Origin of the sequence: Pseudomonas sp. PDM09 (assembly GCF_014852305.1) — a bacterium.
In the GTDB taxonomy this organism is placed as follows: Bacteria; Pseudomonadota; Gammaproteobacteria; order Pseudomonadales; family Pseudomonadaceae; genus Aquipseudomonas.
Window position 1 is genome coordinate 400,787 of the sequence record NZ_JACVBI010000002.1, and the last position, 55,617, is coordinate 456,403.

A 55,617-nucleotide genomic window follows, 5' to 3' on the forward strand; every position below is an offset into this window, starting at 1 on the left:
TGTTCGAACGCGGCGTTGATCTGCAGTCCCAATTCGCCGCGATAACGCTCCACCTCGTTGCGCAACAGCGTGCGCGGGCAGGCGCCCCACGGGCGGCCATCGGTTTCGCGAATGTCGCCGTGAATGAAGTCCAGCGCCGGGGCATTGGCGTCCGGGCCGTTGTTGACGGTCACGCGGCTGCTCATGTCGGGGATCAGCCGCAAGTCGCCATAAGCGCCCCATGGATTGCTGGAGGCAATGATGTCTTGCGGGGTCAGGGCGCTGTTGGCCGGCACCCAGCCGCAGCCCGCCACTTGATAGGCCTCGAGTTCGTCGGTGGGAAAGGAACGGCCGCGGGTCACGCCGATCAGGTCGGTGGTGACAATGGTGGTCATGGGTAACGGCGACAGGCGAGCGCTCATGGCTGCATTTCCTGCAACCGGCCGAGCACGGTCCGGGTGTCGGTGATCCAGCAGTAGCCCTTGATGGCGTTCAGGCAGGCGTAATGCCGTTGTTCGGTGTAGGTGGCGCAGGCATCTTCGACCAGCGTCACCAGGTAACCGCGGTCGGCGGCGTCACGCACGGCCATGTCGACGCACTGGTCGGTGACGATGCCGGCGATGATCAGGTGTCGGGTTTCCAGGTTGCGCAGCACGTAATCGATGTTGGTGGAATTGAAGACCCCGGAAGAGGTCTTGGGCAGCACGATTTCGTTTTCGATCGGCGTCAGGTCATCGATGATTCGCGCTTGCGGGCTGCCCTTGGGCAGGTGCATGTCCGAGAGTTTGTGATCCAGCGAACGATCGCGACCATCGGCGGTGAGGCTTTCGATGAGCGTGTGCAGCACGTTTTGTCGTGCATGACGAAAGGCACTGAGCAATCGGCGTTGATTGGACACCACTTGCATGTGGGCGCGGGTCAGAAAGTATTCGGCATCCGGCCCGTTGAGGTGCGCGTCGAACTGCGGCTCAAGCCAGGCACGCTGCATGTCCACCAGCAACAGTGCGGTGTGGTCGGTGGCAAACGGCAAATCCCGGGGCGAGTGGTGGGGGAGCGTGAACATCCTTATTTTTCCTCCAGCAGGTGAGTGTCGAAGTCGTTGCGCAGGGCATCGATGCCTTCCAGGCGATCGGCCAGATCGGGGCTGCGCAGTGACAGGCAGGCAACCAGTGCTTCAACCTGAGCCAGCGCCGGAACCATCGAGTCGAAGGCCGACGCCGATTCCACCGGGGCACTGATGATCAGGTCGGCCATTTCTCGTAGCGGTGACGCGTAGATGTCGGTGAACAGCACGACCCGCGCATGTCGGCTCTTCGCCGCATTGGCGACCCGCAGGGCTTGGGACTGGTAGCGGCGATAGTCGAACACCAGCACCACGTCCTGACGCTGCACGTCGAACAGCCGGTCCGGCAATTGCGCGTTGTCTTCCAGGGCAAAACAGCCGGGCCGCAACAGGCGCAGATGGTTGAGTAAATAGTTGGCGAGGAAACTGCTGAAGCGGCCGCCGAAGCAATGGACCTGATGGCGGGTGTCGAGCAGCCATTCCACCAGAATCCGTACATCTTCGGGTTGGGTCAGCGCCTGGGTCTCGATCAATGCCTGATGGCTGTTCGCCAGATAGTGGCTCCAGGGGTCATCTTTTTTGAGATGGGAGCGGGGTTGCAACAGGGTACTGGGAGAGCGCAAGCGGTCATCCATGTCGCTGAGCAAGGCTTCCTGAAAGTCGGCATAACCGCTGAAACCAAGCTTCTTTACCAGCCGCACGATGGTCGGATCGCTGACACCGGCATGTTCGGCCAGACGTGACATCGGGCCCAGCCCGTTACGCGGGTATTGATCCAGCAAGGCACGTATGACTTTGCGTTCCGACGGCGTAAGTTCCAGGCCGGGATCGGTGATCAGGTCTCTGAGAGAGGGCATCCGGGCTCCTGCTGGATGGGTGTGTCTGTTTTGTTTCATAAATTGATAAAACAGTATTTGTGTAACGTGTGCTACATGTCTAGTGAATTTTTGCGCGGATTTTAAAGGCCCAAGAATAGAGCGAACCCCCCGTGCGCCACGTGCTACACGGATATCGACTGGCTTTGTAGGACATCGCTCATGGATGTGTGAGATATCGACCCTGCTCAGGGATAAAATGGGCAAGTTAAGCCGTCACTCGGTCTGTAGCAGCTGCTACGTGGAATGCGTTCTGAGCGTATTTCTTGCGGCACAATGAGCCGGTTGTTAGTGGCACTTTCCATCCTATCCAGAGAGATTCTTCCGTGCAGGCGACCCGTTTGACCCTGATGTGCCACGCTCGAACCGTCGCACAAAAATTGGCGCGTTTTCCTACGAATGAGCCGTTGGAAATGGATTGGCAATCGGCGAAGGGTTCGCGTTGCCGCCAGTTCAAGGGCATCCCCCGTTTGCTCTGTGGCCCGGAACTGCGGACCCGGCAAACCGCTGAGCTGTTTGGCCATGACGTGGAGATCGTCACGGCACTGGCAGATTGCGATTTCGGACGCTGGAAAGGCACGTCGATCGACGACCTGCAAACCTCCGAACCGGAGGCACTCCAGGTCTGGCTCAATGAACCGACCTCGGCACCCCACGGTGGAGAATCGGTGGCGCAACTCGGTGAACGGGTGGCTGCGTGGTTGAATAGCCTTGAGGCGACGCCGGGGCATATCGTTGCCATCACCCATCCTTTTGTCATCCGCGCCGCCCTGATGCAGGTGTTGCAGGGCGCGGCGTTCAACCAGATCGACGTCGAACCGCTGTCGGCCATCGAGTTGCGATTCAACGGTCGCTGGCGGCTACGTTTGATGGGCACGGAACCTGAGGGCACATGCTGATGAAAAAACTTCTGGTCATCGGTGTCGGCGCCGGCAACCCCGACTACATCACGATGCAGGCGGTGAAGGCGTTGAACCGCGTCGATGTGTTTTTCCTCATGGACAAGGGCCAGAGCAAAGACAAACTGATCGACCTGCGCCGCGAGCTCTGTGAGCGCTACATCACTGATCGCGACTACCGCTTCGTTGAAGCACATAGCCCTGAGCGGGAGCGCGGGGATGTGGACTACAAGACCAGCGTCGAAGATCTGAACCGCGCCAAGCAGCAGACCTTCGAGCGGTTGATCAACGAGGAAATGACTGACAATCAGTGCGGCGGTTTTCTGGTGTGGGGCGATCCCGCGTTGTACGACAGCACCATTCGGATTCTGCAGGCGATTCTGGCGTCAGGTCGGTGTGTGTTCGAGTTCGAAGTCATCCCCGGGATCACCAGCGTGCAGGCGCTGGCGGCGCAACATAAGGTGCCGCTGAATCGCATCGGCCGCTCGATTGAAATCACCACCGGCCGGCGGTTGGCGGCCGGGCAGGTGAGTGACGCCGACAGCCTGGTGGTGATGCTGGATGCACAAGATGCCTACCATCAGGTGGCCGATCAGGAGACGGAGATTTACTGGGGGGCTTACCTGGGGACGCCGGATGAAATTTTGATCAGCGGCAAACTCAAGGATGTCGCGGATGAGATTGAACGGGTGCGTAAGGCGGCGCGGCTGGCGCATGGGTGGATTATGGATACCTATCTGCTGCGTAAGCCTTGAGGGTTTCGGTGGTTGGGCTGGCGCCTTCGCGAGCAAGCCCGCTCCCACACTGAATCTCTATTGAGCACAACATTTGTGCACGACGCAGACCCAATGTGGGAGCGGGCTTGCTCGCGAAGAGGCCCTCAAAAACACCTCAAAAAATCGCCTTTACCTCTCGCCCAAACCGCTCCCGATACACCGACGGCGGCACGCCGACCACGCTGCGAAACGCCACGCGGAAACTCTCCACCGAACGATAACCACAGTGCTGGGCAATCTGCTCGGTGTTCTGGCAGGTGCTCTCCAGCAATTCGCGTGCCCGGGCCAGGCGCTCATGTTGCAACCAGGCCTTGGGCGGCATTCCGCTGGCTTCGGTGAACCGCCGCAGGAACGTGCGTTCACTCATGGCCGCTTCGCTGGCCAGGTCGCGAACTTCCAGCGGTTCGTGCAGACGTTCCCGCGCCCACTGCATGACCCGCGACAGATCGCTGCGTGGCGTGGGGCTGACCGGTGACGGAATGAACTGCGCCTGACCGCCGGTGCGTTGCGGCGACATCACCAAGCGCCGCGCCACCGAGTTGGCTACCTGAGTGCCGAAATCCCGCGCGACCAGGTGCAGGCAGGCATCAATGCCGGCGGCGCTGCCGGCCGAGGTGATCAATTGCCCGGAATCGACATACAGCACGTCCGGGTCCACCTGTATGTCCGGAAAACGCTCGGCCAGTTCAGCGGTGTAGCGCCAATGCGTCGTGGCGCCGTGACCGTCGAGCAAACCGGTGGCCGCCAGTACAAATACCCCGGAACAGATCGACAGCAATCGCGCGCCCCGGGCATGGGCCTGGCGCAGGGCGGCGAGCAAGGGTGCAGGCACCGCCGCGCTGCGGTCGCGCCAGCCGGGGATGATGATAGTCCGCGCCTCTTCCAGCAGTTCCATCCCGCCGTCGGCCAGCACCTGAATGCCGCCCATGGCGCGCATCGGCCCTTGGTCGACGGCAACGATTCGATGTTCATACCAAGGGAAATCGAACTCCGGTCGCGCCAGGCCGAAGATCTCCACGGCAATGCCGAATTCAAAAGTGCATAGGCCGTCATAGGCCAGAATCGCGACCAATCCAGGGGTGGGCTGCATTTGGCGGAAAATTCCCGGTGAGTGTCTTGTGCGCCACTGTAGCGGCAAGCGCGGGGCAGATAAAGTCTTCCCACACCCACCGAGACTTTGGAGTACAGCCCATGCCCAGCCTGGTTCGCGAAATTCCCGCCGCCCCATCTGCCATCGCCCTGATGCATTTCAGCAACCGTCTGACCTTCGAGACCGATTGTTCCGACGTCTACGGCAGCCAACAGGCCGGCGAGGTCGATTTTGTCCTGGTCGACGTGCGCGGACCGTTGGCGTTCGAACGTGGACATGTGCCGGGCGCGATCAACATTCCGGGGCGACTGATCACGGCTGATGGCTTGGCGGGTTATTCGACATCCACGCTGTTCGTGGTCTATTGCGCAGGGCCCCACTGCAACGGCGCCAACAAGGCCGCGGTGAAACTGGCGGCGTTGGGTTACCCGGTCAAGGAAATGATCGGCGGGGTGACCGGGTGGTTGGATGAAGGGTTTGAATTGAGTGTTGCGGTGCAACGGCCAGTCAGTACCGTGATCGGCTGCGAATGTTGATGTAGCCGAAAAGATCGCAGGCTTCGCCAGCTCCTACATTGATCGAGGGCACCGGTGAAATCACGGCAGTACGTCTTCTGTAGGAGCTGGCGAAGGCTGCGATCTTTTGATCTTGATTCAAACCGCTGTCCGCGCCGCCCACCATTGGTCGAGCGTCCCCTGCAACCAGTCATTGACGGCTGCATAGGCGGCGCTGTCCTGTGACTCCCGAGGCAACGGCGATTCCTCGGCAAAGTGCTCATTGAGGGTCGCCACCGATTCAGCATTCCACTCCGGGTGGAACTGCAACCCCACCCGAGTCGCCCCGACGCGGTACATCTGCTGCTCACACACGTCACTGCTGGCCAGCAATTGCGCATCCGCTGGCAGATCGATCGCGTCTTCGTGCCATTCCAGCACCTTCAGCGTCTGGCCATCCGCAAAGGTCACGGTCGTCCAGCCAGTTTCGGTGCGAGCCATGCGCCGCACATTCCCACCCAGGCTCAACGCCAGCAATTGCGCGCCCAGACAAATCGCAAACACCGCCGCGCCCTGAGCCAGACTCCCCGCCAGCCACTGACGCTCCGCTTCCAGCCACGTCGGCCCGGCGTTGGATTCATAAGGCCCGCCCAACAGGATCGCGGGTGCCGCGCTCACCGGCGGCAACTGGCTGAGGTCGGCGCGAAACACGTTCAGCGTAATGCCACGGGCCCGAGCCCATTCGGCAATGGCGCCAGGACCTTCGGCAGGATGGTGCTGGATCAGGTTCAATGCGGGCATCACGCTTCTCTTCCGGGGATGGGGTGGCGGGATCAATGTGCGGCAAAAAAAGCTTCATCGCCAGTGCGACTGTTCGGTCGGAGCACACCCTAAACCGCGTAGGTTTTGTCTGAAGTAAAGGATTGTCCTACAGCCTTTGCACCACCGTGGCGCACGCTTCAAGTACCTTGAATCCCTCGGCTGTTTTTCTATAAGTATTTGTCGCTTAAACACAATTTGCCCTCCTGAAGCCGCTCTAGACTGCCGGCCACTTCGGTCTTCACTCACCGAAATCTGCCAATAAAAACCTCCGCACACAGGAGTAATAAATGAACAAACTAGTGATGTTCGGTGCCCTGGCACTGTCGATGTTGTCCCTGACCGCCGTGGCCGAAGACGCCAAGCCGATTCGCCTCGGTATTGAAGCCGGTTACCCGCCATTTTCGATGAAAACCCCTGACGGCAAACTCACCGGTTTCGATGTGGACATCGGCGATGCGTTGTGTGAGCAGATGAAGGTGAAGTGCACCTGGGTCGAGCAAGAGTTCGATGGCCTGATCCCGGCCCTGAAGGTCAAGAAAATCGACGCGATCCTGTCGTCCATGACCATCACCGACGATCGCAAGAAGAACGTCGATTTCACCATCAAGTACTACCACACCCCGGCGCGCTTCGTGATGAAGGAAGGCACCGACGTCAAGGATCCGCTGACCGAGCTCAAAGGCAAGAAAGTCGGTGTGCTGCGCGCCAGTACCCACGACCGCTTCGCCACTGAAGTACTGGTGCCGGCCGGCATCAACCTGGTGCGGTACGGTTCCCAGCAGGAAGCCAACCTGGACATGGTCGCCGGTCGCCTCGACGCGATGCTGGCCGACTCGGTCAACCTGGACGAAGGTTTCCTGAAAACCGACGCCGGTAAAGGCTTCGCCTTCGTAGGCCCGACCTATGAAGACGCCAAGTACTTCGGCGGCGGTGCCGGCATCGCCGTGCGCAAGGGTGATAAAGAGCTGGCGGACAAATTCAACACCGCCATCACCGAAATCCGCGCCAACGGCAAGTACAAGCAAGTGCAGGACAAGTACTTCACTTTTGACGTGTACGGCCATTAATACGCCGTAGAAAAAAGTGGCCACTGTAGACGCGGTGGCCACTTTTTTTATGCTCTCACTATTGAGATGAGAAACCTGTGGGAGCGAGCCTGCTCGCGATGGCGGCTTCAGCAACACCTGAAATGCCCCAGCATGCTTCACAGTGTTAGGCTTTGCCCCGAATCCTGCGCTCTGTGAAGGAAGGTTTATGTTGAAGTTGCTCGCTCTGCTCACGCTCCTGGCGTCCACCGCCGTCCACGCTCAAACCCCGCTGCACACCGATCTGCCGCTCAAGTACCTGGAGCAGGCCCATGCTGAATCCCGCAACCAGCCTCTGGTGATTTTCCTGCACGGTTACGGCAGTAACGAGCAGGACCTGTTCGACATCAAGGATCAATTGCCGCCCCAGTACAACTACCTGTCGGTGCGGGCGCCGATGACGTTGGAGGAGGGCAGTTACCAGTGGTTTCGCCAGAAGGGCGAGGGCGCCTACGACGGTGAGACGGCCGACCTGAAGGCCAGCGGCCAGGTGTTGAGGGATTTTGTCGCACAAGCGGCGAAGAAATATCACACCGAAGCGGACAAGGTATTGCTGGTGGGTTTCAGCCAGGGCGCGATGATTTCCTACGAGGTCGCGTTGCGTCATCCCGACGCAGTGGGTGGAATTGCGGCACTGAGCGGGCGCGTTCTGCCGGTGCTCAGATCCGAACTCAAACCGTATGAAAAGCGCCAGCAGCTGGCGATTTTCATCGGTCATGGCACCGCCGACACACTCCTGCCCTACAACGACGGTACAGAGGCCGACAGCCTGTTGCAGCGCCTGTCACTCAAGCCCGAGTTTCATGCCTATCCGGGTGTCGGTCACAGCATCAGCGCCACCGAGGTGAAGGATTTGAGCGCCTGGTTGCAGCGGCTCAATCCCTGAATCGGTCGGGTTTATTTGCCGCTGACGATTTGTTTCACCAGCGTTTCGTGGCCGGTTTTGTCGTTGGGGCGGGAAATGATCTGAACGATGGCCATGCGCGTGCCGGAAGCAGCCATCAACGTGCTGTCCAGCGTCATGCCGCCGCCCTGGGTGGCGGTGCTGTCGATCTGCCGAAGGCCCAGGCCCGTGCCTTTCTGAGTCAGGCTTTTTTCGCTGGTTTTGTTGAAATCCGGCAAGGCGTTGCGTTGCTCGGTGGCGAACGCGGACACGGTGTTGTCGAGGAATTCACCGTCGTTGTCCTTGACGTTGACGCCGCCGGGGATGGTGTTTTCAGCGGCGATCACCACGGTTTTGGTGGTCTGGTTGGTGTACATCGTACCCGTCGCCCCAGCAGTGCCGGTGGCCGCATCGCCGGCTGGCAGCGGGTTGGCGATGAAACCCTTGGGCAGGGTGAAGGTGAACTTGCCGCCGAGCATCGAGACCTTCTGGGCCGGCGCTTTGTCGCCGGCAGTGGCCTTGGCCGCCTGCGCATTCAAGGCACCCAGGCTGGTAGCCGCCATCAGCAGCAGAACAACGGCTTTTTTACTCAACAATGACATTCAAACTCTCCAGGGGATGATCCGCGCTTTGACGGCGATCATCCCATGGAGGTCAGGAAGCACTCCAGCGCGAATGTGCTGACTGGTTACGCAGTACTGGCGAATGAGTTGGTTGTGGCGAGGGGGCAAGCGCTCTCTCAAGCATCCACCGGCCACGTCCCACGCCGCACCATCTCCCTGACCCGATCGGCACCGTTGGCGCGCACCAGCAGTTCCATGCGGGCTTTTTCGATGTCTTCGGCGCTCCACTTCTCCGTGGCCATGGTGGCTTTTTCATGAGACCAGCCGTTGTCGTAGTGGCGGACTACGTATTGCTGCTGGTATTCCCACATTTCAGTGCCCGGAATCGGCGTGACGATAAAGGGATTGGCATAAGCCATACCTGCGCCCATCAGGTTGACGGCGTAGTCGATGGTATTACTGATCTGCCCCAGGCTTTCAATGAACGGTTGCTCACCGGCCGAAGCAGGCGGGTTGACGAAACCGAGCATGAACCCACCGGTGACCTGAATCCCGCTCTTCCAGATCCTGCCGGGCCGGGACAATGCTCAAGTAGCTGGATTTGCGTGTCGGGCGAACCAACTGGCCGCTGTAGTTGCGGTAGGCAATACCCGGTACCGCGTCAACATTGCCGGCGTCATGGGTGAGGGCGTCGAGCAACAGGGTGAAGGCACGATCGGCTTCGTTGATCAGCGTGAAATCGAAGGGCGAGTCGAGCAAGACGTTCTGCCAGTCGCCGCTCGAATGCGCGCCACCGGTGACCAGCAGCAAGTCGGGGTCGATGGATTTCACCAGATCGGCCAGCGCCCGTGCGTTGCCCCACTGCACGGTGTAGTTGCACTGGATGCCGACGATGTCCGGCTGGGCGTCTTCGATGATCTTGCGCATCTGCGCGTCGGTGAGGCCATAGCGGATCAAGTGGCCCTGATCGACTGCCACCAGTGGGCAGTTGGCACGACGGCGAATGCCGCTGCGGCTCGATTTCAGTGAAGGCAGCCCCAGGTGCTGGAGTGCAGGTCGATTGGGGGCCACGCTAAAAACGTGGCAGGTCGCGTTCAATCCTTACTGTTCCTTCAGAGGCAATCAGGTCCATCTCCACAGCTCCTTTACAACATTGATGTCAGGCTTTGGGCTGGCCTGTTCGCGAGGTTGCGATAACGGCGCCGACGATAATCAGCAGGGCGGGAATAATCAGGAACGGGCTGGCATGGCTTTGCCCGATGGCCACCAACAGCAGGGTCGAGATCAGTGGCGCGAGGTACGACAGTGCGCCGAGCATCGACAGGCTGCCGTGCTTGGTCGCGTGATCCCAGGCAAAAAACGCCAGCCCCACTGGCCCCAGGCCGAGGCCGACGATGGCCGCCCATTGGCCGGAGTCGGGGGTGACCGAGGTCTCAAACGCCAGATGACAGACCAGACCTGCCACCGCGACCAGGCCGCAGATGCCGCCGATGATGCTGCTTGGCACTTCGTTGAAGCGCCGGTTGATGACCGAGTAGGACGACCAGACCAACGCGCAGGCGAACGCGGCCAGGTAGCCGGCCACCGGCATGTCGGCGACTTCCGCCGAAGCACGCTGCTGCATGATGAATGCGGTCCCGGCCAGCCCCAGCAGCGCACCGAGCAGTTGGCGTTTGCGTAGCTGTTCACCGGCGGTGAAGGCCGAGAGCAGCACAATCAGCAGCGGCCACAAGTAGGCGATCAGGCTGGCCTCGGCGGCTGGAGCGGCTTTGAGGGCGAAAAAATACAGCGCGTGGTAGGCGAAGATCCCGAGAAAACCGACCGCCCAGACCGACAAGGGCTGGTTCCAGCTGCGAAACCCTGCCACACCGCGTCGCCCGAGAATGCACAGACTCGCCACAAACGCGACGCCGAAGCTCAGGGTCAGCAACTGAAAGGGGGGAATGCCTTCAGTAAGGGTGGTCAATAATGCCAGGCAGGACCATAGAAACACTGCGATCACACCGACGGCAGTGGCGGATGTCGCGGTCTTGGCGGACCCAAGTGTTTTGGTTGTCTGCGTCGCTTCGCTCATCTGTGCCTCGTCTGATTCTTCATGTCAGTGAGGCGATGATAGAAAGGTCTGGTGGGGAGGGTATTGACGCAAACTGCTGAAGATTTGTTCAGGCCTGCCGGATTCACGCCAAGCGTGAACTTCTGCGGACGGCGGCCGGGGTGAGGTCACGGTGCTTTTTCAGCGCATGGGTGAGGGCACTCTGATCGGCATAGCCGACCCGATGAGCGATTTCGGTGATCGACAGCGCGGTCTCGCAAAGCAGCTCGATGGCTCTGTTCAGGCGCAAGCTCGCAATGTGCGCGAAAGGTGTGGTCTTCAAGTGCTGATCGAACAACATGTAGAGGCGCCGTTCGCTGGTTCCGGCCACTCGCGCGATGTCCGTGGCGGTGAGCGCGCTGTCCAGGTTGCTTTCGATACAGGCCAGGGCCCGGGCGAGCGTGAACTGGCTGTGATCGGGGATGTTTCTGGAGGGCAGCGTCAGAGAGGACAACAGCAACGTGCTCCAGGATTCGGCCACCTGAGGCGAGCTGATCAGCATCGGCGCGCTGCGGGCGGCGTAATCGAGCAAATGGCGGATTTCCGGGCGCACCGGGAAGAAGAGTTTGTCGACCAGCAGTCTGCTCGACAAATCGATATTCTGCTGCCCGCCGAAAGGCGCCGCTGGCACGTCGAGCACCAAAAAGGTATTAGCCTTCTGCGCCAGAAACGCATGACGCGCACCGGCGGGAATCACCACTCCCTGGCTCCAGTCGACTTTGCCGCCCTGGCCGTCAACCTCGATGTCCATGGCGCCGGACTGCGGTAGCACGACTTGATGGAAGTCGTGATCATGCAGCTCGACCTGACCCGAATACGAACGCAGGGCCAGTGAAACCGATGGGCTATCGTTGCTGCTCATTACGCCTCTCCGTTGGCTGAAGTTCGCATCATGCCTGAGTCACCGAACTCTGTGCCACCCTCGCAATCGTTCAAGAAAAACGGCCTCTTCATAGGGAAAGGACGGGACGCATCATGCCGTAATGCCTGCGGTTTTTGCCGGCGTGATGTCTAACCGCTGAAAAGCCAAGGCTATCCATTCATCTTGCGCAGCTTTCGTGTTCCTGGTGCATTGTTTCCAGATCGCAAAAGCAAGCGTTTCGTGATCAACAACATTCCCATCGATACTCCCACGCCCAAAACAAACCCCTGCCACCCAAACTGCGGCAGCGCAAGCGCCAACACCAGACAAAACGCCGCAAACGAATACATCCCCGTCGCCGTCGCCCTGAGCAACACCGCAGTAAAAGCAGGCCCGCGAGTCTGCTGGGAAAACACCGCCATCACACTGCCCAGCACCGGGAATACCGCGAGCAGCCCGCTCCAGCGTTCGCCGACGGTGTTGGCCAGCAACGTCACAGCCAATGTGAGCAGGGCGCCGGCCATCATGCGCAGCAACAGTTTGTCGGACTTCGGCGTCGGGCCTGAAACGATAGGTTGCACCGAGGGAAACAGGTACGGCGCGGCCAGTAATGCGGTGGCGGCCGCGATTACCGAGAACACCAGAGACGGCGGAATCAGCGACAGCACAATAGCCGCCAAGGCCCAGACCAACAGCGAAATCGTCAGCGCCCACGGCCAGCTCAAGCGTTGTGCAACCTGAGCGTAGGTCACGCAGAAGGCAATCATGGCGAACATTGCCGACAGCGCCGCCGTCGCCGCCTGAGCAGCGAACAGCTGGCCCTGCTCAATGGCGAGGAAGAACAGAATCGGCCCGACCACCACCGGCAACCCCGACAGCCAACCGGCCACGCTTGGGCCCCAGCGTTTTCCAGCCAGGGAAATCATCAACAGAAATCCCGGAATCACCAGCAGTTTGAGCATCAGCACCCACGCGTCTCCATTCGGTGTGAGCCGGCCACGTTAGCATTGCGGGCGATGGATTGCTCAGGACGGTTTCTGAGTCGGGAGGTGTCTTGTCTGCCCGGGCCTCTTCGCGAGCAAGCCCGCTCCCACATTAGAACTGTGCCGATCACAAAATTTGTGATCAACCTCGATCAACTGTGGGAGCGGGCTTGCTCGCGAAGAACGATTACGCGGTCTCCCGCCCAAACACCTCGACCAGATAATCGATAAACACCCGGGTCTTGGCCGGCATCAACGTGCGGCTCGGGTAATACAGCGAAATCGGCCCCGCGTCGGCATGCCAATCCGGTAGCAAGCGCACCAGTTCGCCACGCTCAATATTAGCGGCGACATCCGGCAACACCAGTAGCGTCACACCGAGGCCGAGCAGGGCCGCTTCACGCATGGCGGCCGGGTCATTGAGCACGATGTTTTCACTCAGCTCGGCACTTGCTTCATTGCCCGTGCCATCGCGCATGACCCAATTACGCACTCGCCCGGTGCGAATGCCACGCATCACAATCCCATTGTATCGAGCCAGGTCCGCCGGGCTGTCGGGCGGCGTGCGTCCGGCCATGTATGCCGGTGAAGCCACTGCGACCACATGCGCCGCCGCCAACGTCCGCGAGATGACCCCGGGCGTCAGTTCGAAACCACCACCGATAGCTGCGTCATACCCTTCGGCAATCAGGTCCACCTGGCGGTTTTCGAAGTGCCATTCGGGGCGAATCAGCGGATAGCGCGCCAGAAAATCCGGCAACAATGGCAATACATGGCCGATGCCAAAAGTCGGCGCCAGGCTGACTTTGAGCACGCCCGCCGGCTCCCCGCGATCACTGGACACCGCACTGATCGCCGCCTGCAACCCTTGCAGATTGCCGCTGATACTCGCCAGAAAACGCTCCCCGGCTTCGGTCAGTGACAACTTGCGGGTCGAGCGCTGGAATAGCCGCACACCGATGTTGCGTTCGAGCATCGCCACGTTGCGGCTGACAGCGGCGGGTGTCAGTGCGAGCAGCCGTGCGGCGGCGGAGAAGCTGCCGGTTTCGGCGCTACGCACGAAAGATTCGAGGTTGGCGAGGGTTTCCATTCCAGACACCTGATAGTAATACTTGAAGATAATTCAAGTTATTACCGTCTAATCAAGTCGTAATGGCAAGTGCAGTATTCACTCCATCAACCCACCACGGAGTGAACACCATGAGCACAATCGGAATCATCGGCGCTGGCGCCATCGGCACAGCCTTCGCCAAAGCGTTATCCCGTCAGGGCATTGAAATCGTTATCGCCAACAGCCGAGGTCCGCAAACCCTGGCCTCACTGGTAGCAGAACTCGGGCCGACAGCGCGGGCCGGCACCCGTGAAGAAGCGGCTGCACAGCCGATTGTTTTGGTGGCGGTGAATTGGTCGAAGTTACCGACGGCACTGGCCGGGCTGCCAGATTTCGGCGGGCGGATTGTGATCGATGCGAACAATTCGATTGAAGCGCCATCGTTCAAAGCGGTGGATTTGCAAGGCCGTCCGTCCAGCGAAGTGTTTGCCGAATGGGTGCCCGGTGCGCGGGTGGTCAAGGCGTTCAATCACCTACAGGCGCATCTGCTTGAGAGCGATCCGAAAGCGGAGGGCGGTCGGCGGGTGCTTTTTCTCTCTGGTGACGATGCCGAGGCCAAGGCACAGGTGGCTACGTTGATCGAGCGGTTGGGGTTCTTTGGAATCGATCTGGGCGAACTGAGTGTCGGGGCGCGGCTGGTGCAGTTTCCGGGCGGACCGTTGCCTGCGTTGAATCTGGTGAAGTTCGCCTGACCCAACGACTATCCCCTGTTTCACAAGTTTCAGTGATGCGCAGGACCCGGTGCGATGTGAATCGCACCGGGTGTTTTGCCAGGCTGCGGCGGTTCTTCGTGGGTCCCCGTGCAGTCTGTTGAACGCTTTATGCCCGTTCGATCGCTAATGCCACGCCCTGACCACCACCGATGCACAGGGTGGCCAGGCCTTTCTTGGCATCGCGCTTGATCATTTCATGCAGCAAGGTCACCAGCACCCGGCAACCTGACGCACCGATCGGGTGGCCCAAGGCAATGGCGCCGCCATTAACGTTGACCTTGTTCAAGTCCCATTCCAGGTCCTTGGCCACGGCCAGAGATTGCGCGGCGAAGGCTTCGTTGGCTTCGATCAGGTCCAGTTGGCCGATGGACCAACCCGCCTTGTCCAGGCAACGGCGAGTGGCCGACACCGGGCCGATGCCCATGATCGCCGGGTCGACGCCCGCGTTGGCGTAAGCGGCGATTTTTGCCAGCACTGGCAAGCCGAGGGCCTTGGCTTTCTCGGCGCTCATCAGAATCACCGCAGCAGCGCCGTCGTTCAGCGAAGAAGCATTACCGGCAGTCACCGAGCCGTCCTTCTTGAAGGCCGCTTTCAGTTTGCCCAGGGAATCGGCGGTGGTGCCGGCCCGAGGCTGTTCATCGGTGGCGAAGGACAGCGGATCGCCCTTGCGCTGCGGGATCAGGATCGGCGTGATTTCATCAACGAAACGTCCGGCCTCGATGGCGGCCACGGCTTTCTGCTGCGAGGCGGCAGCGAAGGCGTCCTGCTGCTCACGGGTCAGGCTGTATTTCTCGGCCAGATTCTCGGCGGTGATGCCCATGTGGTAATCGTTGAACGCATCCCACAAACCGTCGCTGATCATCGTGTCGACGATCTGTGCGTGACCCATGCGCAAACCGGTGCGGGCGCCCGGCATGACGTAATTGGCCAGGCTCATGTTTTCCTGGCCGCCGGCGATGATCACTTCGGCATCGCCGCAGCGAATCGCCTGAGCCGCCAGATGCAGCGCTTTCAGGCCCGAGCCGCAGACCTTGTTCAGGGTCATGGCCGGCACGGCGAAGGGCAGGCCGGCCTTGATCGCGGCCTGACGCGCAGGGTTCTGCCCGGCACCGGCAGTCAATACCTGGCCCATGATCACTTCATCGACCTGCGCCGGGTCCAGCCCGGTTTGCGCCAGCAGTTGACGGATCACCGCAGCACCGAGGTCAACCGCGGACACATTGGCCAACGAGCCCTGGAAGCTGCCGATGGCAGTGCGAGTGGCGGCAACAATCACGACTTCTTGCATGGAAGGATTCCTCACTGGGCAGCGAACTGCATTTCCGGGACATGATCAGGCACGATCAGTTTACCAGCGGTCTTGGCGACGATTTCTTCGACGCTGACGCCCGGCGCGCGCTCTTTGAGAATGAACGCACCGTTCTTGATTTCCAGGTAGGCCAGGTCGGTCAGCACGCGTTTGATGCAACCGGCGCCGGTCAGCGGCAGGCTGCAACGCGACAGCAGTTTCGACTCGCCGTCTTTGGAGGCGTGGGTCATGGTGACAATGATGTTGTCCGCACCGGCCACCAGGTCCATCGCGCCGCCCATGCCCTTGACCAGTTTGCCGGGGATCATCCAGGAGGCGATGTTGCCTTCGACGTCCACTTCAAACGCGCCCAGCACGGTCAGGTCGATGTGGCCGCCGCGGATCATCGCGAAGGATTCGGCGGACGAGAAAATCGATGCGCCGATTCGTGCAGTCACGGTTTGCTTGCCGGCGTTGATCATGTCGGCGTCGACTTCGGCGTCGGTCGGAAAGGCGCCCATGCCGAGCAGGCCGTTTTCCGATTGCAGCATGACTTCCATGCCTTCAGGGATGTAGTTGGCGACCAGGGTCGGGATACCGATGCCGAGGTTCACGTAGTAGCCGTCCTGCATTTCGCGGGCGACGCGCTGAGCCATTTGTTCGCGGGAAAGTGCCATTGTTGTTATTCCTTCATTCGGTCCGGGGGCAGGGGATCACTTACGCACGGTGCGCTGTTCGATGCGCTTTTCGAACGTGCCGCAAATGACCCGGTCGACGTAGATGCCAGGGGTGTGGATCTGCGACGGGTCCAGCTCGCCGGGTTCAACGATTTCTTCGACTTCGACCACGGTGATCTTGCCGGCGGTGGCGGCCAGCGGGTTGAAGTTCTGGGCGGTGTGGCGATAGACCACGTTACCGAAATGGTCGGCTTTCCAGCCTTTGACGATGGCGAAGTCACCGGTGATGGACTCTTCCATCAGGTACTGGCGACCCTTGAATTCGCGGACTTCCTTGCCGTCGGCCACCGGAGTACCGACGCCAGTGGCGGTGAAGAACGCCGGGATGCCGGCACCGCCTGCGCGCATTTTCTCGGCGAGGGTGCCTTGAGGGGTCAGGACCACTTCGATTTCGCCGCTCAGCAGTTGCTTTTCGAACAGCGCGTTTTCGCCGACGTAGGAGGCCACCACCTTACGGATCTGCCGGTCCACCAGCAGCACACCGAGGCCGAAACCGTCGACGCCGCAGTTGTTGGAGACCACGGTGAGATCACGTGTGCCGCGGTGCTGGATCTCAGCGATGAGGTTTTCCGGAATCCCGCACAGGCCGAAGCCGCCGGAGATCACGGTCATGCCGTCTTCAAGACCTGCCATTGCTTCCTCGTAGGAATACACGCGCTTGTCGAACCCTGCCATATGCACCTCTTTTATTCTTTGTGGGCGGCTGGCTAGCCGGATGGGGAGGGAGTGTCTCGCCGGAGGATTTATTTGTTAAGTTGATTTTTAAGGTTGATTGATAGATAAAACTCACTAATAGGTAGGGGCTCCCGCAGACTGCGCCTACATTGAATGTGCTTACCGTGGAGACCGTGGTCATGACCGTCAAACAGATCCGCGCATTCCTGGCCGTGGCTCAGAGTTTGAGTTTTGCCGTGGCGTGCGAGCGGCTGCACCTGTCCCAGTCGGCGTTGAGCCTGACCATCAAGGCGCTGGAGGAGGGTTTGGGCGGGCGCCTGTTCACGCGCAATACCCGCAACGTCGCACTGACCGCCGAAGGCGAATCGCTGCTGCCACTGGCCCGTCGATTGATCGCGGACTGGGACAATGCCGAGGATGAACTGCGCCAACGCTTCACCCTCCAGCGCGGCCGCGTGACGCTGGCGGCGATGCCGTCGTTTGCTGGCAATCTGTTGCCACCGATTCTCAAGACCTTTCGCGCGCGCTACCCCAAGGTCAACGTCACGGTGAACGACGTGATCAACGAGCAGGTGCTGGAAATGGTTCGCGACCGTCAGGTGGAATTGGGCGTGGCGTTTGAACCGACCCAGAGCTCGTCGCTGGAATTTACCCCGTTGTACATCGACCGGTTTGTGGCGGTGGTGCCCCTCGATTCACCGCTGGCGGAGCTGGCAGACATCGATTGGCAGACCTTGCTCAAGGAACCGTTCATTACCTTGCAGCGACCATCGACGGTGCGGGTGATGCTCGAAGAGCACTTGCAGGCGCGGGGCATGAAGTTGCCGGTGGAATTTGAAAGTCATCAGTTGGCAACAGTCGGGCGGATGGTGGCCAGCGGATTGGGCGTCAGTGCGGTGCCGGCCTTGTGCGCCGGGCAGATGCGCGAGCTGGGCGCGCGTTGCATTACCTTGCGGGATCCGGTGGTGGAACGGGCGATCGGGGTGCTGACGACAGGGCATGAACTGTCGGCGGCGGCGCAGGCGTTGTTCGATATTCTCAAGGCCGAAAACCTTGGCGAGCGCCTCTCTATGTATTGATCACAGTCCCCTGTGGGAGCGGGCTTGCTCGCGAAGGGGACGGCACATTCAACATGGATACTGCCTGACACACCGCCATCGCGAGCAGGCTCGCTCCCACAGGAATTGGGTTTCGCCAGTTGCTGACGGATCACCCGGGCAGGTGGCCTGCCCGGATGATAAGCCTGCCCTTATTTACGCGCCTCCAGTATCAGGTTGAACGGCGTTTCCGTGGCCCGCCGGAACTGGGTGAACCCCGCCTCGGTGAAGACCTTGCGCAACCGTGCCTCGCCCGCTTGGGCGCCGAGCCCGAGGCCGACTTCCTGGGACAATGAGTTGGGTGTGCAAATAAAAGTCGAGGCGGCATAGAACAGTCGTCCCACCGGAGTGGTGTTGGCGTCGAGCGTGTCGTTGGCGAAGGGCTCTACCAGCAGCACCGAGCCGTCGGGTTTGAGCGATTCATAGGCGTGCTTTGCGGCGCCGACCGGGTCACCCATATCGTGCAGGCAGTCGAAATAGCAGACCAGGTCATAGTCGTCGCCCGGATAGCTTTTGGCAGTGCCCTGAAAGAACCGCGCCCGGCCGGACACACCACCTTCTTCGGCGCGCTGGGTGGCGACGGTGACCGAAGGCGCGTGGTAATCGAAACCGACGAACCGTGAATTCGGAAACGCCTGGGCCATGATCACGGTCGAGGCGCCGTGGCCGCAGCCGATGTCCGCTACCTTGGCGCCGGTTTCCAGTTTGGCGACCACCCCGTCGAGGGCCGGCAGCCATTCGCTGACCAGGTGCGCTTTGTACCCTGGGCGGAAGAACCGTTCGGTGCCGCTGAACATGCACGGATGGTGATCGCCCCAAGGCAGGGCGCCGTTGCCGCGCATGGCATTGACCAGTTTGTCCTTGTCATGGAAAAACGATGCAACCACGCCGATACCGCCGGCCACATAGACCGGTGAATCTTCGATCGCCAGCGCCAGGGCTTGCTCTTCAGGCAGGCGGAACTGGCCGTCGTGGTGTTCCATGTAACCGGACGCGGCGTGAGCGCTGAGCCATTCGCGCAGCAGGCGGGTATTGCAGCCGGTCTTTTCGGCGAGTGCTTCGGGGGTGACTGGCTGACTGTCGGCCATGGCCCGGTACAGGCCGAGCTCTTCGCCGAGGATGACGTTGGCGAGCATCGCCGCGCCACCCATGTCGTTCACCAGTTTGCCCATGAAATCATTGAGTCTGGCCTCGTCCATCATGTGTGCTCCTTCAGCAGGATCAGGGTCCAGAGGCATTGTTTGTCGAGGCATGCACCTTTGGGCGGTGATCGTGGGAATGAACAGGACGATAACGGCGTCCTGGCCCCCTGCGGGGGTAATCAATAAGTCTAGTTCGTGTATCCCACTGTATCTGACTGCCTGTCCGATACAGTGGCCTGAGAAGAGCGGCGTTTGTGAACACACCCCCGACACACAGCGGCGCTTGACTGAGCCTGCCGGCCGGCACTGACTTTTCAGACGCTGGAGACCGGATCCCAGGATGAGATCGACACCATGCACACTCCCCTCACATCCGCGAAGACGAGCGTTGGGCTAGGCTTGCGCCGCGGTTTGATGACAGACCTTCAAGTGGCCCCGCCGGGCGCTTTCGACTTTCTGGAAGTCGCGCCGGAAAACTGGATCGGCATCGGCGGCGCTCATGGCGCGGCGTTTCGCGCCTTGGCCGAGCGCTATCCGCTGTCCTGCCACGGCTTATCCTTGTCGCTTGGCGGGCCGGCACCGCTGGACGTCGGGTTTGTGCAGCAGGTGCGGGTTTTCCTCGATCACCATAAGGTGCCGTTGTACAGCGAACACCTGAGCTACTGCAGCGATGACGGGCATCTTTACGATCTGCTGCCGTTGCCGTTTACCGAAGAAGCGGTGCATCACGTTGCCGCCCGAATTCGCCAGGCACAGAACATTCTCGGTCGGCGCCTGGCGGTGGAAAACGTCTCCTACTACGCCGCGCCACAACAGGACATGGACGAACTGACCTTCACCAACGCGGTGCTGCACGAAGCCGATTGCGACCTGCTGCTGGACGTCAACAATGTCTACGTCAACTCGATCAATCACGGCTTCGATCCGCAGGCGTTTCTGGCGGGCATCGACGCGCAGAGGGTGGTCGCCATGCATGTGGCGGGGCACTTTGATGAGTCCGACACGCTGAAGATCGACACCCATGGCGCCTCGGTCAAACCGGTGGTCTGGTCGCTGCTGGCCGAGGCGTATGCGCGGTTCGGTGTGCAACCGACGCTGCTGGAACGGGATTTCAATTTTCCGGCGTTCTCTGAGTTGGTGACTGAATTGCAGATCATTCGCCGCCTGCAAGGTGAGGGGGTGAACCGTGGATAAGCCGACGCTGTATCAGCAGCAAGACATATTGACTCGCTACCTGCGCGACCCGGACCACTGTGCGCCGCCCGCTGGGATGGACGTGGCACGGGTGCAGGTTTATCGCGACCTGGTGTTTTCGAATCTGTCGTCGTTGCTCAGCGGGACTTTTCCGGTGCTGGTGAAGATATTGGGTGACGGTGAGTGGCGTTCTCTGGTGCGGATCTTCTTGCGGGACTACCGCGCGCGCACGCCAAAATTCGGCGAGATTGCCCAGGAGTTTGTCGAGTTTCTGGCCTCTGAGCCGCTGGCGCTGAGCGATGGACCGTGGCCGCCATTCATGGTTGAGCTGGCGCGTTACGAATGGGTCGAGATGGCACTGCAACAATCCGAAGCCGAGCCATTGCCGGCCAGCGATGCCGGGTTGCTGCTGGATCGACCGTTGCAGGTTTCGCCGCTGGCCTGGCCATTGGCGTATGCCTGGCCGGTGCAGTTGGTGGGGCCAGATTACCGGCCGGACTCGCCGCCGGCTCAGCCGACGTTGCTGTTGGTTTGTCGGGCCGAGGACTGGAGTGTGCGGTTTTCCGAACTGAGCCCTTTGGCGTGGCGGTTGTTGCAGCGGATCGGGGAATTTACTCAGCTCGATGGCCGGGCGCAGCTGGAAGGGTTGGCGGTGGAGGCGGGGATGGTTGGATCGCCGGAGTTTATCGACAGCGGATTGGTGTTATTGCAGCAGATGCACAGGGAAGGGGTGATCGGCATAGTCGCCTGACCGCACGCAATCCCCCAAACACCACACATCCAATGTGGGAGCGGGCTTGCTCGCGAAGGCGGTGTGTCAGTCGACATAGATGCTGAATGGGATGGCCTCTTCGCGAGCAAGCCCGCTCCCACATTGGATGTGTGGTGTTTATTGGGGCTTTGGCAACTTGAGTTCCGCACACAACCCACCGCCCTTGCGATTGCTCAAGGTCAGCGACCCACCAATCGCAATGGCCAACTGCTGCGCAATCGCCAACCCCAACCCGGTCCCTCCCGTACTGCGATTACGCGAATTCTCCACGCGGTAGAACGGTTCCATCACCTGTGCCAATTGCTCTTCGGCGATCCCCGGCCCACGGTCCATCACTTTCACCGACAAGCTGCCATCAGCCTGCGTTTCCACCGACAGCTCTGCGGTGCCGGCGAATTTCAGTGCGTTGTCTATCAGGTTCACCAGCACCCGCCGCAAGGCATGCGGCCGGGTGTTGATTACGGCTGCGCTTTTGCCGTTGAGCTGCACGTCTTTGCCCATGTCCTGATAGTCGAATACCAGGCTGTCGAGGAATGAATCCAGATCAGTGCGGCGACTTTCCTCGGTGGCCCCATGAATGCTGCGGGCATAGGCCACGCCTTCGCGCACCAGGTGTTCCATCTCGCCGAGGTCGTTCCACAGTTTGTCTTTCTCGCTGGAGTCATCCATGAACTCGGCGCGCAGTTTCATGCGGGTGATCGGGGTTTGCAGGTCGTGGGAAATCGCCGCCAACAACTGCATGCGTTCCTTGAGATAGGCCGCAATGCGCGCCTGCATCGCATTGAAGGCCCGCGCAGCGTAGGCGACTTCGGTCGGGCCTTTTTCATCCAGGTGCACGGCGTGGGTGTTGGGGTCGAGGGTTTCCACCGCTTGGGCGAGGCGGGTGAGCGGGCGAATGGCGATTCTCACGGCCAGCCAGGTGCAGATAATCATCAGCGCCAGTTGCCCCAGCAACACCGCCGGCAACCACGGCGACAACGGCACCATCGAAGGTCGCACGTCGATAGTGACAGGGCTGCCGTCCTTCAGTTTCAGGTGGGCCTGGAAGTGTTTTTTCGGGCCGGGGATGTCGGTAAAGGTCAGCGGGTAATCATGGCCGATGGCGTCCTGAATCGAGGTCACTGCAATCGACACATTGCGAGCCGCCATCGGTGTGCCCGGCGAGCCTTCATTCAACAGATAGTTGTAGTTGGCGCGTTCCAGACGCGGTAGCCAGTTCGGGCGTTCGTCGGCGGGCAAACGGTCGAGGATGGCCAGGGAGGTCGAGACATCGGTTTCCAGATTGCCCAACATGGTGTTTTTCGCACTTTCGTAACGCTCGTAGTACTGAGCGCCAAAGGACAGCGCTTGGGCGAGGATCAGGCCGACCAGGAAAATCAGCGACAGCCGCGAAGCCAGCGTGCGGGGCCAGTGCAGCGCAAGGTTCATGACGGCGCACCGAGCACTTCCACCGGCAGGGAAAACACATAACCTTCACTGCGTACGGTCTTGATGTAGGCCGGTTCCCGGGCATCGTCCAGCAGACGCTGACGCAAGCGGCTCACCAGCAAATCGATCGAGCGGTCGAACAGGTCGGCATCGCGGCCTTGGGTCAGGTTAAGTAACTGGTCGCGATTGAGCACCCGCTGAGGGTGATCGAGGAACACCCGCAGTAAACGATATTCCGCACCGCTGAGGGCGACCATGGTGCCGTCCTCATCCAGCAGATGCCGGGCCGAGGTGTCCAGGCGCCAGCGACCGAAGGCCAGCAGGCGACCGCTTTCGGTGATCACCAGGTTCGGCGGCAGCATCCGCGTGCGTCGTAGCACGGCGTTGATGCGGGCGAGCAATTCACGGGCGGCGAACGGTTTGACCAGGTAATCGTCGGCGCCCATTTCCAGGCCGATGATGCGGTCGGTTTCATCGTTGCGAGCGGTGAGCATCAGCACCGGCGTGGCCTTGTGTTTGCCGGCGCGAAGTTCGCGGCAGAGGACCAGGCCATCGTCCCCCGGCATCATGATGTCGAGCACGATCAAATCCACCGGTGTGGACTCCAGAAACGAGCGCATCTGCCGTCCATCCGCCACCACGGTGGTGCGCAGGCCGTTCTTTTTCAGGTAGTTGCCTACCAGTTCCCGGATCTCGCGGTCATCGTCCACGATGAGAATGTGATCGACGTGTTCCATGGTGACCAAGCCTCTTGAATAGGAGTTGTCGCGCAGTCTATCGAGCCTTGGCCCGCTCGCCTGCCGTCGATTGTATTGCAGTGTATCTGGCATATCAGCAGATACACGGGGACGCAAAAACAGCCGATTTCAGGGGTTTTGTATCGCTGTGTATCGCAAGCAGGCGCGGATACACAGCGATTTACCCGCGCCTGTTCTGGACACAGACGGGATACCTCACGGGTTTCAAATAGGTTCCATCGAGGCAAACCCAACCGCCTCGGCTCAATCAACGATTGACCTATTGAAGCCCTGAGGAAACCACCATGAACACCAAAGCCGTGTACGCCGCCTGCCTGTTTGCCGCCCTGAACATCTGCACCTTGTCGGCCCGGGCCGAAGCCGATGTCACCCCTCAAACCTACACCTACGGCATGCACCTGGACATCCAGAAAGTGCTGTCGATGAAACAGGACGCCACCTCTGCCTGCGGGATTGTGAATGCCCGGATGACCTACCTGGATTCCCAAGGCAAAACCCGGGTACTGGATTACAGCAAATTCGCGGATGGCTGCAACGAAGGCAACTGAGGTCTGTAGAACCTCCACTGTTCTCATGTGGGAGCGAGCCTGCTCGCGATGACGGCAGCACATTCAACATCCATGTGACTGCCAGAGCGCTATCGCGAGCAGGCTCGCTCCCACATGGAACTCGCATTTCAAGGTGATTCAATGTTCTTCATCGCATTCCTGGGCGGTATTTTGACCGTCCTCAGCCCCTGCATCCTCCCGGTCGTGCCGTTTTTGTTTGCCGGTGTTAAACGCACGCGTTCTTCGATCCTGCTCACCCTCGGCGGCATGGCCCTGACCTTCGCCCTGATCTCCAGCCTGGCTGTGGTCAGCAGCGATTGGGTGATACAAGCCAACAACACCGGCCGCCATGTGGCGCTGATCGTGATGGTGCTGTTTGCCCTGTCGCTGATCTCCGCTCGCATCGGTGGCTGGCTGGCGCGCCCATTTGTGCTGCTGGGCAATCGCCTTGATCCCAACACTCGCAAAATGTCTGGCCCGTTAGGCTCGGTGATGATCGGCGTCGCCACGGGGCTGCTCTGGGCACCGTGTGCCGGGCCGATCCTCGGGGTAATCCTCACCGGCGCCATGCTGCAAGGCGCCAACGTTCAGACCAGTCTGTTGCTGGTGGCGTACGGCCTGGGCAGCGCGTTGTCCCTGGGCACTTTGATCTTCGCCGGTCGCGGCCTGGTCAATCGCTTGAAACCGTCGATTCCGCTCACCGGTTGGCTGCGTCGCGGCACGGGGGCTGCGGTGTTGGTTGCCGCCGCGGTCATCTCCACGGGTGCCGACAACAAATTGCTCGCCAGCACCTCGTCCGAAGGCGTTACCACGGTTGAACAGCGCGTGCTGGAAACCGTACCGAAAGTGGTCGATTACTTCGTCAGCAAGGTCAAGGCCGACTCGACCCAGGACGCGGCCAAAGGCGCGATGCCGTCACTCTCTGGCGCGGTCGAATGGCTCAACTCGCCAGCGCTGAGCAACGATTCACTGCGCGGCAAAGTGGTGCTGGTGGACTTCTGGACGTACGACTGCATCAACTGCCAGCACACCTTGCCCTACGTGAAGGACTGGGCGAAGAAATACGAGAAGGACGGCCTGGTGGTGATCGGCGTGCACACCCCTGAATACGGTTACGAACGCATCATCGACAACGTCCGCGAGCAGGTGAAAAAACTCGGTATCACCTACCCGGTGGCGATCGACAACAACTACGCGATCTGGCGCGCCTTCGACAACCAGTACTGGCCCGCTCACTACCTGATCGACGCCCAGGGGCAGGTGCGTTACACCCACTTTGGCGAGGGACGGTACGAGACTCAGGAACAGATGATTCGGCAACTGCTGGAAGAGGCCAAAACGCCTGCTGCATAACCCGTTTTCGGCGAAGCAAGCCGATCTGTTAATGCGGCGTTACAGATAGGCGACCATGTATCGGAGAATGCCATATTTCGTGGGTTCTCCGGACGATCGGCAGGACGCCAGCGTATCCGGGAGCGATAGTTTGTGGACGACGGGATCATTGCCGACCCTGTCATCACCCTCAAGAAAAGGACGTTGCCATGCCTAAATACATTATTGAACGCGAGCTTCCGGGCGCCGGTGCACTGCCGCAACAGGAACTCAAAGCGATCTCGCAAAAATCCTGCGATGTGTTGCGCGAGATGGGACCAGAGGTGCAGTGGCTGGAGAGTTACATCACTGGCGACAAGATTTACTGCGTGTACATCGCGCCGAATGAGGGACTGATCAGGGAGCACGCCCAAAAAGGTGAATTTCCCATCAACAGCGTTTCCCGGGTCATGAACGTCATCGATCCCACCACGGCGGAGTGAGCCGGACGAGTTCCAACCCGCAACGGAGCAGATTTCATGAGTACCCCCATTGACCTCACTGCCCTGAAAAACCGTCAAATGGCCTCGTGGGCCAGCGGCGACTACGCCGTGATCGGCACCACCTTACAGATCGTCGGCGAACAACTGGCCGAAGCCTGCGACTTGCTCTGTGATGAGCAGGTGCTGGACGTCGCCGCCGGCAACGGTAATGCAACGCTCGCCGCCGCGCGCCGGGGCTGCAAGGTCACGTCCACCGATTACGTGGCCAAGTTGCTTGAACGCGGCGAAGACCGCGCACGGGCGGAACACCTGGACGTGACCTTTCAGGTGGCCGATGCCGAGGACTTGCCGTTCGAGGACGCCAGTTTCGATGCCGTGCTTTCGACCTTTGGTGTGATGTTTACGCCGGATCAGCCCAAGGCCGCAGCGGAACTGGCGCGGGTGTGCCGTCATGGAGGGCGGATCGGCCTTGCCAACTGGACGCCTGAAGGCTTCATCGGCCAGATGTTCAAGACCCTGGGCCGCCACATGCCGCCACCGCCAGGAGCGCAACCCCCTTCGAACTGGGGCACCGAAGCCTGGTTGCACTCGCAGTTCGATCAGCGCGACTTTCAGCTCCAGGTGACACGGCGGTTGTTCAACTTCCGCTATCGCTCGGCCGCGCACTTTATCGACACCTTCCGTACCTGGTATGGGCCGGTACACAAGGCCTTTGCGACCCTGCCACCCGAAGGGGGCACGGCCCTGGAAAACGACTTGACCGAACTGTTGAATCGCCTGAACCGGGCAGGGGAGCGGTCGCTGGTGGTGCCCGGTGAATACCTGGAGGTGGTGATTACACGGCGTTGAAACGACAACACAAATCCCCTGTGGGAGCGGGCTTGCTCGCGAAGGCGGACATTCAGTCAACATCACTGTTGAATGTAAGGTCCTCTTCGCGATGTAAGCCCGCTCCCACAGGGGTATGTGCAGAATTGACTACCTGACCAGGCCGATCACTCATCCAGCCTCTCGGTGTACACCACCCACACACTGCACGGCATTTTGTACAGCAGATGTTCCACGGTGCTGCCAATCAACCGGCCCATGCCGCGATGGCCGACCCGGCCCATGACAATCACGTCGACGTCATAGGTATCGGCGTAGCGAGTCAGCACCTTGGTCGGGCTGCCCATGAGCATGTGCCGTTGCTCCGGCGCGATGCCGTTGCGCGCGGCCAATTCGTTGAAGGCATCCTCCTGGAAGTCGAACAGGGTCTTGGCCTTTTCCGAGGCGAAAAAAGCCGAACCGTTTTCGAAGCTGAACTCGTCCGAGCTGATCGACGAAAGGTCATAGGCGTAGACCACGTCGAGCTCGGCATTGCAGGCACTCGCGAGTTTTGACGCTTCGTGCAGAATCCGGTCATTGAAGCTTTTGTAGTGATCATCACGATGGAAGGGGTCCACCGCTGCAACGATCTTGCGCGGCAACGCATGCTTGGCATGGCTGACGAAGTGCAGCGGCACCGGGCATTCGCGCAGTAAATGCACGTCGAGGGGGGTAAACACCAGCCGCGACAGCCGCGATTGGTGCTCCAGCGCCTTGATCAGCACGTCCATCGGCTGCTCTTTGAGGTGCGTCAGGATTTCCTCCAGCGGATTTTCGACCCAAGTCACCTCCGTGGTGACGTGCACACCGATCTTGCGCAAGGGGCGAGCCTGTTCCTCAAGCCACTGGCGGTGACGCTCGACATAGCCCAGACGCATCTGCTCCAGAGCCTTTTCGTTGACCAAGCCGGCGGTCGCCAGGCCCTCCAGATAGTCGAAGGCAACGATATGCAGGGCCGCATCTTCGGCCTTGGCCAGCGCTGCGGCCCGGTCGAAGGCAGGGCTGTGTTCCATCAGGGGCGAGGCGACCAGCATGAAACGAGCTTGACCAGACATGACAAACCTCCCGTGGGTAAACGAGCAGACGACGGGCCCCCTGGATTGCGATGGGGAAGCGCCTGTGCGCCCGACGTGTGGTCATTCGATAGCCATTCAATCCTCTAAGTATTGACCATGATCAAAATCTCGTCCGCAAGCGCATCAGCGGGACAGGATGATGAAAGGGATCCGCGGTGTGCAGGCGATGGGTGTCACGCCGAAGTTCTAATGTGGGAGCGGGCTTGCTCGCGAAGATGGCCGTTCAGTCGATAGAGATGTCGCCTGACATTCCGCCTTCGCGAGCAAGCCCGCTCCCACAGGGATTTGTGGGGTTTTCTTTATCTAGACAACCTTCGCGCCCCGTGCCTCCAGCAACTCCCGTAACACGGAACGGTGGCAGTGGGCCTCGTCTTCGCAATAACACCCTACCGCCAGCGACGTTTGATGGGAGAGGGCGGCCAGCAGGTCGAGCAGTTGACTGGGCGCGGGATGGTTCATCTCGGCCTTGAACTTGCGCTTGAAGGCGCCCCAGGCCTTGGCATCTTCCGCCGATTTGGCTTCAGCCACCAATTCGGGGCTGGGGGACAGCAGCGGTTGCCACACGTCGTAAAAATCCCGGCTGGCAAATTCGGCCTTCGGTACACCACGGGGCGGGCGGCGTACCGTGCCCAGGCGCAGGCCTTCATTCGCGGTGCGGGGGGAGCCGAGTTGGACGATGTGGATGGGCATGATCGCAGTGCCTATTTGAGCCGCGAGCTGTCGAACCACTCCAGCGCCGTGCGCCAGAAGCAGATACCCAGGAAGTACGCCGACATCAGCAGCCACAAACCCATCACCAGCGGATTGACGACCGGGTGGTTGACCACCAGCGACAAGCTGCACAGCAGCCAGATGGCCGTCACGGCAATGTTGATCGGCATGAACCGGCGCACGCGGAATGGGTGCAGGAATTTCATGCGGGTCACGGTCAACAGCGCCAGGCCGATGACGGCGAGCAAGGTGATCCACGGCGACGGGTCGATGATGTACAGGCACAGCGCAACCACGTTCCACGCGGCGGGGAAGCCCTGGAAGTAGTTGTCTTTGCTCTTCATGTTGACGTTGCAGAAGCAAAACAGTGACGACACCAGAATCAGCGACACGGTCAGCAGCAGGGTGTAGTCCGGCAACGGGATGTAACGGTAGATGAACAGGGCCGGGATAAATACATACGTCAGATAGTCGATCACCAGGTCGAGGATCGATCCGTCGAAACTCGGTAGCACCGACTGCACATTCACCTTGCGTGCCAGCGCGCCGTCCAGACCGTCGACGATCAGCGCCACGCCCAGCCACAGCAGGCAATTGGTCGGCTGGTTCTCCAACAAGGCGAGGGTCGCGAGGAAGGCTGTGACCACGCCAGTGGCGGTAAAACCATGGGCGCCCCATGCTTTGAGCCTGGCAATGTGTACAGTGGATATCACGGGAGCGTTCTCCAGAAAGTGAAGCAAGCCAATGATCACCCTCTTGTTGAGGGCGTCGGCAAACCGGGTCGGGTTGCAGGTATCGACCGGATTTTCGGGGATAAGGTTCACCACCTATGAATCTTAGCCGCCGCGCAAAAAAATACCCCGGAAATATCCGGGGCAAGAATTAATGCATTGTCCGCCTGTGCGCTCCATTCAAGGTGGGCGCAGCATAGAACGTGGCAGTGTCATTTCTGTCAGGAGTGGGAAGGGCAAGGGCGGCGCGGCATCCACCTGTAGGAGCTGGCGAAGCCTGCGATCTTTTGATCTTCAGCGGTTTTGAAAATGGCCAGGATCAAAAGATCGCAGCCTGCGCCAGCTCCTACACAAATTGTGTACATCCCGGGATGCGGCCGGTGATTTCGGCAGCAGAAACGTAAGGCCTAAATTCTCGGCTGTCACCAGAGGCGTGAATCCCCCTGCGCTGAACTGCGCCGCGAGCCAGTGCCACGGCGCTGGCCCGTCTGTCCGGCCAATTTCAACGCCAATGGAATTTTTTTCAGGCACCGCCGCTCTGCTGATAGAGACGTGCTGATCCAGCGTCCTGCCACTGGCCGCAGAGCGAGAAAACCATTCCATGACTGCCCTGACACGACTTCAATCCCGGCCTGCCCACGAGCACGTGATAACTGTCGCTGGCGGCTTAAAGGCGCTCTATGAACAGTTGTTGCTGAACGACGATGATGCGCAAAAACATGCGCTCGCCCGGGGCTTCCTGCAAGAGCAATTGCAGCAAGCGGCGCAGCTGCCCGATGAACTACCACGGGACCTCTCGGCCCTGCAAAACTGGGTCGAACAGCACAGCGTCGACGTGGCCCGGCAATACGCCGATTACCTTCAGCAACGCAAGGCGGGTGGGGCGCGACAGTTCTTCAGCAATAAAGCCCATGGGTTGTTTTTCCTGCAAGCGGTAGCCCCGACCAAACTGGTGGATGGCGCCTGGCTTTATGGCCTGTTGCCGCACTGGCAGGACCCGCGCTTCGACGGGCTGTTGTGCACCTATCTGGAAGAATTGGGTGAGGGCAATCCGGCGCAGAATCATGTAGTGATCTACCGCAAACTGCTCGCCGAACATGGCTTGCCAGACATTGCCGCGATTACCGATGAACGCTACCTGCAAGGCGCGATTCAACTGGCGCTCGGCTATTGCGCCGACGAGTATTTACCGGAAGTGATCGGCTACAACCTCGGCTATGAACAGCTGCCGCTGCACTTGTTGATCAGCGCTTATGAACTCAGCGAACTGGGCATCGATCCGCTTTATTTCACGCTCCACGTGACCATCGACAACGCCAGCATCGGCCATGCTCACAAGGCGGTGCAGTCGGTACTGCAATTGCTCCCGGTGGAAGGCGACCGTGATAACTTTTTGCGTCGGGTGGCGCTGGGTTATCGGCTCAACGACCTGGGGCAGGGCAGCCGGGCGATCATTGAGTCGTTCGACCTGGACAGTGAAGTCCTGAGCATGCTGGAACGCAAACGCCCGTTCGGCCAGCACATGCATTCCGATTACAGCCGCTTTGAAGGCAAGACCGTCAATCAGTGGCTGTCTTCACCGGAGCAATTGCCAGGATTGCTGGCGGCCATGGAAAACAGAGGCTGGATCAAGCGCCACCAGGACCCGCAGGCCAGCCGCTTCTGGCAATTGATCGACGGTGCCGGCGCGGCGATGTTCGGCGTATTCAGCCCTTACGAAAAACAGTTGCTGCATGACTGGATTGCTGGCGACTGGACGCCGGAGCATCCAGTCGCTGCGGTACGACGCGGCAGTAGCGTCACGGCGCAGACGCCGGTGCCCGCCGACAGCGATCCGGATATCAAGCGCCTGCATACCGCGCTGAACGGTTTGAGCGGGCACGAGCAGATGCCGGTGTTAATGCCGTGGCTTTCGCCCCGTCGGCATGCTCATCCTGCGGGTTTGTTGGCGACACGCCGGTTTGTCGAACTCAAATCCAGCCTTCTCTAGAACACCTTTTATCAACGGGAGCGGTTTATGAGTCAGGAAGAACAGCTGTCTGTCGCCGACCTGGCACTGGTGCGACTGGGACGGCGCCTGCAGGCTGACGGCTATCGCTTCATCACGCCGACGCCGCTGACCCATCAGCGTGTCAATAACCGCGCCGAAGGTCGACGGGCCGAGACCCTGCGCGATGTTTTTGGCTGGTCGCGACCGTTCGAGCCAGGGCTATTGTCGGCGGATGAACAACGCCAGTTACAACAGGCGCAGGTGCTGGAGCCGTGCAACGGGCGGCTGAAAAGCCGGGTGCGCTGGTCCAGCCTCGACGACTTGCTGTTCGTGCATTCGGCCTTTCCTACGGAGGCCGCCGATTCGGTGTTCTTCGGGCCTGACACTTACCGGTTCGCCCAACTGATTCACGCCCATTTGCAGCAAAATTTCGCCCCGATCAGGCGCGCTGTGGACGTGGGTTGCGGCGCCGGTGTCGGTGCCATTCTGATTGCCCGCGCCCGTCGCGAAGCCGAGGTGTTGGCGCTGGACATCAACCCCGAGGCGCTGCGCATGACAGCCATCAACGCCGCGCTTGCCGAAGTGGCTAACGTCAGGGTCGAAGCCAGCGATCTGTTGCAGGATGTCGACGGATACTTTGACCTGATCGTCGCCAACCCACCCTACATGGCCGACCCGGCCGAGCGTGCTTACCGGCATGGCGGTGGCGCGTTGGGTGCGGAGTTGTCACTGCGGATTGTCGAGCAGGCACTCGGTCGGTTGGCGCCCGGCGGCTCGTTGCTGCTGTACACCGGCGCGGCGATGGTCGATGGCCGCGATCCATTGCTGGAGGCCCTCACTCCGCGCCTGGAGGCTCCGGGGTTCGGCTGGACGTATCGCGAACTCGATCCCGATGTGTTCGGTGAGGAGTTGTCGACCCCCGGTTACAAACGGGTGGAACGGATTGCCGTCGTCGCGCTGACCGTGATGCGTCTCGGCCCAGGCATTGGGGAAAACGTTGATGAACAGGCGCCTGAACTTCGGCATTGAAGAAGAATACTTCCTCACCGACCTCGCTTCCCGGCGCATGCCGGGGCAGCCATCGGTCCAAGCGATCGAGGCGTGCAGGGCGGCGCTGGGCCAGTCGTTCGCCTATGAAATGTTCCAGGGGCAAATTGAAGTCGCCTCACCGGTATTCAGCAGTGTGCCGGAGGCTGCCGATTACCTGGCCACCACCCGCAGTGCCTTGCGACGTGCTCTGGAGCCGTTCGGCCTGGGCCTGCTCAGCGCCGGCAGCCACCCCTTGGCAGATTGGCGAATTCAGCAACCGACGGATCAGGTGCATTTCCATCAGTTGTTCGATGACTACCAGCGAGTGGCCCGGCGCAGCCTGTTGTCCGGGCTGCACGTGCACGTCGAAGTGCCCGGTCATCTGGATCGTATCCGCGTCATGAACGAAATCTTGCCGTGGGTGCCGCTGTTGTTGGCGCTCAGCACCTCGTCCCCGTTTTGGGAGGGCGTGGACAGCGGTTTCATGAGCTATCGCCAAGTCGCCTGCGACGAGTGGCCGCGCATGGGCATTCCGGAGTTCTTCGAGGATCAGGATGCGTTCGATGACTACGTCGCGCTGATGACCCGGACCGGCTCGATCCGCCAGCCCAGTGACTGTTGGTGGAGCGTGCGCCCGGCCGCCCGGTTTCCCACGCTGGAGCTGCGCATCACCGACGCTTGCCCACGGTTGGACGATGCGCTGTGCATCGCTTCGCTGTTTCGCCTGATGGTCGCTGACGCCGTCGCGCAGCCGCTGCCCGGGGCGAACTTCAGCCGCGCGGCTTACTGGATCCTCAAGGAAAATCGCTGGCGTGCCAAGCGTTACGGCATTCACGGCACCTTCATCCGCCAGGACCACGAACCGACAATCTCGATCGAGCAATGGCTGGCCCTGGCGCAAATGACATTTGCCGAAACTGCGCAGCAACTGGGTGTGCAAGACGTCTTCAAACAGGCCCGGCGCATGCTGATTGAGGGGACCAGCGCGGATCGGCAACGGTACGCGGTGGAACAGGCCTTGTGCGACGGACGTTCGATGCCCGAGGCGTTGGCGCAAGCTGTCGATCAACTGCTGATGGAAACCGGCGAACAACCTTGCGCCAGCCCGGCCTCGCAACGAGCGGTAGGTGAGCCATGAACAAGAACCTGGACGATTACAACCGCATGCGCGATTTCTCGGCGACCTCGGAACCGGCCGCCGTCAAACGCTCGGGCAAAAAAACAGCGAAGGATCATGCGTTGCAATTCTGCATTCAGAAGCATGATGCCTCGCACCTGCACTATGACTTTCGCCTGGAACTCGACGGCGCGCTGAAAAGCTGGGCTGTGCCCAAAGGGCCGTCGCTGGACCCCAAGGTCAAGCGCCTGGCGATCCATGTCGAAGACCATCCGCTGGAATACGCCACGTTCGAGGGCACCATTCCCGAAGGGCATTACGGCGCTGGCGATGTGATCGTCTGGGACCGTGGGGTGTGGATTCCCCAGGACGATCCGGCCAAGGCGTACGCCAAGGGCCGGCTGAAATTCGAGCTGCAGGGGGAAAAGCTGGGCGGCCTGTGGAACCTCGTGCGCACGCACATGCCGGGCAAGCAGGAACAATGGTTTCTGATCAAGCATCAAGACAGCGCCGCCAGACCTGACAGCGAATACGACGTGGTCGCCGCCGAGCCAGACAGCGTGCTCAGCGACCGTACAATTCTGGAAAAAAAGCACGGTACTGAAAAAACCAAACCGATCAAAAAAGTGCCGGCCAAGGCGCGTAAGGAAAAGTCGGCACAACTGACGGGCGCACGCAAAGCCAAACTGCCGGAGCTGCTCAAACCTGAACTGGCGACACTGGTCGAATCCGCGCCAAACGGCGAATGGAGCTATGAGATCAAGTTCGACGGCTACCGGGTCATGGCGCGCATCGACCGCGACGAGGTCAAACTCTTCACCCGCAACGGTCATGACTGGACCCACAAATTGCCCCGGCAAGCCGGGGCATTGGCGGCGCTGGGGCTGGAATCGGCCTGGCTCGACGGCGAAATGGTGGTGGCCAACGAGCAAGGCGTTCCGGATTTTCAGGCGCTGCAAAATGCGTTCGATTCCGGTCGAAGTGGCAGCATCGTTTACTACCTGTTCGACTTGCCCTACCTCAATGGCGTGGACCTGCGCGAAGTGCCTGTCGAGGAGCGCAGGGCGGCGCTGGCGACCGTGCTCAAGCCCAATGAAAACCCGCTGTTGCGATTCTCCGACGCATTCGGCGAATCCCCGGAGGCGTTGCTCAACAGTGCCTGCGAAATGAAGATGGAAGGACTGATCGGCAAGCGCCTGGGGTCGCCTTACGTGTCTCGGCGCACCCGTGACTGGATCAAACTCAAGTGCAAGCACCGGCAGGAATTCGTTGTGGTCGGCTTCACCGACCCCAAAGGCGCACGCAGTGCCTTTGGCGCGTTGCTGCTGGGGTTGCACGACCGCGACAGCGGAGAATTGCGTTATGCCGGCAAGGTTGGCACCGGGTTCAATGAGGCGACTCTCAAGCGCATTTACGAACAATTGAAACCGCTGCAGACGAAAAAGCCGTCGGTGGTCAATCCGCCTAGCGGTTTTGAAGCCAAGGGTGTGCATTGGCTTAAACCCACTTTATTGGCGGAAGTGGCCTTTGCCGAAATGACCAAGGACGGCTCGGTGCGCCACGCCGTGTTCCATGGTTTGCGTGATGACAAGCCTGCCAAAGAAATCACCGAGGAGTTGCCGACAACCGTGAACACATCAGCCTCGAAAACTGCCGCAGCAAAATCCGCAGCGAAGAACAAATCCGCCGCCGAGAAACCTGACGCCGCCGACCCGAAAACTGCCCAGTCGACTGTCGCGCCGTCGCAGATTGGCCTGGCCAGCGGCAAAGTGCGGATCACGCACCCGGACCGGGTGATCGACGCCAGCAGCGGCACGACCAAGATGCAACTGGCGCAGTACTATGCCAGCGTCGCCGAATGGATACTGCCGCAACTCAAGGACCGGCCGGTGGCGCTGGTGCGCGCGCCGGACGGCATCGCCGGCGAACTGTTCTTTCAGAAGAACGCCGAGCGCCTGGCCATTCCGGGGATTGTTACCCTGGACAAGGAACTGACGGGCCAACCGGTGATGATCATCAACAACGCCAATGCGCTGATCGGCGCGGTGCAGATGAGCACGGTGGAACTGCACACGTGGAATGCCACGTCAGTCGATCTGGATAAACCCGATCGCTTTGTCCTCGATCTCGACCCGGATCCGGCGTTGCCCTGGAAAAGCATGATCGAAGCGACCCAGCTAACCCTCACGGTGCTGGATGAACTGGGGCTCAAGGCGTTTCTCAAAACCAGCGGCGGCAAGGGGATTCACCTGATCGTGCCGCTGACCCGCAAACACGGCTGGGACGAGGTCAAGGACTTCAGCCACGCGATCGTCAGCCACATGGCCAAATTACTGCCGGACCGCTTTTCTGCGGTGTCCGGACCGAAAAACCGTATCGGGCGTATCTTCATCGACTACCTGCGCAACGGTCTGGGCGCCACCACTATTTGCGCGTACGCCGTGCGCACCCGCGAAGGGCTGCCGGTGTCGGTGCCGATCTTTCGCGAGGAGGTGGCCGAGCTCAAGGGTGGCAATCAATGGAACGTGCACAACGTGCATGAACGTCTGGCCGACATCGGTGACGAACCCTGGGCCGACCTGAAGAAAACCCGACAGACGATAACCGCCGAAATGCGGCGGCGGGTGGGGATGAAAAAATAGTGAATCAGAAGGAAGGCGGCGAGGGCACTCGCCGCCTCGACGACTATTGCTTGCCGACTGCGGCAGCCAACAGCGGCGCCACCTGTTCGTCGGTCATTGCGGCGTGGACTTCCATGCTCATGAGGTCGCTCCATTCCAGCACCCACTTCTGAATCGACACTGGATCACTGGCTTCTGCAATGCCAAAACCACTCGAGCCACCGACGGCATGCCAGCGCCCCAGCATCTTTACGCCTGCGGGTGGCGCGCCACCGGTCTTGAGAAAACGTTCGATTGCGCTATTACGCTGTTGCGGACTGATGGACCAACGGACCATGAATAACATCTGCCACCTCCTGCTACGGATTGGCACCTTTTATCTTCGCGCACATGGCTGGCGCCGGGCCACGGCCACGCTTGTGTTTCCAGTTCCGTCCTGGCTGGCCTGATACCCTTTCTCCCATCAGAAGGCATAGCAGCGGCCCGCATTTCGCGTACGACCGCTGATCCTCTTTCAGGACATTTGAAACGAACATATCGAGATAACAGCGAGAACCATCAGGCATCACGCAACAAGTCGTTGGCATTGAGCAGCTCGTAGGCAATCTCCGGGCGCTTCTCCAGCCCTCGACGAATCGCCGCCGGAATAGACTGACGGGTTTTGCGGCACAGGCCCGGCAGTTCGCCGAGGGTGATGTTGATGCCGCGCATGGTGCGCACTTCATTGAAGCCCGGGACGATCTCGACGCGCAGACCCAATTGCTCGTACATCCGGCGTTGCAGACGCTCCAGATCGCTCAGGCTCTGGAGATTTTCCAGGCGTTCGACCAGGCGCTTTTCCTCCGATCGGGTCAGGCTCAGGATGCGCAGATCCGCGCCGGGGGTTTCCAGCAACGGCTCACGCTCGCAGATGCAGGCTCCGGGCGGGCAGGGTTGGCGGATTGGAAGAGAAGTCGTCATGGGGTTCAATCATAGAGCGCTATGATCGGGTTTGCCCATGGGGTTGTTGTGCCGTTGAGCGCGATGTCTACATTCCTCTGCCGATCGCTTCTTCGAAGAGCATCGACGAATCGAATGTAAACGCTGCTCAGCACTAAAGTGACTTGTGATGGTCAATAAATCCCGCGCGAACCGACCGGATCCGCATCGACATTTTGATCAAGGACAGTGAAAGCATGCTCGCCGCAATATAATCAGCAACCGCCTCCACCAGGTTCCGTGAATCGGGACTCGCCGTACGTTTACCCCTCAATCCAATTCGAAGATTTAAAGCATGCACCTACGCAAAATTGCAGTTGGGCTGTCGGCCCTTGTTTTGCTTTCGACCGGGGCACAAGCCCGCAGTCTGCTGGATCTCATCAAGCCGCCCACCCAGCATCAGGAGCAAGTATCCCGCTCGGGCTCGATCAGCCAGAACGCGGCCCTGGGCCTCTATTCGAACAAACAGAAACAGGCCTCGTTTGACGGCTGCGCAGAGCTGTTCCCGGCTGCGCAACCGATCAACACGGCCACTGTGCCTGCAACCATGAAACCCCTGGCCCTGTGTTCCGACAACTTTGCGGTGCTGTACTCGCAAACCAGCAAGACGCCGTTGGTCGTGGTCGAACGCCTTAATGCCGCGCAGCTGCAGGATGCCAAAGGCGAGGAGCGCACCAACCAGTTCTACCCGGACCCACGCATCCCCAAGAGTGGGCGGGCAGAGTTGAGCGACTACCGTAGCCAACATCCGGCCGTGGACCGCGGCCATCAATCCCCGGCAGCCGATGCGCCGAATCCCAATGCAATGGCTCAATCCTTTGCACTGTCGAACATGGTGCCGCAGGACCCAACCAATAATCGGAAGATCTGGAGTAAGGTCGAGTCCGATGTCAGAAAGTTTGCCAAGCGAGCCGATGGCAATGTTTTTGTCTTTACCGGCCCGCTCTTTGATTCAGGCCACACCACTATCGGCGACAACAAGGTCTGGGTGCCGACCCGCCTGTTCAAGCTGGTTTACGACGCATCGTCCAAGCGTGCATGGGCCTACGTACTGCCCAACGCTGAAACTCGTATCGAGAGACCGATGGACTATGACGCTTTCGTGAAGAGTACCGGGCTCAAATTGCTGGGGAATCTACCGGTCACAGGTTCCGTAGGGCGCTCTTGATGGCTTGATGAATTGCACCCCAAAGGCTGGAGGCAACCGATGGGGTGTTTCATTTACGGATAAATAGCGGTGGTTAAAAAGTTGCTGCGATTTTCCGGTCCGCACTCTTTGGCGTTGGCTGCGGAGTTTGCTTTATTGCCCTTTCATTCATCCATTGCTCTTTCTTGCTCTGCCTCTACCTTGTTTTGAGGTTGATAGAGTCGCGGTATGGTTGTGTACCCGGTACGTGAAGCGGCATTGCCAGTCGCTCCCTGTAACCTTGCTTTTTCCTCTTTCAACCATTGGTCCATTGCTCTTTCTTGCTCTTCCGACACCTCGATTTGAGGTTGATTGAGTCCCGGTGCGGCTGTATATCCGATACGTGAAGCGGCGTTGCCAGTCGCTCCCTGTAACTTTGCGTTTTCCTCTTTAATCCATGCATCCATTGCTTTTTCTTGCTCCGCCGATACCTCGTTTTGAGGTTGATAGTGCCCCGGCGTGGCTATATATCCACTGCCGTCATAACTGGGCTCGTCGTTTTTAACGGTGCCATCCTTCAAACGCTCCGATGAACCAGCAATGCCTCCTGAACTTCTATCGTCCTTTTTAGTATCAATCGCAACCTGGCTTGAGTTCTGATTGGCAGAGTTTTCACTCGATTTAGCGGTGTTTGCGGTGGTTGTATCACTAGCTGTGTTAGATTTCAGGGTGGGGGCAGTGGGAGCAGAGACGGTCTCTACTCTAACTTTTGATTTGTTTTTATTCGCCGATTTATTTCTGCTTTTTTGCACTTTCTTAGTCGTTGAAAAAGCAGAGTTCAGTTCCTTTTTATTCTTTCGAATAAGATTGTCAATTGGAACGTAGCTAATAATTTGGTTGGATTTTCTTTTTATGTTCGAGTTGTAAAATTTCACTTGCTTCTGTGTTAGCTGAATATCAGCAATGGGCGGCAACCGAATGAGGCCAATAATCGCCTCGCGAGCAATGGCGTATGTAAGTTGATCAAAGCTGTAAACAACACTATTACTTGATTTTGGTAGGGTGGGGGAGAGTGTCATTACTTCAATGGCGCTATCATGCTTGGAGAGTGTTTTTCCTGCCACTAAATCTTTATATGTATAAACGACGTTGCACTTCGTTCGGACTCCACCCCAGGTGTTGCTTACAGATACTGAAGATACTTCTGTGCTTATTTCAATGCGCCCACTGTGATGTCCAAATTCGATAAAGCGATCACTGTTATGAATTTCTTTCTGGGTCGCATTCTTGATAGCATTCCCCCAGTTTGAAATCTGTAAGTCACCTGAAAAGCTATTGTCAATATTTACATTTTCTTTGTTTTTTATTTCTGCAGGAAGCACAATAACGTCTACATTGTATGCAAAGTCATAATAGTCAATATCAGAAACAATGCTCTTGTCTCTTTCGCTTGAAATTTCTGAATAGTTTCTTATGTTGGCACAACTTGTCACTCCGAAAAAGCTAAAAGCCAGCAGGAGTAAGGCCGTTCTTTTTTTTATCGACATGTTACTCTCCTGGCTTTGTCGCTAACGTATAACAGTGATTAGACCGGATTCGGCGATAACGAAATAATAGAAGTCTCTAGATAACTCTGCGCTACCGATTCCGACTTTTTTTAAAAGTCCCTGTAAATCATAGGCCTATATTTCACGCCCAACACCTCAGCACCACTAGCCGATGACAGACCGCGATCAATAGGTGGTCGGGGAAACTGAGTGCACCCCTTGGTTTTGGGTGGCCGCGTTTGGCCCAGGCTGTCGTGACTGGCCGAAATCCCCCCGGGCTGACGTTCAGGGAAAACGAATCCGTCGTCCTTTTCCCCGGCGTCAACCAAGGTTTCGGTGAGAGCGGGGCCTATGTGTGTTCCGAATGGAATTGCGCGCAAAGGTGCAGTACTTTGTATTTGTAGCACCCTCGTGTCGCAGTCCTGTCCAGGTTGAGAGGTGGCCTTCATGAACAACATCATCTACATCGTCGGGGCCGTTGTGATCGTCGTGGTTATCCTGTCGTTCCTCGGGTTTGCATAGCTTCGAAGACCCACTGAACGATTGCCGTGCGCCTTGCAGATGCATCTGAAGCAGTCAAGCCTTGACCCACCGTTGACGGCTCCAGCTGCTCAATGTATCGACCGCGAATACCAGTAACAGCATGGCCAGAATCACCGTGCTGGCTTGCGCTTCCTGGAACAGGCTGAGGCTGACGTAGAGCATTTGCCCCAAACCACCGGCGCCGACGAAGCCGAGCACGCTGGCCATGCGGATATTGTTTTCCCAGCGGTACAGGACGTAGGCCAGTAGCTGGGGCAACAGGTTGGGCAGTGTGCCGTAACAGAAAGCCCATATGACGTTGCCGCCCTGCAAGCGGATGGCTTCGGCCGGTTCCGGAGGGGTGTTTTCCAGCGCTTCGGCGAACAGCCGACCGAGTACGCCGGTGGTGTGCAGGGCTAGCGCCAGGGTGCCAGCGTTGGGGCCGAGGCCGGCGGCGAGGACCATCAGCGCGGCCCACACCAGTTCCGGAACCGCGCGCAAAGCGTTGAGCACCAGACGCGACGCGCTTTGCAATGGCCAGCCGAAACGCCCGGCCGCAGGCAATGCCAACAGCAGACCGAATACCGCCGCGAGCAGGGTGCCAAGGGCAGACATGGCAATGGTTTCAAGGGCGCCGTGGCCGATGGCTTGCAGATGGCCGGAGCTCAGGTCCGGGCTGAGAAAACGCTGCGCATAAGCACCCATCTGCTTCAGGTTGCCGGTGCTGCCCAGCTCGCCGAGGTCGATGCCCAGGTAGATGAACGAGGCGATCACTGCTGCGCCAATGCAGAGCAGCAGTGCCAGATTGATCAGGCGATTCATGCCAGCCTCCAGCGCAGCAGGCGGCTGAGTTGATCAGCGAGCAGTACCAGCACCAGGAAGGTCAGTAACAAACTGGCCACCTCACCGCCGGCGAACATGCGCAACGACAGATCTATTTGCTGGCCCAGACCGCCGGCACCGACAAAGCCCATCACCACTGAGGCGCGGATGGCGCATTCCCAGCGGTACACCGTGTACGACAGCAATTCCGCCGCGACATTGGGCAGGATCCCGTAGCAGAAGGCTGTGAGCCGACCGCTGCCCGATTGCAGTAGCGCGTGGGCCGGGCGCTGGTCGACCGACTCGAAAATTTCCGCATAGACCTTGCCCAACATGCCGCTGTAGGTAATGGCAATGGCCAGCACCCCGGCCGTCGGGCCGAGGCCGACGGCGCGCACGAACAGCAAGGCCCAGACGATTTCCGGCACGCTGCGCAGGAAGATCAGCAAACCGCGTACCGGCCAACGCAGCAGTTGGCCCCAATAGCTCGGGTGGCCGGCGCGGGAGGCCGCAGACAGCGACAGAGCGCGGCTGGCCAACAGGCTGGCGGGGACTGCCAACAGCAACGCCAGGGCCATGCCCGCCGTGGCGATGGCCAAGGTCTGCAGGGTGGCTTGCAACAACAGCTCAATGAATTCCTCGCCATGGGCCGGTGGCCAGAAGGCGGACACAAACCGGCCCATCTCGCTCTGACTGTCGCTCGCCACCAGTACGCTGAGGTCCAATTCGCTGAAGTGGATGCCCGGCCACAGCAGGGCAAGGGCCAGTAATGTGAACAGCAGGCGGGGCCGGGTGGCCGGATCTCGGGTATCACGGGTCAGCATCGGGGTATCTGCACACTCAAGGGCGCCGGAGCAATCGGTGGGGATAGCAGTTGTTCGTTGGCGTAAAGCTTGTCGAGCAACTCACGGTCGACTTCGCTGGCCTGAAGGTCGAACAGGATCTGTCCATCACGCAAGCCGATGATGCGCGAAAAGTGCGCCAGGGCCAGCTCCACCGCATGCAGGCTGGCGACCAGGGTGACGTTGTGCTGTCGGGCATGGCTGCAGAGCACCGAAAGCGTGTGATGGGCCAACACGGGGTCCATGGCCGATACCGGCTCATCGGCCAGCAACACCTCGGGCGCCTGGTACAACACGCGGGCAATGCCCACACGTTGCAACTGTCCACCGGACAGTTGCTGACATTGCGCGAACAACTTGTCACTCAGGTCCAGCCGGGCCAATGCCGCGCGTGCGCCCGGAATATCCAGTGGGTGCAGCAGGTTCAGCAGGCTCTTGCCCAGACCCCACTGACCCAGCTTACCGGCCAGAACCGCGGTGACCACGCGCTGGCGCGGTGGCAGGGGGGGCGACTGATGGATCAGGCCGATACGCGCGCGCAGACGCTGACGCTGGCGGGCGGAAAGCTGCCAGGCTCGCTCGCCGAGCACCTGCAGCTCGCCATTGCCCGGTCGCAGGGCAGTGGCCAGCAGGTTGAGCAGGCTCGACTTGCCCGCGCCGGACGGGCCGATGATGGCGACCTGTTCGTTTGCACCGATGTGCAGGTCCACGCCACGCAGCGCCTGGACACCATTGGCGTGGGTAAGGCTGACCTGGGTTAGACGCAATGTCATTTGAGCAGGTCGGCGGCGCGTGCGGCTTCCTCGATGCCCTTGTAGTTCTCGGGCTTGGTTTCGATGAATCGGCTGGCGGCCTGCAGATCCAGAATCTCCTTGTCCGCAGGCTTCGCCGGATCGAGGGCCAGGAAGGCAGCCTTAATCTTGGCCGCCAGCGCTGGATCGAGGGTCCCGCGCACCGTCCAGTTGTAGTCGAAGTAGGCCGGAGTGGTCGCAAACACTTTGACCTTGGTGGTATCGACCTTGCCGGCGGCGACCAGTTTTTCCCACACGCTGGCGTTCAGTACGCCGGCGTCGACCTTGCCGGCCTGGACCCAGGCGACAGTGGCGTCATGGGCACCGGAGTAGCCGACGCGACTGAAGTAGGTTTCAGGCTTGATGCCGTCCTTGAGCATAAAGTAGCGCGGCATAAGACTGCCCGATGTGGAGGACACCGAGCCGAATGCAAAGGTCTTGCCCTTGAGATCGGCGAGGGACTTGACGGCAGGGTCGGCGGTGATGAATTTGCTGGTGAATTGGGCGTCCTGTTCGCGCTGTACCAGCGGAATGGCATTGCCGGTTTTCAGGCGTGCCTGCACGAACGTGAAGCCGCCCAGCCAGGCCAGGTCGATGCGGTCGGTAGCCAGCGCCTCGACCACGGCCGGGTAATCACTCACCGGCACGAACTCGACCTTCATGCCCAATTGTTGTTCCAGATAGGCGCCAAGCGGCTTGAACTTGCGCAGCAGTTCGGTCGGGGCTTCATCGGGAATCGCGCTGACTTTCAGCGTATCGGCGGCCTGCGCCAACAGGGTGAAAAAAGGCAGGATCAAGCTGACGGCCAATGCCAGGGTACGCTTGAGCATGGAAAATCTCCGGTGTATTAACGAAAGAATGTCGAGGCGCCAGGCAGGCCTGGCGCTTTGTGAGGGTAGACGAAAGGGAGCGATATTGACCGGTTTTGGCCCAATTGCAATCTGTTGCATCGACGGGTTGAATCCAAAACGCAAAGCGGTCAATTTTCGGAGCGCATAACACCGTTTGTGAGATCACCCCCGACCAACGTCTGCATCATGATTTCTCTCGTTCCAGGCGGCACCCTGCTAGTTACCGTCCGCCACCTTGCGTTCAATCTCCGCTATTTTTCGCCTGAGCTCTTCAGCCTCCAGCTCCCGGGCATGGGTTTGATTGATACCTTCGGCGTCACTGTCGCTGTCCTCAAGCGCTGTTTCAACCACATCGTCGGGTTTGCCAGAGGTATCGGCAGGCGGGACGTTCGAGGTCGTTTCTGATTCGTCGTCATTCGCACGGTCATCATTGTTCATTTCGCTCACCTCCATTGGCCTATAAATTGGATTCATCGGTATGGAGGGAGTTCGGGTTTTTCAGCCTTTATGACGCCGTTCAATGTTTGCCGTTTTCAGCCATTGCCATCGGTCGGTTTTTTTGTTCGCTTTTGCGCACTAATTGAGAACGACCCCTAGGGCTTTTTGAGCTTGTGCAGGTAGCATGACGCCTTATAAGCAGCGCACCAAATGACAGATTGGCTAACGTAACCGAGTGGGTCGAACATTGATCGAAAGACGTCAATTCAGCGGAGGCATGAAGGGGAAAAACCTCCGCTATCTGAATGAAAACCCTGGCGAGCCTGCTCGAATGACTCGGGCAGGCTTTTTGCTGCTCGAGCATTTCTCGCTGCCCGCGTTCACGCAAGCGCTGGATACGATTGTCACCGCGAATCTTCTGCGCCCCGGGTTGTTCTCTTCCCGAACGTTCGGCTTGAATGAGGGGGAGGTCATCAGCGATCTGGGCCTGGTCATCCGGCCGGATGCACGCATAGATTCTTCAGCCATTCACAACCTGGACCTGCTGGTCATTTGCGGCGGTTACAGGACAGAACTGAAGGCGACTGATGAGTTCATCAGCCTGTTGCGAGCGGCGGCAGATCAGGGTGTCATTCTGGCCGGGTTGTGGAACGGTGCGTGGTTCCTGGGCAGCGCAGGCTTGCTCGATGGATACCGTTGCGCCATTCACCCCGAACATCGCCCCGCACTCGCGGAAATCTCCAAGGCAACGCATGTCACCAGTGAACCCTATGTGATTGATCGAGACCGGCTCACTGCGTCCAGTCCCTCTGGGGCATTTCATATGGCGTTGGACTGGATCAAGGAACTGCACGATAAAGCCCTGGTCGAGGGGATCGAGGACATTCTTGCTTTCGAGGAGTCTCGCTACCGGCGCATCAAACCGGCTGAAAATATCTGTGTGAGCGCGCCGCTGCGAGAGGTGGTCAAGCTGATGGATGCCAACCTCGAAGAGCCTCTGGAGCTGGAGCAACTGGCGGTTTATGCCGGCCGTTCCCGGCGACAACTCGAACGCTTGTTCAAGGAGCAGCTCGGGACAACGCCGCAGCGATATTACATGGAGCTGCGCATCACCGAAGCGCGTCGACTCCTTCAGCACACCGAGCTGTCCCAGGTAGACGTGCTGGTTGCCTGTGGCTTTGTGTCGCCCAGTCATTTCAGCAAGTGCTATAGCTCGTACTTCGGCTACAGGCCTTCCAAGGAAAAACGGCTCGTCAAATAGCCGCTTTTTGAGTACCTGCGAGGGTTCCCGACGGCAAAAAACCTGCTGTCGGGAATGGCCCGGTGGCGGCCGCTCGCTGGAGCAGATGCGCCGGACAAGTCCGCAGACTCAGCCCTTGGCCGCCATCGCGGTGACTTCCACACGCATACCTTCGACCGCCAGGGACGCCACGCCAACGGCGGCGCGGACCGGCCAGGGCTTGGCGAAGAAGCGCTTGTAGACTTCGTTGAAGGCGGCTCGGTCGGCCATGTCAGTGAGGTAGATGGTCAGATGCAGCACCCGGTCCATCGAACTGCCGGCAAGCTCCAACGCTACCTTGAGCGCTTGCAGAGTGCATTCACTCTGCTCGGTGATGCCACCCAGTTCCAGGCTGCCGTCGGCACGGGTGGGGATTTGAGTGGAGACCAACAGGCCGCCGAAACCGGCGACATCGGAGGAGATGGATTCCGGGTCTGGGTCGGGGAGAAAGGTGATGTCGCGATTTGCCATGAGGGTTCTCTTGCTTGAGGTGGTGAAAGGCGGTTGTGTATGGGGCAGTTGTAGCAGCTGTCGAGCCCCAGCGAGGCTGCGTTCGGCTGCGAAGCAGTCGTGAATCCGAAACGCGGTCTGCCTGATGTATCGTAATCTCTGATTTTACGACTGCTTTGCAGCCGAACGCAGCCTCGCTGGAGCTCGACAGCTGCTACGGGCGAACGCAGCGTTCGCATTATGACTTAAGGTACCGCGGTCAGTTTACAGCACGAGACTATCTGCCAGCCTCATGGCCTGCTGAGTCGCGGCCTTACGCGCAGCCTGGTCAACGTCTTCCCCCAGGATGGTTTTCTCGACAATCACCGAGTGCACATCGCTCACGCCGATAAATTGCAGCCAGGCTTCCACGTAGGGCTTCTGAAAGTCGAAGCGCTCCGCTGGCGTGATCGACTGCGCCGAAAAATCCAGGCCGCGGGCGTACATCACCACGGCGGTTTTATTGCGCAGCATGCCTTCCAGACCGCGCTCCGGGTCGAAGCTGAATAAAATGTCTTTCTGCGACACCAGGTCGATGAATTGTTTGAGCTTGTACGGAATGCTGAAATTCCACAGTGGCACGGACATTACCAGGACGTCTGCGCGGTGCAGAAACCCGGCCAGGTCTTTCAAGGTGTTCCAGGCGTCTTGCTGCGCCGGGGTCAAGGGCGTGCCATTGAGCCCGGCGTATTTGGCGTCCATTGCCAGCTCGTCGAACTCCGGCAACACCATGTTCCAAAGATCGAGGGTGATGATTTCGGTGTCCGGGGTGTTTTCTTGATAGCGCGCAATGAAGCCGCGGGCGACTTCAAGGGAGGCTGACCGTTGTTTACGCGGGGAACATTCGATGTGCAGAAGGGTGGTCATGGCGTGTCTCGGGCGGGGAAGTTGAATCATTGCAACATAGTTTTATTTGGAATATAAATCGTGAATAAATAAGTCATTAATCACGAATAGAACTATGTTCGATGTGCTGTTGTTAAAAACATTCGTCACCGTCGTCGATGAAGACGGTTTCAGTCGCGCAGCCGAAAAGCTGCACCTGACCCAATCTGCGGTCAGCGGTCACTTGCGGCGACTGGAAGAACAGGTCGGTAAACCGCTGTTGAAGCGTACAACCCGTTCCCAGCAATTGACGCCCGATGGCGAGCGCCTGATCGCTTATGCGCGGACGATCCTCGCGCTGAACCGTGATGCCTGGGCGCAACTGACGCGCACACCGTTTCACGGGCGGGTGCGGATCGGGGTGTCGGAGGATTTTGTCGAACCGCGATTGCTGCGGGCCTTTCAGGATTTCGCGGCGCAGTACCCGGGCATGGAAATCGACGTGCAGGTGGGCATTCCTGGCACGTTGCTGAACCTGATGAAGCAAGGCGATCTTGAGCTGGTCATCGGTTCTCTGTGCGAAACCAGCGAAGCGGGGTTGCTGCTGTGGCAAGAACCGCTGGTGTGGGCCTGGTCGGCGCAACCCGTCACCCAGTTACCGACACCGTTGCCGCTGGCGCTGTTTCCTGAGCCATGTCCTTATCGTGAGATCGCGCTGCGGCGGCTGGCTCAGGCGGGGATCGCCCAACGCACGGCGATGTCATGCACCAGCACGTCCGGGTTGCGGGCGGCGGCGCTGGCTGGTTTCGCGGTGGCGCCCATGACGGTCAGTCAATTGGGGCAGGGACTGGCGGTTCTGGGGGCGGAACAAGGATTGCCGGATTTGCCGGATGCGCAGTTTCGGTTGTTTGCCTCTGCTGAAGCGGATCAAGCGATTATGGCGGCGCTCTCTCAGCTCATTGTGGAGTATTGCTCCACGCGAAGGGCTTGATCGTCATTTACGAGGCGATGATCGGCCCTGTAGGAGCTGTCGATCCCAGCCTGGCGATCAAGTAAGCAGCTCCCGTGGCAGATCGGCGTGCGGCTATGCGGTCGTGAGATAGACTGATCAGCGGGCATCGGACGGTGGGGGTGACAGGTGGCGCGCTTCAGATGGATTCGCTGATCACGGCGGCAGCGCGTGCGCTTGCGGCGGGTGATCCCCTTGGCGCTCTGAACCGCATCGCCTTGCGCGACGATGCGCCAGCCCTCGCGCTTCGCGGCATCGCGATGGCGCAGCTGGGCGACCTTGTGCGCGCGAAGGCCCTGGTGCGCAGCGCCGCACGTGCTTTCGGGCCGAAAGAGGCGTTGCCCCGCGCGCGATGTGTCGTCGCCGAGGCCGAGATCGCGCTCGCCTCGCGGGACCTGAACTGGCCAACCAAGGCACTCGACGCCGCGCGGGCGACGCTTCAGGCGCACGGCGACTGGGTCAACGCCGCCCATGCGCGGTACCTCGAGATTCGCCGCTTGTTGCTGATCGGGCACCTCGACGAAGCCGAACACCGGCTCGCCGAACTCGATCCGACGCCGTTACCACCCGCATCGAGGGCAGCCTACGAACTGGTCGTGGCAGGCGTTGCGATGCGTCGCCTGCAAACAAAAGCAGCGCGCGCGGCACTTGAACGGGCCGAGCGTGCCGCACAACACGCCGCTATCCCCGCGTTGACGGCCGAGGTCGAAAGTGCCGCCCGCATCCTCGACACGCCGGCGGCGCGGCTGATTGTCGGTGGTCAGGAACGGCCGCTGCTGCTCGATGAAATTGAAGCGTTATTGGCGTCCCCCGCCCTGGTCGTGGACGCCTGCCGGTATGTCGTGCGCGACGCAGGCTCGTCAGTTTCACTCGCCCGGCGGCCGGTGCTCTTCGCGCTCGCCCGGGCGTTGGGCGAAGCGTGGCCCGCTGATGTACCGAGGGAGACGTTGATTGCGCGCGCCTTTCGGATGAAATTCGCGGATGACTCCCATCGCGCGCGATTGCGCGTCGAGCTCGGGCGGCTGCGCGCAGCGTTGCACCTGATCGCCGATGTCGTCGCGACCCCACGCGGGTTTGCGCTGGTGCCGCACGGTGCACGTGACGTCGTGGTGCTGGCGCGGCCTGTCGGAGAGCAGCATGCGACGCTGCTCGCCTTCCTCGCTGACGGCGAATCGTGGTCGAGTTCGGCCCTGGCGTTGGCGCTTGGCGCCAGTCAGCGCACCGTGCAACGAGCCCTCGACACGCTGGCGGTGGCCGGTAAGGTGCAGTCGTTCGGTCATGGCCGGGCCCGTCGCTGGATGACCCCGCAGGTTCCAGGATTCGCGACGGTATTGTTACTCACAGGGTTGCTGCCCAATGATTAGCATCCCTTCACCAACCCAGTGAACGAGGAGCAAGACATGAAACATTCAACGGCTGAAATCATCCGCGAATACGGACCTTTCCCAGGCGTCGACAGCGTGCACGGCGTCACCCATGACGGCCGGCAGGTCTGGTTTGCCTCCGGCGACAAACTCAACGCCCTGGATCCTGCGAGTGGCAAGACGCTGCGCTCGATCGATGTCGCCGCCCATGCCGGCACAGCTTTCGACGGTCAGCATCTGTTTCAGATCGCCGAGGATCGTATCCAGAAAATCGACCCACAGACCGGGCGTGTGCTCTCCACCATCCCCGCGCCCGGCGGCGGTGGCGACTCGGGGCTCGCCTGGGCCGAAGGGACGCTTTGGGTGGGTGAATATCGCGAGCGCAAGATTCATCAGCTCGACCCCCAGACCGGGGCAGTGCTGCGCACGCTCGAATCCAACCGCTTCGTCACCGGGGTAACCTGGGTCGAGGGCGACCTGTGGCACGGCACCTGGGAGGGTGACGAGAGTGAGCTGCGGCGAGTCGACCCGGCCACGGGCGAGGTGTTGGAGAGCGTCCAGATGCCAGCTGGCGTCGGGGTCTCGGGACTTGAGTTCGATGGTCGCGACCGGTTTTTCTGTGGCGGCGGCAGCAGCGGGAAGGTGAGGGCGGTGCGCCGGCCTTGATAAGCGTTGGGGGCGGGTATCGGGCCGCAATGCCCGCCCAGAAAAAACGAACTTGCGAAGCGGCCGCGTCTCGAATTTAAAAGACTCGAGAAGAAGGCGCCCAATGAGCAAGTCGATAGGCGCAAAAGACCTGAGTACTCACAGCAGACCTCTACCGGTCATGACGCCCAAGGAGCACCCGCGATACGACCTGGCGCTGTTGATTGCATTTCTTCTCATCGTCGCAGCACTGGGTATTTCACCCCATAGCCGAGTGGATTGGGTCCTGGAAAACCTGCTGGCCCTGCTGCTGGTGATGGTCCTGGTGGGCGTCTCTCGACGGTTCCGTCTGTCTGCCGTTTCCATCAGTCTGGTGTTCGTATTTCTCTGTATTCATGAACTCGGGTCGCACTACACCTATGCACTGGTGCCCTACGACCGCTGGTGCTCAGCCTTGACTGGGGTCAGCCTGAACAAAACCCTTGGGTTGGAACGTAATCATTACGATCGGCTGGTCCATCTGACGTATGGACTCTTGATGGTGTATCCGATTCGGGAAGTGTTGGTGCGAATCACGCCGCTGCGCGGTTTCTGGGTTGGGTTTATCGCGTTGAACATCGTGCTGTCGACCTCGGCTGTCTATGAAATCGTGGAATGGATAGGGGGGCAGTACCTGGGAAAAGACACGGCGAAGGCGTTTGTCGCTGCACAAAATGACCCATGGGACTCTCAAGCCGATATGGCGCTGGCCGTGGCAGGTGCGTTCTTTACGTTATTGGTTGTCTGGTTTCGGCGACGGTTGTTTCATCGAAGCGCTCAATTAAATGCCCTCGAAAAGAATTCATAGAATTTATAGAGTGTTCTAATTGAATGATGTCGATAAGCCGCTAATGTAAAGTTGATGTAACACTTGGGGTGTGCGCGTAGTAGTTGTTTTTCCGACGAGTTGCGTTGAACTTATTTGATCCTGGATAGTATCAATATTATCGCAATGTGCCTGCAAATTGGCAGGTGTTTTTGTCTGGTAACAAGACGCATTAAGACGCGGTCGAATAGCGCTGTATATTCATACAAATGGCCTTTTTGTTTGGCTTTTTATAGTTGCAGGTTATTGATTTTAAATAATATTATTTTGGTTATTTGCTTAGTGTTTTATGTTATTGGTAATTGCGATTCATCCTGTTGGGTGGCGATATTTTGGCAAGGGTAGTGTCAAAAAATAACTCTATAATTCGTCGGGCATTTTTCTGGCGGGGTGCTAGTGTTGGTAGTCTTGTGTTGGATCACACTTGGGTGCTTCTTAGGGGGAGTGCATCATGTCGACTCCAAATCCTCGTATTGCAGTTTTCGGTAATAGGGTTGCCAGTTCTAATATCCCGAAACTTGAACACTTTTCGGATCTAAGCAGTTTATTGGCTGCGCCTGTTTTCGATGTTCTATTGCTTGATATGCCAGCGGCTTATGCCGGGCGAGTGTTGCGCAAATTGCGCTCGACGCCGGCATATCGCTATCAGCTCGTTTACTGCTGTCGGGACCTGGACAGCTGGTGTGAAGCGCTGGGTGATGGCACTTGCCCTGCCGAAACAAGCGAAATAAAAATGCTCTGGGAGATCTGGCGAGAACGCTTCAACCTGTTCCGGCAGGGGTCTGCGCCCGAGCGGTTTGAAAGTCGGGTGCTGTCGTGGCTGTGGTTGCGTGCCGACGCCCATGTGTATGCCCTGCGCGACCCCGAAGTCCCCCAGCATTATCGCTATCCGCTGCTCGAAGCACTGGCGGATGCCGAGCAGGTCAACCCGTTTGTCTGGCTCAGTCTGATGGTGCAGCACGACTGGCTGGAAGAGGGCGTACTGGTCGATCGCGTACGTCTGTGTTCGGACTGTGGTTCGGGGCGCCTCAATTACATTGATGTGTGCGCCGAATGCCAGGCGATGGACATTTCACGGCAACCCTCATTGCACTGCTTTACCTGTGGTCACGTGGGTCATCAGGAGTCATTTCTCAAGGATGGCGTGTTGCTCTGCCCCAACTGTCTGAACCGTTTGCGGCACATTGGCAGTGACTACGATCGCCCTTTGGAAAACTACCGCTGCCGCTCATGCCAGGCGTTTTTTGTCGACGCCGATGTGCAGGCGCGTTGCCTGGATTGCGGCTTATCACACGCGCCCGACAAGCTGCGCATACGCGAAGTTCGAGACTTTCATCTGACGGAAGCGGGGCGGTTTCGTTGTCGTCAGGATTTCAACGATCGATCGATCGACCATTTCGGCCGCCTCAATTTGTTGGGCGGCAAGGATTTCTTCGAGCTTTTGACCTGGCAGCTTCAGGTGGTGCGTCGTTACAAGCAGCCGGCGTTCTCGTTGATCGGCCTGCGCTTCGTCAACCTGGCCGGTACGCTGGCGCGTCTTGGCGAGCACCGCGGGCATGCCTTCATCGATAGCCTGACGGATCGACTGAAGGAATCCGTCAGGGAAACCGATCGCTGCTCGCGAAGCACCGAAGAGTTCTTCTGGATCATGCTGCCGCACACGGATGGCAAAGGGCTGGAGTTCGTCGCCCAGCGCTTGAGCCGGGTCGCCGAATTGTTTTCCGCGCCGGAGGTCAGTGACATTTCCCTGCGCGTCGTCAGTTTCACGGCCCCTGGGGATTTGCTCGAGAAAGAAGACGGTGAGCTGCTGCTGGCCCGTCTCGCCAGTGAGTTGATTTAAGCCATGAGCCCGTTGATGGAGCAACTCTACAGCATGCTCAGTGCAATCATGGGGACGGACGGTTTGAGCCGGTTGTTCTACATGCTCTTTCCGTTGTTTCTGGTGTTTGAATTGCCGCTGACGATCATGGTGCTGCTCGGCGTATTGCGCTGGTTTACCCGTCGGCGCAGCAGCGTGCCGAAGACCAGCCTCTATCGTCCCAAAGTCTCTTGCATCATCACTTGCTACAGCGAAGGAATGGATGTCCAGACCACGCTGTTGAGCCTGTGCGAGCAGACCTACCCCGGCCACATCGAGATGATTCCGGTGGTGGACGGCGCCACGATCAATCAACCGACGCTCAGCGCCGTTCGCCGTTTCAACGTGGACCCGCTGTTGTACCCCCGGCGTCATTTGCGCCCGATCGCCAAATGGCAGAGGGGCGGACGGGTGTCGTCATTGAACGCCGGTTTGTCCCATGCCAGCGGCGACATCGTCATGGCGCTCGACGGTGATACGTCCTTCGACAACAACATGGTCAGTGCCATTGTGCGCAATTTCGAAGACCCCTCGGTGCCTGCGGTCGCTGGCAGCCTGCGGGTGCGCAATGTCTGGGGCTCCTGGGTCACGGCGATGCAGGCGCTGGAATACGTGTTGTCGATTCACATGTCGAAAATCGGTCTGGCCGAATGGAACCTGGTGAATAACGTCTCGGGTGCCTTCGGCGCTTTCCGCCGCAGTTTCCTGGTGAAAATCGGTGGCTGGAACACCCATACCGCGGAGGATCTGGACCTGACGCTGCGCATCAAAAGTTACTTCAAGCGACATGACTTGAGGATTCCCTTCGAGCCGGAAGCCATCGGGCATACCGATGCACCCGCGACGCTCAGGCAGTTTCTGATGCAGCGTTTGCGCTGGGACGGCGACCTGTTTTTTCTGTACGTCAGAAAGCACAACCACAACATCAACCCGGATTTACTGGGCTGGCCAACCTTCCTGATGATCCTGCTCAGTGGCTTCTTTTTCCAGTTGGTGCTGCCGTTCATCATCTTCATCTACACCTTGCTGGCGCTGTTCATTCTGCCGGGCAAGACGCTGTTGTTTCTGTTTGCGCTGATCTACCTGCTGTACCTGTTAATCACCATGCTGCTGTTTGGGGCCATGTTGTCGATGGTGTCCGACCGACCTCGACAGGACGTGACCCTGGGGTTTTTGGTGCCTGTCTTCCCTCTGTTCATGCTACTCATTCGGTGCTGGAGCGCAGTGGCGATGCTCAACGAGATGTTTCGTCGAGGCCATGAAGAGACCTCGATGGCGCCGTGGTGGGTTCTTAAACGAGCCACGAGGTTTTGATATGCGATCAGTACTTCTAGCCTTGACGCTGTCGCTACCCCCTGCGGCGCTCGTCGCACAACCGCTGCCCCTTCAGGATTTGATCGACAAGCAGCAAGCCTCTGCATCGGCAGCACCTGAACTTGCGCAACCGCGTTTCTTGTTGGCGTCCACGGCGGCGCCGAAGTCAGGGGCAGAGGCGGGGACGAGTTCGGGCAAATGGTCCCAGGCCAGTTATGTCTGGGACAGCGAAGCGTTGCTCGATCCCGATCGGCGCGAGGCGGAGCTTCAGGCGCTGCGCAAGGCCGGGATGGACAAGGTCTACCTCGGCCTCAAGGCTGCGCAGGTCAATGACCTGGTCACGACTCGCCAACGGCTGGAGCAATTGCTTCAGGACGCGGCCCGAGAAGATCTGCAAGTGAGTCTATTGCTCGGCGATTCGAGCTGGATCGAGCCGACGGACCGTCACCAGCTCAGCGATTTATTGAAGAAGTTGAAGGGGCTTGCATTCAGCAGCCTGCATCTGGACCTCGAGGTCGAGCAACTGGGCATGCCCGTCCCTGATCAGCGCCTGAAAAACTGGCTCGATACCTTGCGCATGGCGTCAAACGAGAGCTCTTGGCCCGTGGAAATATCCAGCCATCATCGCTGGTTCGCTGAACCGAAGCTTGGGCAGACCTGTGTGCCGTGCGCGCTGCCCGAGGCCGGCGTACATCAGGTCAGCCTGATGATCTACACCCGCAACCCGCAAAACAGCGCTCGCATGACAGAGCAGATCGCCAAGCGCTGGCCCGCTCTGCAATTTCGTTTGGCACAAAGCACAGAACCCGAATTGCCAGCCACGGAAAGCTGGGCGGGTGCATCGACTGAACAGTTGAAACACCAGGCCAGCGCCTGGCGCGAACAATTGCAACCGCGGGGGGTTGCCGGTATCGACTGGCAGGCCTGGCGAGACTTCCCCAAACGGTGAGCCGTCATGAAAATTCGTTTCGATAGTCGCAAAGAATTGAACCCCACCCAGGAACAGGGCTTGAGCGTGCTGTACGCACCCGGCAAGCGCATGGCCTTTCGCGCGCGCTGGTATTTGATTCTGTTGCTGGTCGCCAGCCCACTGATCTGGCTGGGTGGAAAGCTGGCGTACAGCATGCTGATGATCGACGCACCGGCGCAATTGCGCCTGCCGATTTACGAGGTGCGAGCGCGCGATGCCGGCCGGGTCGATCAGCTGTTTGCAAAGGCCGGTGAGCAAGTCCAGGCCAATCAGATGCTGGTCACGCTGGACAACCCGGAATGGAGGGCCCGATTGGTGCAACTGGCCGCCATGCCGACCAAGGCGACGGTCACAGGCGCAGGCACTGCCCAATTGGGCGGCCGCGAGCGTCAGTTGCTCAAGACCCGAATCGGCAGGGCGGAACAAAAGATCAAGGAATTGGAGTACCTGGTTGATCGAGGCGCGGCGGCTCGCGGCGAGGTGCTGGCAGCGCAGTCGGAGCTCGACGGGTTTCGGGCGGACCTGCTGGCCTTCGAGCGCCGCGAGCAACTGGCGCGTCAGCCCCCGCAGGGGCTTGAGCGCGAGATCATTCAGCAGAACGCCGAGCAGCAGTGGTTGAAGACGCGTCTCGCCGCATTGTCGATCAAGGCAGGACAGAGCGGCCGGATCGCGGAAGTGCTGGTGACTCCGGGCGAAAACGTCGGTGCCGGCACGCTGTTGATGCGCTTGGAGCGGCTGGAGGACCCGTTGCTATGGATTTATCTGGAACCGCTCAACATCAGTTACGCCGCTATCGGTCAGCCGCTGCGCGTGCGCATGCCGGATGGCCAATGGCTGGCGGCGCATGTCGTGCAGGCGGTGGACAGCGCCGGGCGCACACCGACGGTGCTGCGCGGGCCGTTTGCTGCCAGTGAAATGGGCTTGCAGGTCGCCGCCCGGTTCGATGACCCGCTGCCGCCGCGCTGGCGAATCGATCAACTGCCGTTGAATGTTCGCTTCCCCACCGATTGGCAAGAGGTGTTCAGTGCCGGCCGGGCGTTGATGGAAAAAGTCGAAGGGCTCGTCGCGATGGATCGACCTACAACCACTACTCCAGAGTGAATTTGCCATGTCTGCTGATCGAATTCTTGTGACGGGTGGCGCGGGCTTCATTGGTTCGCACTTGGTCGAAGCCTTGCTTGAAAACGGCTATGGCGT

At 59.6% G+C, this 55,617-nt stretch carries 59 protein-coding genes (2 of these 59 only partly in view); 28 read left to right on the forward strand and 31 right to left on the reverse strand.

Features of this window, described 5'->3' with window-relative positions:
- The 3 genes in view from IB250_RS06495 to IB250_RS06505 are tightly spaced (at most 2 nt apart) and all read right to left on the reverse strand, a layout consistent with a single transcriptional unit that may run on beyond the window.
- On the reverse strand, positions 1-401 hold the 5' end (the start) of the coding sequence (locus IB250_RS06495) for a glutamine synthetase family protein (RefSeq protein WP_192343461.1). 931 nt of this gene lie to the left of the window's left edge; the window shows 401 of its 1,332 coding nt (coding positions 1-401); its start codon is at positions 399-401; its stop codon lies beyond the left edge, outside the window.
- A complete protein-coding gene (locus tag IB250_RS06500; RefSeq protein WP_192343462.1) occupies positions 398-1,042 on the reverse strand; it encodes an isochorismatase family cysteine hydrolase in 645 nt (214 codons plus the stop codon). The genes IB250_RS06495 and IB250_RS06500 overlap by 4 nt, the downstream gene beginning before the upstream one ends.
- Positions 1,043-1,044: 2 nt before the next feature.
- Complete coding sequence (locus IB250_RS06505) at positions 1,045-1,899, reverse strand: MurR/RpiR family transcriptional regulator (protein ID WP_192343463.1); 855 nt, start codon at positions 1,897-1,899, stop codon at positions 1,045-1,047.
- A 344-nt stretch (positions 1,900-2,243) separates the two neighbouring features.
- On the opposite strand from IB250_RS06505, the gene IB250_RS06510 reads away from it, so the two are divergent.
- Both IB250_RS06510 and cobF read left to right on the forward strand, forming a co-directional pair.
- Entirely contained in the window at positions 2,244-2,816 is a 573-nt protein-coding gene (locus IB250_RS06510) for a histidine phosphatase family protein (protein ID WP_192343464.1), read from the forward strand.
- Complete coding sequence (gene cobF / locus IB250_RS06515) at positions 2,816-3,571, forward strand: precorrin-6A synthase (deacetylating) (RefSeq protein WP_192343465.1); 756 nt, start codon at positions 2,816-2,818, stop codon at positions 3,569-3,571. The genes IB250_RS06510 and cobF overlap by 1 nt, the downstream gene beginning before the upstream one ends.
- A 136-nt stretch (positions 3,572-3,707) precedes the next feature.
- On the opposite strand, the gene ftrA is transcribed toward cobF, so the two are convergent.
- Positions 3,708-4,682, reverse strand: coding sequence for a transcriptional regulator FtrA (ftrA, locus tag IB250_RS06520; protein ID WP_192343466.1), 975 nt, complete (start codon positions 4,680-4,682; stop codon positions 3,708-3,710).
- 101 nt (positions 4,683-4,783) lie between these two features.
- Between ftrA and IB250_RS06525 the strand changes: the two genes are divergently transcribed.
- A complete protein-coding gene (locus IB250_RS06525) occupies positions 4,784-5,218 on the forward strand; it encodes a rhodanese-like domain-containing protein (RefSeq protein WP_192343467.1) in 435 nt (144 codons plus the stop codon).
- A 117-nt stretch (positions 5,219-5,335) separates the two neighbouring features.
- Here the strand turns inward: IB250_RS06525 and IB250_RS06530 are convergent, their stop codons facing one another.
- Positions 5,336-5,977, reverse strand: a complete 642-nt coding sequence (locus IB250_RS06530) for a type 1 glutamine amidotransferase (protein WP_192343468.1) — start codon at positions 5,975-5,977, stop codon at positions 5,336-5,338.
- Between the two features lie 308 nt (positions 5,978-6,285).
- Between IB250_RS06530 and IB250_RS06535 the strand changes: the two genes are divergently transcribed.
- Together IB250_RS06535 and IB250_RS06540 are read left to right on the forward strand one after the other, a co-directional pair.
- Entirely contained in the window at positions 6,286-7,065 is a 780-nt protein-coding gene (locus IB250_RS06535) for an ABC transporter substrate-binding protein (RefSeq protein ID WP_192343469.1), read from the forward strand.
- A 187-nt stretch (positions 7,066-7,252) separates the two neighbouring features.
- Positions 7,253-7,969, forward strand: a complete 717-nt coding sequence (locus IB250_RS06540; protein WP_192343470.1) for an alpha/beta hydrolase — start codon at positions 7,253-7,255, stop codon at positions 7,967-7,969.
- 11 nt (positions 7,970-7,980) lie between these two features.
- Here the strand turns inward: IB250_RS06540 and IB250_RS06545 are convergent, their stop codons facing one another.
- The 7 genes from IB250_RS06545 to IB250_RS06570 all read right to left on the reverse strand — a co-directional run bounded on the left by IB250_RS06545 (position 7,981) and on the right by IB250_RS06570 (position 13,556).
- A complete protein-coding gene (locus IB250_RS06545; protein WP_192343471.1) occupies positions 7,981-8,568 on the reverse strand; it encodes a hypothetical protein in 588 nt (195 codons plus the stop codon).
- A 137-nt stretch (positions 8,569-8,705) separates the two neighbouring features.
- Positions 8,706-9,059 (reverse strand): hypothetical protein, encoded by a 354-nt coding sequence (locus IB250_RS28640; RefSeq protein ID WP_225603325.1) that lies wholly within the window; start codon positions 9,057-9,059, stop codon positions 8,706-8,708.
- Positions 9,022-9,600: a cobalamin-dependent protein gene (locus IB250_RS28645; protein WP_318652633.1), complete on the reverse strand. Its 579-nt coding sequence runs from the start codon at positions 9,598-9,600 to the stop codon at positions 9,022-9,024. Before IB250_RS28645 ends, IB250_RS28640 begins: the two co-directional genes overlap by 38 nt.
- Positions 9,601-9,688: 88 nt before the next feature.
- Complete coding sequence (locus IB250_RS06555) at positions 9,689-10,603, reverse strand: DMT family transporter (protein WP_192343472.1); 915 nt, start codon at positions 10,601-10,603, stop codon at positions 9,689-9,691.
- 103 nt (positions 10,604-10,706) lie between these two features.
- Positions 10,707-11,483 (reverse strand): helix-turn-helix domain-containing protein, encoded by a 777-nt coding sequence (locus IB250_RS06560; RefSeq protein WP_192343473.1) that lies wholly within the window; start codon positions 11,481-11,483, stop codon positions 10,707-10,709.
- Between the two features lie 170 nt (positions 11,484-11,653).
- The gene (locus tag IB250_RS06565; RefSeq protein WP_192343474.1) at positions 11,654-12,451 is read right to left on the reverse strand and encodes a hypothetical protein; all 798 of its coding nucleotides are present in this window, start codon (positions 12,449-12,451) and stop codon (positions 11,654-11,656) included.
- 202 nt (positions 12,452-12,653) lie between these two features.
- A complete protein-coding gene (locus IB250_RS06570) occupies positions 12,654-13,556 on the reverse strand; it encodes a LysR family transcriptional regulator (protein ID WP_192343475.1) in 903 nt (300 codons plus the stop codon).
- Between the two features lie 110 nt (positions 13,557-13,666).
- On the opposite strand from IB250_RS06570, the gene IB250_RS06575 reads away from it, so the two are divergent.
- A complete protein-coding gene (locus IB250_RS06575) occupies positions 13,667-14,269 on the forward strand; it encodes an NADPH-dependent F420 reductase (protein ID WP_192343476.1) in 603 nt (200 codons plus the stop codon).
- 127 nt (positions 14,270-14,396) lie between these two features.
- Here IB250_RS06575 and IB250_RS06580 read toward each other — a convergent pair whose 3' ends face one another.
- From IB250_RS06580 to IB250_RS06590, 3 genes are read right to left on the reverse strand one after another with little or no spacing between them, the layout of a single operon-like run.
- Positions 14,397-15,578: an acetyl-CoA C-acetyltransferase gene (locus IB250_RS06580; protein WP_192343477.1), complete on the reverse strand. Its 1,182-nt coding sequence runs from the start codon at positions 15,576-15,578 to the stop codon at positions 14,397-14,399.
- Between the two features lie 11 nt (positions 15,579-15,589).
- The gene (locus IB250_RS06585) at positions 15,590-16,255 is read right to left on the reverse strand and encodes a CoA transferase subunit B (RefSeq protein WP_063340276.1); all 666 of its coding nucleotides are present in this window, start codon (positions 16,253-16,255) and stop codon (positions 15,590-15,592) included.
- A gap of 36 nt (positions 16,256-16,291) precedes the next feature.
- Positions 16,292-16,990, reverse strand: a complete 699-nt coding sequence (locus IB250_RS06590) for a CoA transferase subunit A (protein WP_007896014.1) — start codon at positions 16,988-16,990, stop codon at positions 16,292-16,294.
- Positions 16,991-17,169: 179 nt separating this feature from the next.
- Here IB250_RS06590 and IB250_RS06595 point away from each other — a divergent pair, with 179 nt between their 5' ends.
- A complete protein-coding gene (locus tag IB250_RS06595; protein ID WP_192343478.1) occupies positions 17,170-18,069 on the forward strand; it encodes a LysR family transcriptional regulator in 900 nt (299 codons plus the stop codon).
- 170 nt (positions 18,070-18,239) lie between these two features.
- Here IB250_RS06595 and IB250_RS06600 read toward each other — a convergent pair whose 3' ends face one another.
- Complete coding sequence (locus IB250_RS06600; RefSeq protein WP_192343479.1) at positions 18,240-19,286, reverse strand: class I SAM-dependent methyltransferase; 1,047 nt, start codon at positions 19,284-19,286, stop codon at positions 18,240-18,242.
- Positions 19,287-19,583: 297 nt separating this feature from the next.
- On the opposite strand from IB250_RS06600, the gene IB250_RS06605 reads away from it, so the two are divergent.
- Both IB250_RS06605 and IB250_RS06610 read left to right on the forward strand, forming a co-directional pair.
- On the forward strand, positions 19,584-20,423 hold the full coding sequence (locus IB250_RS06605) for a DUF692 domain-containing protein (RefSeq protein ID WP_192343480.1): 840 nt from the start codon (positions 19,584-19,586) through the stop codon (positions 20,421-20,423).
- The gene (locus IB250_RS06610; RefSeq protein ID WP_192343481.1) at positions 20,416-21,174 is read left to right on the forward strand and encodes a DUF2063 domain-containing protein; all 759 of its coding nucleotides are present in this window, start codon (positions 20,416-20,418) and stop codon (positions 21,172-21,174) included. Before IB250_RS06605 ends, IB250_RS06610 begins: the two co-directional genes overlap by 8 nt.
- Positions 21,175-21,312: 138 nt before the next feature.
- Here the strand turns inward: IB250_RS06610 and IB250_RS06615 are convergent, their stop codons facing one another.
- Both IB250_RS06615 and IB250_RS06620 read right to left on the reverse strand, forming a co-directional pair.
- Positions 21,313-22,623 carry an ATP-binding protein gene (locus IB250_RS06615; protein WP_192343482.1) on the reverse strand — a complete coding sequence of 437 codons (1,311 nt, stop codon included), beginning with the start codon at positions 22,621-22,623 and terminating at the stop codon, positions 21,313-21,315.
- Positions 22,620-23,360: a response regulator gene (locus tag IB250_RS06620; RefSeq protein ID WP_007896007.1), complete on the reverse strand. Its 741-nt coding sequence runs from the start codon at positions 23,358-23,360 to the stop codon at positions 22,620-22,622. The genes IB250_RS06615 and IB250_RS06620 overlap by 4 nt, the downstream gene beginning before the upstream one ends.
- Before the next feature lie 305 nt (positions 23,361-23,665).
- Between IB250_RS06620 and IB250_RS06625 the strand changes: the two genes are divergently transcribed.
- From IB250_RS06625 to IB250_RS06640, 4 genes are all read left to right on the forward strand, one after another.
- Complete coding sequence (locus IB250_RS06625) at positions 23,666-23,929, forward strand: DUF2790 domain-containing protein (RefSeq protein ID WP_192343483.1); 264 nt, start codon at positions 23,666-23,668, stop codon at positions 23,927-23,929.
- Positions 23,930-24,070: 141 nt separating this feature from the next.
- The gene (locus tag IB250_RS06630) at positions 24,071-25,282 is read left to right on the forward strand and encodes a cytochrome c biogenesis protein DipZ (RefSeq protein ID WP_192343484.1); all 1,212 of its coding nucleotides are present in this window, start codon (positions 24,071-24,073) and stop codon (positions 25,280-25,282) included.
- Positions 25,283-25,470: 188 nt separating this feature from the next.
- Positions 25,471-25,743, forward strand: a complete 273-nt coding sequence (locus tag IB250_RS06635) for a DUF4242 domain-containing protein (RefSeq protein WP_192343485.1) — start codon at positions 25,471-25,473, stop codon at positions 25,741-25,743.
- 36 nt (positions 25,744-25,779) lie between these two features.
- Complete coding sequence (locus IB250_RS06640; RefSeq protein ID WP_192343486.1) at positions 25,780-26,592, forward strand: class I SAM-dependent methyltransferase; 813 nt, start codon at positions 25,780-25,782, stop codon at positions 26,590-26,592.
- A 146-nt stretch (positions 26,593-26,738) separates the two neighbouring features.
- Here the strand turns inward: IB250_RS06640 and IB250_RS06645 are convergent, their stop codons facing one another.
- The 3 genes from IB250_RS06645 to pcsA form a co-directional block, all read right to left on the reverse strand.
- A complete protein-coding gene (locus IB250_RS06645; protein ID WP_192343487.1) occupies positions 26,739-27,665 on the reverse strand; it encodes a universal stress protein in 927 nt (308 codons plus the stop codon).
- 324 nt (positions 27,666-27,989) lie between these two features.
- Entirely contained in the window at positions 27,990-28,376 is a 387-nt protein-coding gene (locus tag IB250_RS06650; RefSeq protein ID WP_192343488.1) for a DUF488 domain-containing protein, read from the reverse strand.
- An 11-nt stretch (positions 28,377-28,387) separates the two neighbouring features.
- Positions 28,388-29,110 (reverse strand): phosphatidylcholine synthase, encoded by a 723-nt coding sequence (pcsA, locus tag IB250_RS06655; RefSeq protein WP_192343798.1) that lies wholly within the window; start codon positions 29,108-29,110, stop codon positions 28,388-28,390.
- 619 nt (positions 29,111-29,729) lie between these two features.
- Between pcsA and IB250_RS06660 the strand changes: the two genes are divergently transcribed.
- The 4 genes from IB250_RS06660 to ligD are packed head-to-tail and all read left to right on the forward strand — an operon-like array spanning position 29,730 to position 35,906.
- Positions 29,730-31,118 carry an iron-containing redox enzyme family protein gene (locus tag IB250_RS06660; protein ID WP_192343489.1) on the forward strand — a complete coding sequence of 463 codons (1,389 nt, stop codon included), beginning with the start codon at positions 29,730-29,732 and terminating at the stop codon, positions 31,116-31,118.
- A gap of 27 nt (positions 31,119-31,145) precedes the next feature.
- Positions 31,146-32,147, forward strand: a complete 1,002-nt coding sequence (locus IB250_RS06665) for a methyltransferase (RefSeq protein ID WP_192343490.1) — start codon at positions 31,146-31,148, stop codon at positions 32,145-32,147.
- Complete coding sequence (locus tag IB250_RS06670; RefSeq protein WP_192343491.1) at positions 32,119-33,285, forward strand: carboxylate-amine ligase; 1,167 nt, start codon at positions 32,119-32,121, stop codon at positions 33,283-33,285. Before IB250_RS06665 ends, IB250_RS06670 begins: the two co-directional genes overlap by 29 nt.
- A complete protein-coding gene (ligD, locus tag IB250_RS06675) occupies positions 33,282-35,906 on the forward strand; it encodes a DNA ligase D (RefSeq protein WP_192343492.1) in 2,625 nt (874 codons plus the stop codon). Before IB250_RS06670 ends, ligD begins: the two co-directional genes overlap by 4 nt.
- A 43-nt stretch (positions 35,907-35,949) precedes the next feature.
- On the opposite strand, the gene IB250_RS06680 is transcribed toward ligD, so the two are convergent.
- Together IB250_RS06680 and IB250_RS06685 are read right to left on the reverse strand one after the other, a co-directional pair.
- Positions 35,950-36,231, reverse strand: coding sequence for a DUF3303 domain-containing protein (locus IB250_RS06680; RefSeq protein ID WP_192343493.1), 282 nt, complete (start codon positions 36,229-36,231; stop codon positions 35,950-35,952).
- Positions 36,232-36,443: 212 nt separating this feature from the next.
- Positions 36,444-36,845, reverse strand: coding sequence for a hypothetical protein (locus IB250_RS06685; RefSeq protein WP_007895980.1), 402 nt, complete (start codon positions 36,843-36,845; stop codon positions 36,444-36,446).
- A 313-nt stretch (positions 36,846-37,158) separates the two neighbouring features.
- On the opposite strand from IB250_RS06685, the gene IB250_RS06690 reads away from it, so the two are divergent.
- Positions 37,159-38,031, forward strand: coding sequence for a DNA/RNA non-specific endonuclease (locus IB250_RS06690; protein WP_192343494.1), 873 nt, complete (start codon positions 37,159-37,161; stop codon positions 38,029-38,031).
- 143 nt (positions 38,032-38,174) lie between these two features.
- On the opposite strand, the gene IB250_RS06695 is transcribed toward IB250_RS06690, so the two are convergent.
- The 6 genes from IB250_RS06695 to IB250_RS06720 form a co-directional block, all read right to left on the reverse strand.
- Positions 38,175-39,536, reverse strand: a complete 1,362-nt coding sequence (locus IB250_RS06695) for a hypothetical protein (protein WP_192343495.1) — start codon at positions 39,534-39,536, stop codon at positions 38,175-38,177.
- A gap of 576 nt (positions 39,537-40,112) precedes the next feature.
- Positions 40,113-40,880 carry a phosphonate ABC transporter, permease protein PhnE gene (gene phnE, locus IB250_RS06700; RefSeq protein WP_192343496.1) on the reverse strand — a complete coding sequence of 256 codons (768 nt, stop codon included), beginning with the start codon at positions 40,878-40,880 and terminating at the stop codon, positions 40,113-40,115.
- Positions 40,877-41,704 (reverse strand): phosphonate ABC transporter, permease protein PhnE, encoded by an 828-nt coding sequence (gene phnE, locus IB250_RS06705; protein ID WP_192343497.1) that lies wholly within the window; start codon positions 41,702-41,704, stop codon positions 40,877-40,879. The genes phnE (IB250_RS06700) and phnE (IB250_RS06705) overlap by 4 nt, the downstream gene beginning before the upstream one ends.
- Positions 41,698-42,495, reverse strand: a complete 798-nt coding sequence (locus IB250_RS06710; protein WP_192343498.1) for a phosphonate ABC transporter ATP-binding protein — start codon at positions 42,493-42,495, stop codon at positions 41,698-41,700. The genes phnE (IB250_RS06705) and IB250_RS06710 overlap by 7 nt, the downstream gene beginning before the upstream one ends.
- Positions 42,492-43,343: a putative selenate ABC transporter substrate-binding protein gene (locus tag IB250_RS06715; protein ID WP_192343499.1), complete on the reverse strand. Its 852-nt coding sequence runs from the start codon at positions 43,341-43,343 to the stop codon at positions 42,492-42,494. Before IB250_RS06715 ends, IB250_RS06710 begins: the two co-directional genes overlap by 4 nt.
- Positions 43,344-43,580: 237 nt before the next feature.
- Entirely contained in the window at positions 43,581-43,802 is a 222-nt protein-coding gene (locus IB250_RS06720; RefSeq protein ID WP_192343500.1) for a hypothetical protein, read from the reverse strand.
- Positions 43,803-44,049: 247 nt separating this feature from the next.
- Between IB250_RS06720 and IB250_RS06725 the strand changes: the two genes are divergently transcribed.
- On the forward strand, positions 44,050-45,063 hold the full coding sequence (locus IB250_RS06725; protein ID WP_192343501.1) for a GlxA family transcriptional regulator: 1,014 nt from the start codon (positions 44,050-44,052) through the stop codon (positions 45,061-45,063).
- Positions 45,064-45,171: 108 nt separating this feature from the next.
- On the opposite strand, the gene IB250_RS06730 is transcribed toward IB250_RS06725, so the two are convergent.
- Entirely contained in the window at positions 45,172-45,552 is a 381-nt protein-coding gene (locus IB250_RS06730; protein ID WP_192343502.1) for a RidA family protein, read from the reverse strand.
- A gap of 243 nt (positions 45,553-45,795) precedes the next feature.
- Entirely contained in the window at positions 45,796-46,437 is a 642-nt protein-coding gene (locus IB250_RS06735) for an FMN-dependent NADH-azoreductase (RefSeq protein ID WP_192343503.1), read from the reverse strand.
- A 94-nt stretch (positions 46,438-46,531) separates the two neighbouring features.
- On the opposite strand from IB250_RS06735, the gene IB250_RS06740 reads away from it, so the two are divergent.
- From IB250_RS06740 to IB250_RS06780, 9 genes are all read left to right on the forward strand, one after another.
- Positions 46,532-47,386 carry a LysR family transcriptional regulator gene (locus IB250_RS06740; RefSeq protein ID WP_192343504.1) on the forward strand — a complete coding sequence of 285 codons (855 nt, stop codon included), beginning with the start codon at positions 46,532-46,534 and terminating at the stop codon, positions 47,384-47,386.
- 161 nt (positions 47,387-47,547) lie between these two features.
- On the forward strand, positions 47,548-48,768 hold the full coding sequence (locus IB250_RS06745; protein ID WP_192343505.1) for a helix-turn-helix domain-containing protein: 1,221 nt from the start codon (positions 47,548-47,550) through the stop codon (positions 48,766-48,768).
- 36 nt (positions 48,769-48,804) lie between these two features.
- A complete protein-coding gene (locus tag IB250_RS06750) occupies positions 48,805-49,434 on the forward strand; it encodes a PQQ-binding-like beta-propeller repeat protein (RefSeq protein ID WP_192343506.1) in 630 nt (209 codons plus the stop codon).
- 103 nt (positions 49,435-49,537) lie between these two features.
- A complete protein-coding gene (locus IB250_RS06755; protein WP_192343507.1) occupies positions 49,538-50,260 on the forward strand; it encodes a DUF2238 domain-containing protein in 723 nt (240 codons plus the stop codon).
- 469 nt (positions 50,261-50,729) lie between these two features.
- Positions 50,730-52,118 (forward strand): diguanylate cyclase domain-containing protein, encoded by a 1,389-nt coding sequence (locus IB250_RS06760; protein ID WP_192343508.1) that lies wholly within the window; start codon positions 50,730-50,732, stop codon positions 52,116-52,118.
- 3 nt (positions 52,119-52,121) lie between these two features.
- On the forward strand, positions 52,122-53,450 hold the full coding sequence (locus IB250_RS06765) for a glycosyltransferase family 2 protein (RefSeq protein WP_192343509.1): 1,329 nt from the start codon (positions 52,122-52,124) through the stop codon (positions 53,448-53,450).
- A gap of 1 nt (position 53,451) precedes the next feature.
- On the forward strand, positions 53,452-54,399 hold the full coding sequence (locus IB250_RS06770) for a hypothetical protein (protein WP_192343510.1): 948 nt from the start codon (positions 53,452-53,454) through the stop codon (positions 54,397-54,399).
- A gap of 6 nt (positions 54,400-54,405) precedes the next feature.
- Positions 54,406-55,521 carry an HlyD family secretion protein gene (locus IB250_RS06775; RefSeq protein ID WP_192343511.1) on the forward strand — a complete coding sequence of 372 codons (1,116 nt, stop codon included), beginning with the start codon at positions 54,406-54,408 and terminating at the stop codon, positions 55,519-55,521.
- 7 nt (positions 55,522-55,528) lie between these two features.
- Positions 55,529-55,617, forward strand: partial view of an NAD-dependent epimerase/dehydratase family protein gene (locus IB250_RS06780; RefSeq protein WP_192343512.1) — the start only. It continues 859 nt past the right edge of the window; the window shows 89 of its 948 coding nt (coding positions 1-89); its start codon is at positions 55,529-55,531; its stop codon lies off the right edge, out of view.

Bases quoted from the DNA above. Each gene is read 5' to 3' on its own strand.
- IB250_RS06500 (WP_192343462.1), bottom strand. From the start codon at position 1,042: ATGTTCACGCTCCCCCACCACTCGCCCCGGGATTTGCCGTTTGCCACC.
- IB250_RS06505 (WP_192343463.1), bottom strand. From the start codon at position 1,899: ATGCCCTCTCTCAGAGACCTGATCACCGATCCCGGCCTGGAACTTACG.
- cobF (WP_192343465.1), top strand. From the start codon at position 2,816: ATGAAAAAACTTCTGGTCATCGGTGTCGGCGCCGGCAACCCCGACTAC.
- ftrA (WP_192343466.1), bottom strand. From the start codon at position 4,682: ATGCAGCCCACCCCTGGATTGGTCGCGATTCTGGCCTATGACGGCCTA.
- IB250_RS06525 (WP_192343467.1), top strand. From the start codon at position 4,784: ATGCCCAGCCTGGTTCGCGAAATTCCCGCCGCCCCATCTGCCATCGCC.
- IB250_RS06530 (WP_192343468.1), bottom strand. From the start codon at position 5,977: ATGCCCGCATTGAACCTGATCCAGCACCATCCTGCCGAAGGTCCTGGC.
- IB250_RS06535 (WP_192343469.1), top strand. From the start codon at position 6,286: ATGAACAAACTAGTGATGTTCGGTGCCCTGGCACTGTCGATGTTGTCC.
- IB250_RS06540 (WP_192343470.1), top strand. From the start codon at position 7,253: ATGTTGAAGTTGCTCGCTCTGCTCACGCTCCTGGCGTCCACCGCCGTC.
- IB250_RS06545 (WP_192343471.1), bottom strand. From the start codon at position 8,568: ATGTCATTGTTGAGTAAAAAAGCCGTTGTTCTGCTGCTGATGGCGGCT.
- IB250_RS28640 (WP_225603325.1), bottom strand. From the start codon at position 9,059: ATGCTCGGTTTCGTCAACCCGCCTGCTTCGGCCGGTGAGCAACCGTTC.
- IB250_RS06555 (WP_192343472.1), bottom strand. From the start codon at position 10,603: ATGAGCGAAGCGACGCAGACAACCAAAACACTTGGGTCCGCCAAGACC.
- IB250_RS06560 (WP_192343473.1), bottom strand. From the start codon at position 11,483: ATGAGCAGCAACGATAGCCCATCGGTTTCACTGGCCCTGCGTTCGTAT.
- IB250_RS06570 (WP_192343475.1), bottom strand. From the start codon at position 13,556: ATGGAAACCCTCGCCAACCTCGAATCTTTCGTGCGTAGCGCCGAAACC.
- IB250_RS06575 (WP_192343476.1), top strand. From the start codon at position 13,667: ATGAGCACAATCGGAATCATCGGCGCTGGCGCCATCGGCACAGCCTTC.
- IB250_RS06580 (WP_192343477.1), bottom strand. From the start codon at position 15,578: ATGCAAGAAGTCGTGATTGTTGCCGCCACTCGCACTGCCATCGGCAGC.
- IB250_RS06585 (WP_063340276.1), bottom strand. From the start codon at position 16,255: ATGGCACTTTCCCGCGAACAAATGGCTCAGCGCGTCGCCCGCGAAATG.
- IB250_RS06590 (WP_007896014.1), bottom strand. From the start codon at position 16,990: ATGGCAGGGTTCGACAAGCGCGTGTATTCCTACGAGGAAGCAATGGCA.
- IB250_RS06595 (WP_192343478.1), top strand. From the start codon at position 17,170: ATGACCGTCAAACAGATCCGCGCATTCCTGGCCGTGGCTCAGAGTTTG.
- IB250_RS06600 (WP_192343479.1), bottom strand. From the start codon at position 19,286: ATGGACGAGGCCAGACTCAATGATTTCATGGGCAAACTGGTGAACGAC.
- IB250_RS06605 (WP_192343480.1), top strand. From the start codon at position 19,584: ATGCACACTCCCCTCACATCCGCGAAGACGAGCGTTGGGCTAGGCTTG.
- IB250_RS06615 (WP_192343482.1), bottom strand. From the start codon at position 22,623: ATGAACCTTGCGCTGCACTGGCCCCGCACGCTGGCTTCGCGGCTGTCG.
- IB250_RS06620 (WP_007896007.1), bottom strand. From the start codon at position 23,360: ATGGAACACGTCGATCACATTCTCATCGTGGACGATGACCGCGAGATC.
- IB250_RS06625 (WP_192343483.1), top strand. From the start codon at position 23,666: ATGAACACCAAAGCCGTGTACGCCGCCTGCCTGTTTGCCGCCCTGAAC.
- IB250_RS06630 (WP_192343484.1), top strand. From the start codon at position 24,071: ATGTTCTTCATCGCATTCCTGGGCGGTATTTTGACCGTCCTCAGCCCC.
- IB250_RS06635 (WP_192343485.1), top strand. From the start codon at position 25,471: ATGCCTAAATACATTATTGAACGCGAGCTTCCGGGCGCCGGTGCACTG.
- IB250_RS06640 (WP_192343486.1), top strand. From the start codon at position 25,780: ATGAGTACCCCCATTGACCTCACTGCCCTGAAAAACCGTCAAATGGCC.
- IB250_RS06645 (WP_192343487.1), bottom strand. From the start codon at position 27,665: ATGTCTGGTCAAGCTCGTTTCATGCTGGTCGCCTCGCCCCTGATGGAA.
- IB250_RS06650 (WP_192343488.1), bottom strand. From the start codon at position 28,376: ATGCCCATCCACATCGTCCAACTCGGCTCCCCCCGCACCGCGAATGAA.
- IB250_RS06660 (WP_192343489.1), top strand. From the start codon at position 29,730: ATGACTGCCCTGACACGACTTCAATCCCGGCCTGCCCACGAGCACGTG.
- IB250_RS06665 (WP_192343490.1), top strand. From the start codon at position 31,146: ATGAGTCAGGAAGAACAGCTGTCTGTCGCCGACCTGGCACTGGTGCGA.
- IB250_RS06670 (WP_192343491.1), top strand. From the start codon at position 32,119: ATGAACAGGCGCCTGAACTTCGGCATTGAAGAAGAATACTTCCTCACC.
- ligD (WP_192343492.1), top strand. From the start codon at position 33,282: ATGAACAAGAACCTGGACGATTACAACCGCATGCGCGATTTCTCGGCG.
- IB250_RS06680 (WP_192343493.1), bottom strand. From the start codon at position 36,231: ATGTTATTCATGGTCCGTTGGTCCATCAGTCCGCAACAGCGTAATAGC.
- IB250_RS06685 (WP_007895980.1), bottom strand. From the start codon at position 36,845: ATGACGACTTCTCTTCCAATCCGCCAACCCTGCCCGCCCGGAGCCTGC.
- IB250_RS06690 (WP_192343494.1), top strand. From the start codon at position 37,159: ATGCACCTACGCAAAATTGCAGTTGGGCTGTCGGCCCTTGTTTTGCTT.
- IB250_RS06695 (WP_192343495.1), bottom strand. From the start codon at position 39,536: ATGTCGATAAAAAAAAGAACGGCCTTACTCCTGCTGGCTTTTAGCTTT.
- phnE (WP_192343496.1), bottom strand. From the start codon at position 40,880: ATGAATCGCCTGATCAATCTGGCACTGCTGCTCTGCATTGGCGCAGCA.
- phnE (WP_192343497.1), bottom strand. From the start codon at position 41,704: ATGCTGACCCGTGATACCCGAGATCCGGCCACCCGGCCCCGCCTGCTG.
- IB250_RS06710 (WP_192343498.1), bottom strand. From the start codon at position 42,495: ATGACATTGCGTCTAACCCAGGTCAGCCTTACCCACGCCAATGGTGTC.
- IB250_RS06715 (WP_192343499.1), bottom strand. From the start codon at position 43,343: ATGCTCAAGCGTACCCTGGCATTGGCCGTCAGCTTGATCCTGCCTTTT.
- IB250_RS06720 (WP_192343500.1), bottom strand. From the start codon at position 43,802: ATGAACAATGATGACCGTGCGAATGACGACGAATCAGAAACGACCTCG.
- IB250_RS06730 (WP_192343502.1), bottom strand. From the start codon at position 45,552: ATGGCAAATCGCGACATCACCTTTCTCCCCGACCCAGACCCGGAATCC.
- IB250_RS06735 (WP_192343503.1), bottom strand. From the start codon at position 46,437: ATGACCACCCTTCTGCACATCGAATGTTCCCCGCGTAAACAACGGTCA.
- IB250_RS06740 (WP_192343504.1), top strand. From the start codon at position 46,532: ATGTTCGATGTGCTGTTGTTAAAAACATTCGTCACCGTCGTCGATGAA.
- IB250_RS06745 (WP_192343505.1), top strand. From the start codon at position 47,548: ATGGATTCGCTGATCACGGCGGCAGCGCGTGCGCTTGCGGCGGGTGAT.
- IB250_RS06750 (WP_192343506.1), top strand. From the start codon at position 48,805: ATGAAACATTCAACGGCTGAAATCATCCGCGAATACGGACCTTTCCCA.
- IB250_RS06755 (WP_192343507.1), top strand. From the start codon at position 49,538: ATGAGCAAGTCGATAGGCGCAAAAGACCTGAGTACTCACAGCAGACCT.
- IB250_RS06760 (WP_192343508.1), top strand. From the start codon at position 50,730: ATGTCGACTCCAAATCCTCGTATTGCAGTTTTCGGTAATAGGGTTGCC.
- IB250_RS06765 (WP_192343509.1), top strand. From the start codon at position 52,122: ATGAGCCCGTTGATGGAGCAACTCTACAGCATGCTCAGTGCAATCATG.
- IB250_RS06770 (WP_192343510.1), top strand. From the start codon at position 53,452: ATGCGATCAGTACTTCTAGCCTTGACGCTGTCGCTACCCCCTGCGGCG.
- IB250_RS06775 (WP_192343511.1), top strand. From the start codon at position 54,406: ATGAAAATTCGTTTCGATAGTCGCAAAGAATTGAACCCCACCCAGGAA.